The sequence below is a fragment of the Oryzisolibacter propanilivorax genome (assembly GCF_900103645.1).
In the GTDB taxonomy this organism is placed as follows: domain Bacteria; phylum Pseudomonadota; class Gammaproteobacteria; order Burkholderiales; family Burkholderiaceae_C; genus Melaminivora; species Melaminivora propanilivorax.
The window spans coordinates 110,349-150,821 of the sequence record NZ_FNHP01000008.1 but is presented as its reverse complement, the minus strand read 5'-3'; the positions used below and the strand labels follow the sequence as shown (position 1 = coordinate 150,821).

The following is a 40,473-nucleotide window of genomic DNA, read 5'->3' as shown; positions in this document are numbered from 1 at the left end:
TGCAACTCAAAGCACTTCAACCACCACAGAGATCAATTAATCTTGCAACCCCGGACTTCCTCGTTATGAATGGCACGGCGGAAGGGGGCAGGTCAATAGCACAAAGCCCTTGCTGCATATGGGCTGCAAGGGCTTTTTATCAAAACAATCATGGTGCTGCGCAAAACAAACGGGCTGCACCTTGCGATGCAGCCCGTAATGTTCTATGGATTGTGGCGGAGTGGACGGGACTCGAACCCGCGACCCCCGGCGTGACAGGCCGGTATTCTAACCAACTGAACTACCACTCCGCGTGGCAGCTGCTTTGCAGTCCTGGTGGACTCAAGTGCAGCCAAACTTGGCGACCCTACGGGGATTCGAACCCCGGTACCTACCGTGAAAGGGTAGTGTCCTAGGCCTCTAGACGATAGGGTCAAAACCTAAGAACTTGCGTTCAAACTTCAAAACCTTGGTGGAGGTAAACGGGATCGAACCGATGACCTCTTGCATGCCATGCAAGCGCTCTCCCAGCTGAGCTATACCCCCAAGGGTGGCGGAGTGGACGGGACTCGAACCCGCGACCCCCGGCGTGACAGGCCGGTATTCTAACCAACTGAACTACCACTCCGCGTGGCAGCTGCTTTGCAGTCCTGGTGGACTCAAGTGCAGCCAAACTTGGCGACCCTACGGGGATTCGAACCCCGGTACCTACCGTGAAAGGGTAGTGTCCTAGGCCTCTAGACGATAGGGTCAAAACCTAAGAACTTGCGTTCAAACTTCAAAACCTTGGTGGAGGTAAACGGGATCGAACCGATGACCTCTTGCATGCCATGCAAGCGCTCTCCCAGCTGAGCTATACCCCCCATCGCAAACAACTGCCAATCGCTTGGGCTTGCGTCATTTGCTGAGCCTCGAATTATAGACAGCTTTTCAGGCGGTTTTCAAACGCGCGAGGATTTTTTCGCGTCCCAGCAATTCCAGCACTGCATCGACCGACGGCGTGTGCGCCGTGCCCAGGGTCAGCACCCGCAGCGGCATGGCCAATTGGGGCATCTTCGCGCCCTGCTCCTTGAGCAGCTGCTTGATGGCGGCGGCGATGGCCTCGCGGCTCCATTCGACGTAGGTGATGGTGCCGGCAAAGGCCTGCAGCAGCGGGCGCGCCGCGTCGGTGACGTGCTGCGCCAGGTCGTCGGCATTGGGCTCGATCGTCTCCACATAGAACAGCCGCGCCCAGCGCGCCAGGTCGACCAGTGTGTCGCAGCGGTCCTTGAACAGCGCGCAGATGCGCGGCAGGCGGTCGTCGGCATCCAGCAGCGCGGTCGGCACGCCCGCCCGCAGCACGAACGGGCGCACCAGCGCGGCCAGCGTGGTGTCGTCCAGCGCCTTCAGGTGCTGGGCGTTCACCCAGCGCAGCTTGGCCTCGTCGAACTGGCCGGCGCTGCGGCCCAGGTGGTCGAGGTCGAACCATTCCAGAAACTGCGCGCGCGAGAAGATCTCGTCGTCGCCATGGCTCCAGCCCAGTCGCGCCAGGTAATTGACCATGGCATCAGGCAGATAGCCTTCGTCGCGGTACTGGGTGACGGCCTTGGCGCCATTGCGCTTGCTCATCTTTTCGCCCTGCTCGTTCAGCACCGTGGGCAGGTGGGCGAACACCGGAATCGGCGCGCCCAGCGCCTCGAAGATGTGGATCTGGCGCGGCGTGTTGTTCACGTGGTCGTCACCGCGGATCACATGGGTGATCTGCATGTCCATATCGTCCACGCAGACGCAGAAGTTGTACGTGGGCGTGCCGTCCGGCCGGGCGATGACCAGGTCGTCCAGCTCGCTGTTCTGGAACTCGATGCGGCCCTTGCACCGGTCATCCCAGCCGACGATGCCGTCCTTCGGCGTCTTGAAGCGCAGCACCGGCTGCACGCCCGCGGGTACCGGCGGCAGGGTCTTGCCGGGTTCTGGCCGCCAGGTGCCGTCATAGCGCGGCTTTTCCTTGGCCGCCGTCTGGCGCTCGCGCAGCGCGTCGAGCTCTTCCACGCTCATGTAGCAGGGGTAGACGTGGCCGCTGGCCTGCAGCTGCGCCAGCACCTCGCGGTAGCGGTCCATGCGCTGCATCTGGAAGAACGGGCCTTCATCGATGTCCAGCTGCAGCCACTGCATGCCTTCCAGGATCACGTCCACCGACGCCTGGGTCGAGCGCTCCAGGTCGGTGTCCTCGATGCGCAGGATGAAGTCGCCGTCCTGCGAGCGCGCGAATGCCCACGGGTAGAGCGCCGAGCGGATGTTGCCCAGATGGATGAAGCCCGTCGGCGAGGGCGCGAAGCGGGTGCGAACCCTGGTGGGGGTGATGGTCATGCGAGGGAATCCAGTCCGCGGAGCAGGTCCGCCTTCAAATCGTCGAGATGTTCCAGGCCCACCGAGATCCGCACCAGGCCCTGGCCGATGCCGGCGGCGCTGCGCTGCTCCTCGGTCAGGCGCCCGTGCGAGGTGCTGGCCGGGTGGGTGATGGTGGTCTTCACGTCGCCCAGGTTGGCGGTGATGGAGCACACGCGGGTGCTGTCGATGACGTGGAAGGCATTCTTGCGCAGGTTCTCAGCGCCCTCGCCGACCACGTCAAAGGCCAGCACCGGCCCGCCCAGGCCGCCCTGCTGGCGCATGGCCAACGCGTGCTGCGGGTGGCTTTCCAGGCCCGAGTAATGCACGCGCGCGACCTTCGGATGGCTTTGCAGCCACGTTGCCAGCTCCAGCGCCGCCGCGCTTTGCGCGCGCACGCGCAGGGACAGCGTCTCCAGCCCTTTCAGCACCACCCAGGCGTTGAACGGCGACAGGTTCAGCCCGGCGCTGCGCATGAAGGTGCCCATGACCTTGTCCACCAGCGCCAGGCTGCCGCACACCGCGCCGGCCATCACCCGGCCCTGCCCCTCCAGGATCTTGGTGCCCGAATAGACCACCAGGTCGGCGCCCAGTTGCGCCGGGCGCTGCAGCACCGGCGAGCAGAAACTGTTGTCCACCGCCAGCAGCAGGCCACGCGCGTGCGCGACCTCGGCCAGCGCGGCGATGTCGCACAGGTCGCCCAGCGGGTTGGTCGGCGTTTCGGCGAACAGCAGCCGGGTGTTGGGGCGGATGGCCGCCGCCCAGGCCCGCACATCGGTCTGTGAGACAAACGTCGCCTCGACGCCGAAGCGCGCCATCTCGCTGCCCAGCAGCTTCAGCGTCGAGCCGAACATGGACTGCGAGGCGACGATGTGGTCGCCGCTTTTCAGCACCGTCAGCGCCATCAGCAGGATGGCCGACATGCCGGTGCTGGTGGCCACTGCGCATTCCGTGCCCTCCATGGCCGCCAGGCGGCGTTCGAAGCTGGTCACGGTCGGGTTGCCGGTGCGGGTGTAGGTGTAGCCCGGCTCCTCGTTGGCGAAACGCCGCGCGGCGCTCTCGCAGTCGCTTTGCACGAAGCTGCTGGTCAGGAACAGCGCCTCGCTGTGCTCGCCCCAGTGGCTGCGGGCCGTGGCCTCGCGCACGGCCAGGGTTTCGGGGTGCAGGCCGGCAGGCAGATCGGACGATGGGTTCACGATGGTGTGGGTGGAGGTCAGGTGAAGGGAAAAGGAGGGCTGGACCGCGCCAGACACCGGAATTTCAAGTGTTTTCAGCCCTGAGCCCAGGTGGAACATAGGCGCGCAGCTAGCATAAGAATAGCAAACGCGGCGCCTCAGGCATGCTGGGCGTTGGGCAGCGACAGGCGCGAGGTGGCTTCGTCGCCGCCCTCGCTGGCGCCACGGTTGCGCCCCTCGTTCAGCGCCGTCACTTCCTCGTCGGAGATGTCGCCGGTGATGTAGCAGCCGTCGAAGCACGAGGCCTCGAAGCCCTCTACCCGCGGATTGATGCTGCCCACGGCCTGCTTCATGGCGTCGATGTCCTGGTAGATCAGCGCGTCGGCGCCGATCCACTGGCGGATCTCCTCGACGCTGCGCCCGTGCGCGATCAGCTCGCCGCGCGTCGGCATGTCGATGCCGTACACGTTCGGGTGGCGCACCGGCGGCGCGGCCGAGGCCAGATACACCTTGGTCGCGCCGGCGTCGCGCGCCATCTGCACGATTTCCTTGGAGGTGGTGCCGCGCACGATGGAGTCATCCACCAGCAGCACGCGCCGGCCCTGGAACTCGCTGCCGATGGTGTTGAGCTTCTGGCGCACCGACTTCTTGCGGGTGGCCTGGCCCGGCATGATGAACGTGCGGCCCACGTAGCGGTTCTTCACGAAGCCCTCGCGGTACGGGATGCCCAGGCGCTGCGCCAGCTGCATGGCGCTGGGGCGGCTGGATTCCGGCACCGGGATGATGGCGTCGATCTCGCTCGGCGGCACGGTGGAGATGACGCGCTTGGCCAGCGTTTCGCCCATGTTCAGCCGCGCCTGGTACACCGAGATGCCGTCCATGACCGAGTCCGGCCGCGCCAGGTAGACGTACTCGAACATGCACGGATGCAGTTGGCTGGCCTCGGCGCACTGTTCGGCCTCGACGCGGCCGTCCAGATGCACGAACACCGCCTCGCCCGGCGCCACGTCGCGCTCCAGCTGGTGCAGCGTGCCCTCCAGCGCCACCGACTCGCTGGCGAGCATCACCGTGCCGTCGGCCCCGCGGCCCAAACACAGCGGCCGGATGCCGAACGGGTCGCGAAACGCCAGCAGCCCGTGGCCGGCAATCAGCGCGATCACCGCGTAAGAGCCCTTGATGCGCCGGTGCACCGCGCGCACGGCGGCGAACACGTCCTGGCTGGTCAGCGGCTCGCCCCGGCTGGCGCGCGCCAGCTCGTGCGCCAGCACGTTCAGCAGCACCTCGGAGTCGCTCTCGGTGTTGGTGTGGCGGTGGTCGGTCTCGGCCAGCTCGCGGCGCAGCTGGTGCGCGTTGGTCAGGTTGCCGTTGTGCACCATGACGATGCCGAACGGCGCGTTCACGTAGAACGGCTGGGCTTCTTCCTCGCTCTCGGCGTTGCCGGCCGTGGGATAGCGCACCTGCCCCAGGCCCATGGTGCCCGGCAACGCGCGCATGTTGCGCGTGCGGAACACGTCGCGCACCATGCCGCGGGCCTTGTGCATGAAGAACTTGCGCCCTTCCTGGGTGACGATGCCGGCCGCATCCTGGCCGCGGTGCTGCAGCAGCAGCAGCGCGTCATAGAGGAGCTGGTTCACGGGGTTGGCGCTGGCCACGCCGACAATTCCACACATAACGAAGTCTCTCGCGCTGAAAATTGGGGTCCTGAACGGGCGCCACCGGCCCCCGCCCTCTCTACATCATCTGTCCGCCTACCTCACCACGCCGGCCAGTGCCGCGCCAGTGCCTCGGGCACCGCCGGCTGCAGGCCCTGCAGCGCCAGCTGCAGCAGCGGCGCGCCCTGCGACTGGCGCCACCAGGGCGCATCGCCTAGCCGCAGCCAGCCCACCACCAGCGTCGCCGCCAGCAGCAGCACCAACCCGCGCAGCGCGCCGAACAGCGCGCCCAGTGCCCGGTCGGCCGGCCGCAGGCCGACCGCCTCGACCAGCTTCTTGACCACCCAGGCCACGAAACCGCAGGCGAACACCGTGGCCACGAAGACCAAGGCGAAACCCGCCACGTGGCGCCACGGCGCATCCGGTGGCCCCATGGGCAGCAGCGCTCCGGCGTCCGCGGCCAGCCACTGCGCCGCGACCAGCGCCGCCACCCAGCCGATCAGCGACAGCAGCTCGAACACCAGGCCGCGCCAGGCGCCGATGAGCAGCGACGCCCCCAGCACGGTCACGAAGATCCAGTCCAGCGCCGCCATGGGCCGATGTCGTCCGTCGAAAGTGAGAGTGGCAAGCCAAGGATGGCGTTCCGCGCGGCGCTCGGCCCTACAGCGCCAGCACCGAGCCGGCCAGGCCGGCGCCCCGGGCGCGTTCGGCGGCTCGGTCGGCCTCGGCACGACTGCCGAACGGGCCGACGCGCACCCGCGTGCGCTTGCCGTCCTTGGTCTCCACCACCTGGGTGTAAGCCTTCAGGCCCGAACGCTCCAGCTTGCCTTGCACCTCGCGCGCCTTCTCGGCGTCCGCAAAAGCGCCGACCTGGACGATGAAGCGCCCGCCGTCCTGGCTTTCGCTGCGCGCCGGTGCAGGTGCGGCAGCGGCGGCCGGCGCGCGGCCTTCCAGCAGCGCGCGGGCACGGCGCGCATCCTCGGTGGCGGCGGCCTTGGGTTCGGGCTTGGCGGCCGCCTCAGGTTTGGGCTCGACGCGGGCCTCGCGCTTGGGCTCCGGCTTGGGTTCGGGTTTTGGCTCGGGCTTGGGATCCGGTTTCGGTTCAGGCTTGGCGTGACGTTCGGCGGGCTCGGGCAGCGGCGTTGCGGCAGCTGGCGCCACGGGCGGGGCCGGCGCGGCTTCGCGCGGCGCGACCACCGGAGCCGGCGCAGATTCGCTGGCAGGTCGCCGTGGCGCCGCGGCCACCAGCTCCTCGCCGGCCGACAGGCTGCCGGCGGCAGCCTCCGGGGCGGGCGCCGGCGGCACCACCAGCGGAGCGACCTGGTGGCGGTCGGGAATGTCGATGGCCACGTTCACCGGTACCGGGCGCGGCTGCGAGTCGAACAACACCGGAAAGCCGACCACCCCGGCGGCGACCAGCACCACGGCGCCGATCAGGCGATGGCGCGCGCGCCGGCGCATGTCCTCGATGCTCTGCACCGGTGCGCTGCGGGCGGAGGATGCGGCGGAGCGCCTGGCCGGCTTGGCGGTGTCGGCCTGCGGCTGTTGCCTGCCGGGCCAGCGGAACTTGAAAAATGCCATGGACAGGGGAGTTGGGGCCTTCAGGCGCCCAGGTGCTTGGCCTGCAGCCGGGGCACCCCCTGCTGGAGCACGCCGCCCACCGTATAGAACGAGCCAAAGACGACGATTCTATCAGCCGGGTCGGCCGCGGCGATGGCCGCCTGTAGTGCCTGCTGCGGGCTGGCGTGGGTGCTCACCGGCACTTCGCGGCGCGCGCCGGCGGCCATCTGCAGGGCATGCCATTTTTGGCGCAGCTCCTGGGCCTTCAATGCGCGCGGCGTGTCCAGGTCGGTGAAGTACCAGCGGTCGATGAGCGGTGCCACCTTGGCCAGCATCGGGCCCAGGTCCTTGTCGGCCATGGCGCCGAAGACCGCATGCGTGGTGGGGAAGTAGCCCATGGCGTCCAGGTTGGCCGTCAGCGCCGCCACCGAATGCGGGTTGTGCGCCACGTCCAGCACCAGCGCCGGCTGGCCCGGCACGATCTGGAAGCGCCCGGGCAGGTCGACCAGCGCCAGCCCGGCGCGCACCGCCTGGGCGGTGATCGGCAGCCGGTCGCGCAGCGCTTCCAGTGCTGCCAGTGCGCCGGAGGCGTTAAGCAGCTGGTTGGCGCCGCGCAGCGCCGGGTACGCCAGGCCGGCGTAGCGCCGCCCGCGCCCGGCCCAGGCCCACTGCTGCTTGTCGCCGGTGTAGTTGAAGTCCTGGCCGAAGCGCCACAGGTCGGCGCCGATGGCGCGCGCATGCGCGATCACGCTGTCCGGCGGCATCGGGTCGCTGACCACCGCCGGGCGGCCGGCGCGCATGATGCCGGCCTTCTCACGGCCGATGCTCTCGCGGTCCGTGCCCAGGTATTCGACGTGGTCCACGTCCACGCTGGTGATGACGGCGCAGTCGGTGTCGATGACGTTGGTGGCGTCCAGCCGGCCGCCCAGGCCGACCTCCAGGATCGCCACGTCCAGGCGAGTCTGGCTCATCAGGCGCAGGATGGCCAGCGTGGTGAACTCGAAGTAGGTCAGCGAGACCGCGTCGCCCTGCGTGGTGCGCGCGCGCTCGACGGCCTCGAAGTGCGGCACCAGCGCGGCGGGCTCGACGCTGCGACCGCCAATGCGGCAGCGCTCCTGGAAATGCACCAGGTGCGGCGAGGTATAGACGCCGGTGCGATAGCCCGCCTGCTGGCAGAACGCCTCCAGCAGCGCGCAGGTCGAGCCTTTGCCGTTGGTGCCGGCCACGGTGATCACCGGGCAGTCGAAGGCCAGCTGCAGCCGTCGCGCCACCTCGCCCACGCGCTCCAGGCCCATGTCGATGTTGGCGGGGTGCAGCTGCTCGCAGTGGCGCAGCCATTCGTCGAGGGTCTGGAAGGCAGGGGTATGCATGGCGGGCGTGATTGTCGCCCAGCGCCCGCTGCCCGATGATGGCGCGCATGAACATCCCCACCATCACCTTGTACGGAATTGCAAACTGCGACACCGTGAAAAAGTCCCGCGCTTGGCTGGCGGCGCAGGGCGCCGAGTACCAGTTCCATGACTTCAGGAAGCACGGTGTGCCGCCCGGGCGGCCGCAGCAATGGCTGGACGGGCTGGGCGCGGCGCAGCTGGTGAACCGCCGCGGCACTACCTGGCGGCGCCTGGATGCCGGCGACCAGGCGCGTGCCGACAACCCCCTGGCCGTGGCCGCGCTGCTGCACGAGCAGCCCTCGCTGATGCGCCGCCCGATCGTCGAGTGGCCGGACGGCATGGTCAGCGCCGGCTTCGACGAGGCGGTTTGGAACGAACGGCTGCGCGCCGCGTCCAAAACCTGAAGCGGTTCTTGTTTACGCATCTTTACCGGCGCCCGCGCCCCACTTTACCGGTGGCTGCGAAACTTTTGCCACATCCGGCGCGTTAGGAGCCGATCACCAGGAGCTTTGCACCATGACCATGAAGAAGATCGCCGCGCTGTCGTTGCTGGCCACCGCCGCGCTGGCGGCGCAGGCCCAGGAGATGGGCCGCGTGCTCTCGGCCACGCCCATCACCCAGCAAATTGCCGTGCCACAGCAGGTCTGCGGCAACGAGACCATCTACCACGGCGGGCGCGCGCCCAGCGGCGCTGGCGCGGTGCTGGGCGCCATTGCCGGCGGCGCCGCCGGCAATGCGATTGGCGGCGGCAGCGGGCGGGCGGCCGCCACCGCTATCGGCGTGATCGGCGGCGCAGTGCTGGGCAACAACGTCGAGCGCGGCCGCCCCGGCTACGAGAACGTGCAGCGCTGCACCACCGAAACCTATTACGACAACCGCGTCGTCGGCTACGACGTGACGTACGAATACGCCGGCCGCCAGTACACCACGCGCACGCAAAGCGACCCGGGCGGCTGGATCCCGCTGAACATCCAGCCGGCGGTCGCCCCCGCAGGCGCCCCCGACTACCCGCAGTACGCGCCCGGCTACGGCGAGCCGGTGCGCTACGACAACCGCGGCGTGGTGGTGTCCACCCCACCCGGCCCGCCGGCCTATGTCTCGCCGCCGGTCACCGTCATCGAGTACCGCGACGCCTACGGCCGGCCCTACCGCCACGGCCCGCGCTACTACGACCGCTACTGAGCCGACCGGCGCCCGCCGTCCGCCACCCCGGGGAGTTCTTTGGAACTCCCTTTTTGCTGGCCCCTAGAATCGGTGGGTTTTGTCCCATTTGCAGCACCCTTCCATGACCTTCCAGCAGCTCGACGGCGCCAGCGTCAATCCCCAGGCCAATGTGTACTTCGATGGCAAGTGCGTCAGCCACAGCCTGAGCTGGCCGGACGGCACGAAGAAATCGGTGGGCGTGGTACTGCCAGCCAGCCTCACCTTCAACACCGGCGCGCCCGAGGTTATGGAATGCGTCGCCGGCGGCTGTGAATACCGCCTGGCCGGCACGCAGGAATGGCGCCGCTGCGGCCCTGGCGAGCGCTTCGCCATCGATGGCAATTCCAGCTTCGACATTCGCGTGGCCGAGGCCTTCCACTACATCTGCCACTTTGGCTGAGCGCCAGCGGCCGGATTTAGCCCTTTTCGTGCTCTAGCCTTTGTAGATCAAGGGCCTGCAGCTCTCATTTTTGAACCGAAAGACTCCCAAGCGATGGCCACCATCCTGCAATCCCTCCCCGTCGGCCAGAAGGTCGGCATCGCCTTCTCCGGCGGCCTGGACACCAGCGCGGCGCTGCGCTGGATGAAGAATAAAGGCGCCCTGCCCTACGCCTACACCGCCAACCTGGGCCAGCCCGACGAGGAAGACTACGACGCCATTCCGCGCAAGGCGATGGAATACGGCGCCGAGAAGGCGCGGCTGATCGACTGCCGCACGCAGCTGGCGCACGAGGGCATCGCCGCCATTCAGGCCGGCGCATTCCACGTCAGCACCGGCGGCATCGCCTACTTCAACACCACGCCGCTGGGCCGCGCCGTCACCGGCACTATGCTGGTGGCCGCCATGCAGGAGGACGACGTCCACATCTGGGGCGACGGCTCGACCTACAAGGGCAACGACATCGAGCGCTTCTATCGTTACGGCCTGCTGACCAACCCGCAGCTCAAGGTCTACAAGCCCTGGCTGGACCAGGCCTTCATCGACGAGTTGGGCGGGCGCGCCGAGATGTCGGCCTTCATGACCAAGGAAGGCTTCGGGTACAAGATGAGCGCCGAGAAGGCTTATTCCACCGACAGCAACATGCTGGGCGCCACGCACGAGGCCAAGGACCTGGAGTTCCTGAACTCGGGCATGCGCATCGTGAATCCGATCATGGGCGTGGCTTTCTGGAAGCCCGAGGTCGACGTGCCGTCCGAGGAAGTCTCGGTCACGTTCGAGGAAGGCCGCCCGGTGGCGCTCAATGGCCGCGCCATCGACGACCCGGTGGAGCTGTTCCTGGAGGCCAACCGCATCGGCGGGCGCCATGGCCTGGGGATGAGCGACCAGATCGAGAACCGCATCATCGAGGCCAAGAGCCGCGGCATCTACGAGGCCCCCGGCATGGCGCTGCTGCACATCGCCTACGAGCGCCTGGTCACGGGTATCCACAACGAGGACACCATCGAGCAGTACCGCGTGAACGGGCTGAAACTGGGCCGCCTGCTGTACCAGGGCCGCTGGTTCGACCCGCAGGCCATCATGCTGCGCGAATCCGCCCAGCGCTGGGTGGCGCGCGCCGTGACCGGCACCGTGGCGCTGGAGCTGCGCCGCGGCAACGACTACACGCTGCTGGACACGCAAAGCCCGAACCTGACCTACGCGCCCGAGCGCCTGTCGATGGAGAAGGTGGAGGACGCGCCGTTCAGCCCGCTGGACCGCATCGGCCAGCTGACCATGCGCAACCTGGACATCTCCGACACGCGCGAGAAGCTCGGCGTCTATGCCCGCGCGGGCCTGCTGTCGCTGGGCGGCAACGCAGCGCTGGCGCAGCTGGAGGGCGAAGGCAGTACTAAAAAGTGAGCCAAAATGGCTGCAAGCCTATATATCGCATAGGCCTGCAGCTATCAAAAGCGCAGTAACCGCCCGGCGCCCGCGCCCGGCGGTTTTTTCATGTCGGGCCCGCTTGCCACGCCTGCCAGCCGCGCGCGCGCAGTTCACACGCCGGGCATGCACCGCAGCCGTGGCCCCAGTCGTGCAGCGCATCGTGCCGGCCGATGTAGCAGGTGTGCGTCTCGGCGCGGATCAGCTCGACCAGCGCGTCGCCGCCCAGCTCGTGCGCCAGCTCCCAGGCCTGCGCCTTGTCGCGCCACATCAGTGGCGTCTCGATGACGAGCGGCCGGTCCACCCCCAGGCTGAGCGCTACCTGCAGCGCCTTCAGCGTGTTGTCGCGGCAGTCCGGGTAGCCGGAGAAATCCGTTTCGGACATGCCGCCCACCAGCACCTGCAGCCCGCGCCGGTACGCCAGCGCCGCGGCCAGGGTGAAGAACAGCAGGTTGCGCCCGGGCACGAAGGTGTTGGGCAGGCCGTCGTGCTGCACGGCGATGGCGATGTCCTCGGTCATCGCCGTGGCGCCCAGGTGGCGCAGCACGTCCACCGGCAGCAGGTGGTCCGGTCCCAGCCGGCCGGGCCAGGGCATTTCCTGCAGCCGCGCGCGCAGCACCTGGCGCGCCTGCAGTTCGACGCGGTGGCGCTGGCCGTAGTCGAAGCCGATGGTCTCGACCTCGGCGTAGCGTGCCAGCGCCCAGGCCAGGCAGGTGGCCGAGTCCTGGCCGCCGGACAGCAGCACCAGCGCGCGGCGCGCGCCGGGCGCGCTGGCTGCGCCTGCTGCCGTCATGGCGCCGGGGCCAGCGGCCCCGCGCCCGGCTGGCGCAGCGCGCGCACCAGCGCCGCCAGCAGCACGCCGTAGGCCGGCACGAACAGCAGCAGGCTCACGCCCAGCTTGATGGCGTAGTCCACGAAGGCGATCTCCACCCAGTGCGCGGCCATGAAGGCGTCCGAGCTGCGCCAGAAGGCGATGGAAAAGAACGCTGCCGTGTCCAGCGCCTGGCCGACGATGGATGCCGCTGCGGGCGCCAGCCACCAGGCGCTGTGGCGCTGGCGGATGCGGTCGAAGACCTGGATGTCGAGCAGCTGCCCGAGCGCGTAAGCCGCGAAGCTGGCCAGCGCGATGCGGAACACGAAGGCGTTGAAGTCGCCCAGCGCCGCCAGCCCGCCGAACTGCCCGTCGCGGAACAGCACGCCCACGACGTAGGACGCGGCCAGCGCCGGCAGCATGGCGCGGGTGATGACGCGCCGCGCCGCGGGCTTGCCGATCAGCCGCACCGTGAGGTCGGTGGCCAGGAAGACGAAGGGAAAGCTGAAAGCCCCCCAGGTGCTGTGAAAGCCCAGCAGCGTGATCGGCAGCTGCACCAGGTAGTTGCTGGCGATGACGATGGCGATATGCAGCGCCACCAGCAGCGGCAGGGCCGACGAGGCGGCGGGAGCGGACAGGGACAGCGGGCGCGCGCCGGGCGCGGCAGGGCGGGACATGGCGGAGATCCTTTTTGGAAATGGGGGCGAGGGAACCCATGGGCCGACGCGGCGCGGCGCGCGGCAGACGAAAGGCGCGCATTCTAGCCGCGCACGGGCGGCATCAGTCCACCCAGGGTTCCTGCAGCAGCGCCTCGGGCGACGGGCTCTGGTCGGTCCAGTCGATGGCGTCCTGCTGCAGCACCAGGTCGATGTCCATGCCCAGCGCCACGCCGACCTCGCCCGGAAAACTGGCCACGGTCGCACCGGCGTCCAGCCCGGCCGCATCCGTGCGTGCGCGCCAGGCGGCCAGGTGCAGCACGCCCGCCAGCGGCTCGCAGACCTCGTTGTCGAACGGCGTGATGTGGTGTTGCAGCGCATCCACCACATCCTGCGGCAGGCCCCAGCCACGCGCCAGGCCGGCGCCGACATCGGCGTAGCTGTAGCCCAGCAGGTGCTGCTCCAGCCGGCCGCGGCGCCAGTCCAGCGGCCCGGCCAGGCTGGCGATGGCCTGCATGCGCTGCGGGTCGGCCAGGTGCAGCGCCAGCTCGCCCAGCGCGTGCAGCAGGCCGGCGCTGTAGGCCGCCAGCGGGTGGTGCTGCACCACCCCGGCCAGCGCGCGCGCCAGCTTGGCGGTGTGCAGGCTGTAGCGCCAGAACTGCTGCAGGTCCACCCCCGGCACGGAACGCGCGCTGGTGCCCACCGCCGCCGACTGCACCAGCATGCGCAGCTGCGGCACGTCCAGCAGCGCCAGCGCCTCGGCGATGCCGCGCACCTGGCCAGGCGCACCGTGCGCGGGCCGGTTGGCCTGCTGCAGCAGGCGCGCCGCCAGTGTCGGGTCGATGGCGAACAGCTGGCTCAGCCGGCGCAGGCTGGGCTCGGGCCGCGCCAGCTCGCCCAGCAGCAGCGCCACCGCGCGCGGCAGGCTGGGCAGCAGGGGCGGCTGGGCAAGCAGGTCGTGCAGCTGCATGGCAGGAGGAGTGGCAGATCGATCGGGGCGAGCAGCCAGCATAGCCGCGCCGGCAGGCCTGCCGCCACCGCGCGGCCTGCCGGCCAGGGTCAGCCGCGCCCGCCCTGGCGCAGCTTGGCGAAGGCCGAGGCCATGGCCGACTGCGCCGGCGCGTTGCCGGCATCGCGCGGCCCCGGCTGGGCATAGCGCCGGGCATCGCGGCCGGCGGATTCGAAGCGGTTGCCCTGGCCCGCAGCGCGGTCGCCGGCGCGCCGGTCGCCGCTGCCCTCGGGCTTCATGCTCAAGGAGATGCGCTTGCGCGCCACGTCCACCTCCAGCACGCGCACGCGCACGATGTCGCCGGTCTTGACCACCTCGCGCGCGTCGTTGACGAATTTGGCACTCAGCTGGCTGACATGCACCAGCCCGTCCTGATGTACGCCCAGGTCGACAAAGGCGCCGAACTGCGCCACGTTGCTCACCGTGCCCTCCAGCACCATGCCTTCCTTCAGGTCGGCGATGTCTTCCACACCCTCGTTGAAGCGCGCCACCTTGAAGTCCGGGCGCGGATCGCGGCCGGGCTTTTCCAGCTCGTCCAGGATGCCCTGCACGGTGATGGCACCGAAGCGCTGGTCGGCGAACTGCGCGGCCTTCAGGCCCTTGAGCAGCTCGGCCCGGCCCATGAGTTCCTGCACCGGCTTGGCCGTGGCGGCGATGATCTGCTCGACCACCGGGTAGGTCTCGGGGTGCACGCCGGTCATGTCCAGCGGGCTGTCGCCGCCGCGGATGCGCAAAAAGCCCGCCGCCTGCTCGAAGGTCTTGGGCCCCAGGCCGGAGACCTCCAGCAGCTGCTGACGGCTCTTGAAGGCGCCGTGCGTCTCGCGCCAGCGCACCACCGCGCGCGCCACGCTGGCCGGCAGGCCGGACACGCGCGACAGCAGCGGCACGCTGGCGGTGTTCAGGTCGACGCCGACGCCGTTCACGCAGTCCTCGACCACGGCGTCCAGCGTGCGCGCCAGCTCGCCCTGGTTCACGTCGTGCTGGTACTGGCCGACGCCGATGCTCTTGGGCTCGATCTTGACCAGCTCGGCCAGCGGGTCCTGCAGCCGCCGCGCGATGGAGGCAGCGCCGCGCAGGCTCACGTCCACGTCGGGCATCTCCTGGGAGGCATATTCGCTGGCGCTGTAGACGGACGCGCCGGCCTCGCTGACCACTACCTTTTCGATAGCTGCAGGCCCTTGGTCCACCTGGGCTGAAGCCGTTTTTTGCACCAGTTTGATGAGTTCACCGGCCAGCCTGTCGGTCTCGCGGCTGGCGGTGCCGTTGCCGATGGCGATCAGGCGCACGCCGTGTTTTTCGACCAGGCGCGCCAGCGTGTGCAGGCTGCCGTCCCAGTCGCGGCGCGGCTCGTGCGGGTACACCGTGGCGGTCTCGACCAGCCGGCCGGTGGCATCCACCACCGCCACCTTCACGCCGGTGCGGATGCCTGGGTCCAACCCCATCACGGCGCGCGGGCCGGCCGGCGCGGCCAGCAGCAGGTCGCGCAGGTTGTCGGCGAAGACCTTGATGGCGACCTTTTCCGCGTCCTCGCGCAGGCGCGCGAACAGGTCGCGCTCGGTGGACAGGCTGAGCTTGACGCGCCAGGTCCAGGCGACGCACTTGCGCAGCAGGTCGTCGCTCCTCCTGCCCTGGTGGCTCCAGCCCAGGTGCAGGGCGATGCGGCCCTCGGCCAGGGAGGGTTGCCCCGGCTGTGGCTCGCCGGGCTGCACCAGTTTCGCGTCCAGGATCTCCAGCGCCCGGCCGCGAAACACCGCCAGCGCGCGGTGCGAGGGCACGCGGCCGATGGGCTCGTCGTAGTCGAAGTAGTCGCGGAACTTGGCGACCTCCGGGTCGTGCTCGTTCTTGCCCGGGGCGAGTTTGGATACCAGCAGCCCGTCGCTCCACAGCCATTCGCGCAGCGACTGCACCAGGGGCGCATCCTCGGCCCAGCGCTCGGACAGGATGTCGCGCACGCCGTCCAGCACCGCCAGGGTGGTGGAAAAGTCGGGGCCGGGTTTGCCATCGTCCAGGGTGGTGGCGGACTGCAGAAAGGCCTGCGCCTCTTCGTGCGGATCCAGCGTCGGGTCGGCCAGCAGCCGGTCGGCCAGCGGCTCGATGCCGAACTCGCGGGCGATCTGGCCCTTGGTGCGGCGCTTGTGCTTGTACGGCAGGTACAGGTCTTCCAGCTCCTGCTTGGTCGCGGCGGCGGCGATGGCGGCGCGCAGCGCGTCGGTCAGTTTGCCCTGCTCGTCGATGGCCTTGAGCACGCTGGCACGGCGGTCTTCCAGCTCGCGCAAATACCCTAAGCGCGCCTCCAGCTCGCGCAGCTGCACGTCGTCCAGGCCGCCGGTGGCCTCCTTGCGGTAGCGGGCGATGAACGGCACCGTGGCGCCACCGTCGAGCAGCTCCACCGCGGCGCGGACTTGGGGCTCGGTGATGCGGATTTCTGCGGCCAGTTGCCGGACGATCTGTTGCATGGGCGAAAAAGGGGAACGAGCGGTCGAAAAACGGAGCGGGCGAGTGTGCCACAGGGGTTTTCAGCGCTGCCGGGCGCGGGGCGCCTCGCGGTGCCCTCCTGCACGCAGCGACAGGCAGCTGCCCATAATCGGCAGCGCCATGCCGCTGCTGTCCAGCCTGCCCCTTCGCACCGAGTGCCCGCCGGGCGCCTGCGTGTGCGAGCGCCCGGCGCTGCTGCAGCGCGGCGCCGCGCAGGAGCTGCGCGTGCTGCTGCTGACGCGCGAGGAAGAAGCCCGCCTGGTCCAGCGCCTGGAGCGCCTGGACAGCCTGGCCGACCTGCGCCACATGCAGCAGCGCCTGCACGCGCAGCTGGGCGTGCGCGTCAGCGTCGAGCCCGTCGTGGCCGAGGTGCGCTCGCTGCGCGGCATCGCCATCCGCGTGCACCCGCAACCCGGCCTGTGCCGCAAGACGCGCCAGGCGATTCCCGCCGCCATCCGCAAGAGCCTGGAGCAGCGCCCGGAGATCGCCTGGGCGCTGCTGGACGAAGGCGGACTGTTCGGCGCCGAGCCGCCGCCCACCATGCCGCCCGGGAGCGCGGCGCATTGAACCCATCCGCCATGCAGGACGATCTGTTCGGCGCGCCACCCGCACCACCCGCGCCACCCCCCTCTCCACCCTCGCCCGGGCCGGGCGCCGATGCGCCCGCCGCGGCGCCCGCCAACCCTTCGCGCGCCAGGAAAGCCAGCCGTAGCGGCACCGGCGTGCAGCCCGCCGCGCACGACGACGCCCTGCGCGCCCTGGCCGCTCAGCTGCCGGCCACGCTGCGCCTGGGCACCTCGTCCTGGAGCTATCCCGGCTGGGACGGCCTGGTCTGGGACGGCACCTACAGCGCCCAGGTGCTGTCGCGCAAGGGCCTGGCCGCCTACGCGCAGCACCCGCTGCTGCGCGCCGTGGGCATCGACCGGGGTTTTTACCGCCCGTTGAGCGCCAGCGAGTTCGCGCTGTACGCGGCGCAGGTGCCGCCGGACTTCCGCTTCGTCGTCAAGGCGCCCAGCCTGGTGACTGACGCCCTGGTGCGCGCCGAAGGCGGCCAGGGGCGCGAGGCGAACCCGGCGTTCCTGAACCCGGAACTGGCGGCGCGGCAGTTCACCCTGCCGGCGCTGGAAGGCCTGGGCGCACGCACCGGCGCGCTGGTGTTCCAGCTCAGCCCCCTGCCCTGGCACCTGCTGGACCGCCTGCCCGAGGTGCTGGAGCGGCTGCGCGCGCTGCTGGCCGCGCAGCCGCCGCTGGCCGGCGCGCCCGATGCCGTGCTGGCCGTGGAGGTGCGCGACGGCGAATGGCTGGCGCCGGAGCACGCCGAGCATTTCGCCGACGTGCTCAAGAGCACCGGCGCCACCTACTGCCTGGGCATGCACGCGCGCCTGCCTCCACTGTCGGAGCAGTTGCCGCTGCTGCGCCGGCTGTGGCCTGGTCCGCTGGTGGCGCGCTGGAACCTGAACCCGGTGCACGGCCCGCGCGGCTTCGACGAGGCCGAGCGCCTGTACGCGCCCTACGACCGCCTGCACGACCCGGCGCCCGAGGACATCGCGCTGCTGGCGCGCACCCTGGTCGGCGTGTGCGCACGCGGCGGGCAGAATGCTTTTGTCAGCATCAGCAACCATGCCGAGGGCAGCGCGCCGCTGACGGCGCGGCGGCTGGCGCAGGCGGTGGCGGACGGGCTGGCGTCCGACCCGCGGCCCGGTGGCGGCGCCGCATGATGCGGTGGCCCGGCGCTCTACGCGCTGGGCTTTTCTTCCATTCTTGACAGGTAGCCCTCCCATGAGCCGCAAACGCCAGGCCTCGCTGAACCGCACGCTGACCCAGCTGGCGTTCGATTCGCCCTACGTCATCGCCACCCGCGTGAGCCGCATGCTGGACCCGGCGCAGGCCTTCAGCGCCGCCGGACAGTCCGAGTTCCTGCGCATGTTCTGGGAGAAGCAGGCCGCCACCGTCGAGTCCTGCGGCGCGCTGATGGCGGCCGGCGCGGCGCAGTACCAGCGCGCCTGGCTGGACCTGTGGACCGGCGCCCTGCCCGCCGGCAGCCATGCCAGTCCCGCCAGCGTGGCCCACACACTGAACAGCACGCTGCAGCCGTTTCAGCGCCGCGCCAGCGCCAATGCCCGGCGGCTGCGCGGCAAGAAGTCCAAGCGCTGATGCGGGACCGCGTCGCCAACGGATCTGCAACGCTATCGATAGCGTAGCTGCGCGCCCTTGCCAATCAAGGGCTAGAGCCACTTTTCATTCAAAACCGCGCGCCGGTCAACCGTGCGCCGGCTGCCTGACGCGCAGCGAGCTGAACACCCCCGCCAGCACCGCGCAGCCCGCCGCCGCCAGCAGCGCGCGCGACTCGGCGCTGCCGTCGTGCCCCGGGTGCAGCGCGAACAGCGTCGCCAGCACCACCGCGCCCAGCGTCTGGCCGGTCAGGCGCGCCGTGCCCAGCATGCCGCTGGCCGCGCCGCTCCTGTGCAGCGGCGCCGAGCTGACGATGGTGTGGTTGTTCGGCGACTGGAACAGCGCGAAGCCCGCGCCGCACAGCGCCATGCGCCAGACCACATCCCACGTCTGCGGTTGCGCCGGCATCAGGCCCAGCGCCAGCAGGCCGCTGGCGAACACGCCCATGCCGATGCCGCCCAGCAGCCCGTCCGGGTAGCGCCCGATCAGCCGCCCGGCCAGCGGCGCCGTCAGCGCGGTGGCCAGCGGCCAGGCGGTGATGAGCAGACCGGCCTGCAGGTGGCCCCGGCCCTGAGCCTCCAGCAGCAGGAACGGCAGTGACAGAAAGCCCAGCATCTGCGCGCAAAAGCCGCTGACGGACGCGCCCATGGACAGCCGGAACACGGGGATGCGCAGCAGGTCCACCGGAAACAGCGGCACCGCCCGGCCCCACTGGCGGCGCAGGTGCAGCGCGCCCACGGCCAGGCCGGCGGCCAGCAGCAGCCAGCCCGCCAGCGGGCTGCCGCCTGGCGCCGCGCCGCGCACGCCCAGCTGCGTGCCGCCCAGGAACAGCAGCGCGAACATGGCGCCGTTGAGCAGCACGTCCAGCAGCGAAAAGCGCGCCGCGCCCACCGGCGCCGGCGGGTTGTCCGGCAGCGCCCGGCGCGCCAGGTGCCAGGCCATCAGGCCCAGCGGCAGGTTCATGGCGAACAGCCACGGCCAGGTCGCCACGGACAGCACGCCGGCCGCCACCGACGGCCCGGCCATCGACGCGGTAGCCACGACCATCGAGTTGATGGCCATGCCCCGGCCCAGCTGCGCGCGCGGATAGACCAGCCGCACCAGCGCCGCGTTCACCGCCATCACGCCCGAGGCGCCCAGGCCCTGCAGCGCGCGCGCGGCGATCAGCGCCGGCATGCTGGGCGCCAGCATGGCGCCGATGGAGGCCACGGTGAACAGCAGCATGCCGGCGCGGTACATGCGCCGGTAGCCAAAGCGCTCGCCCAGCGCCGCCAGCGGCAGCAGCGCCACCAGCGAGGCCAGCTGGTAGGCGTTGACCACCCACAGGCTGCGCGCGCTGGTGGAATGCAGCTGGCGCGCAATGTCGGGCAGCGCCAGGTTCACCAGGCTGCTGTCGAGCACCGCCAGCGTCAGCCCCAGGATGATGACCCGCATCGCCTGGGCGCGCCGCACCGGCGGCAGGCCGTCGGCCACGGCGGTATCCGGCGGGGCGCCGTGCGCGACCGCACTCATCGCGCCGCCTGCGCCGCGCGCGCCATGCCGCGCGGGCCCAGGGTGAGCCAGGTCAGTGCCACGCCGGTCAGCGCGCCGGCGGCCATGCCGACCACCATCGGCAGCGGCCGGCCGCTGGCGAAATGCCCGGCCACGGCCATGGCGCCGGTGCCGATCAGCATCTGCAGCGTGCCCATCAGCGCCGAGGCGGTGCCGGCGATGGCGCCGTGCGCCTCCAGCGCCAGCACCGTGGTCGTCGGGATCACCAGCCCCATCAGCGCACTGGCGCAGAAGTACAGCACCAGCAGCACCGCCAGCCGCTCGCCGCCCGAGGCGAAATACGCCAGCAGCAGCACCATGACGGCGCCGGCGCCGGTGACGGCCACGCGCACCACCTGCGCCAGCCCAAAGCGCCGCCCCAGCCGCGCCGTGAACTGCGCGCTGACGAAGAACGCCGCCGAATTGACCGAGAACGCCAGGCTGTAGAGCACCGGCGACAGGCCGTAATGGTCGATCAGCACGAACGGCGAGCCGGCGAGATACACGAAAAAGCCCGCCATGCAGCAGCCGCCGATGGCCACCAGGCCCAGGTAGTGGCGGTCGCGCAGCAGCACGCCGTAGGCGCGCAGCGCCCGGCCCAGCGAGCCCTGGCCACTGCTGCGCTGCGCCGCCGGCAGCGTCTCGGGCAGGGCGCGGCGCACCAGCGCGATGCCGGCCAAGGCCGCCAGCGCCACCGCCCAGAACACGCCGCGCCAGCCGGCCAGCGCGATCACGCCGCTGCCCACCAGCGGCGCCAGCAGCGGCGAGACGCTGAACACCAGCATCAGCAGCGACATCAGCCGCGCCGCCTCGGTGCCGGTGTGCAGGTCGCGCACCACGGCGCGCGGGATCACCGTGCCCGCGGCCGCGCCCAGGCCCTGCACGAAGCGCAGCGCCACCAGCAGCCGCACATCGGTGGCCACCGCGCAGCCGATGCTGGCGGCGATGAACAGGCCCAGGCCGAACAGCAGCGGCGCACGCCGCCCGACGCGGTCCGACACCGGCCCGTAGGCCAGCTGGCCCACTCCCAGCGCCAGGAAAAAGGCCGTAAGGCTCCACTGCACGGCACCCACGTCGGCCTGCAGCGCAGTGCCGATGGCCGGCAGCGCCGGCAGATACATGTCGATGGCGAACGGCCCGATGGCCGACAGCAGGCCCAGCACCAGGGCCGTGCGGAAAAATGAGGAAAAAGGCATCGCCGCGATTGTCGCCAGCGCCGGCCGCGCGCGCTGGCGCCGGGCGGCAAGACCCGCGCCGCCATCCGGCTGCCCGCCGGGCGCAGGCAGCGCCCGCCCGGTAGCGGGAGGCGGCGGGCCATTGCCATCAGCGGCGTGCCGCCTGTGAATGCCCCGGCATGCCGGGCGACCGGCGCACGCGCCAGCCTTGCCAGGCGTTGGCAACAGCATCAGGCGGTGAAACAGCCGTGCGTTCCGCTGGCGTTTCCGGGGTTGGCCATGGGGTGCGTGCCGGACAATCGGCGGCTCCGCCTTCCCGGCCCCGGCCGCCTTGCTACAAGGATCTCGCGCCATGCCCCTGTCCCTCCCCATGTCCTGGCGACGATCGCTGCCGCCCCTGGCGTTGCTGACGCTGGCCTGCGCCACCCAGGCACAGGCAGCGGATGCCGCCGCGTCCTTGACCGCCCTGCACGCGTCCGATGACGGCAGCCTGGTCATCGACCCGCGCGCGCGCGTGGCCTGGGCGCGCTGCGTGGAGGGCATGCGCTGGAACGGCCGCACGTGCGCCGGTGTGGCGCGGCAGCTGACTTACGGCGAGGCACAGGCCCTGGTGCGCCAGCGCGGCCAGGCCGACGGCGTGCGCTGGCGCCTGCCGCGCGTGAACGAGCTGCGCCGGCTGGTCGACCGCAAGGCCGAGCCGCCGACGGTAGACACGCAGCTGTTCCCGGGCGCGCCGCGCGACTGGCACTGGACCGGCACCGCCAGCGTCAACACCAGCGCCGTCAACCCTTACGCCTACGGCACGGTGCAGCGCGGCGGCGCGGGCGAGAGCGGCGTGTCGGCGCAGCAGGCCTGGGCCGTGGATATGGCCAGCGGCGAGGCGCGCGGCGACGTGGGCCGAGGGTCGCGGCTGCCGGTGCGGCTGCTGCGGCCGGCGCCGTGATTTTCCGTCTTTTCGGGCTCCAGCCCTTGTCCTATAAGGGCCTGCAGCTCTCTATTCAATAGCACCCGGGCCTGCCGGGCGTAGGTTTTCAGCCCAGCTCGCCCACCGCCATGTAGCGCTCGCGCCAGTGCTCGAAGTCCAGCGTGTCGGCCTGCTCGATGGCGCGCTGTGCATCCAGCGAGGCCTGCGCCTGCTGCAGCTGGCGCTGCTGCTGCGCCTCGGTCCATGGCAGGCCCAGCAGCACTTCGCGCGCACTGTACGAGTGGCTACGACCGAAAGCCGTGAAGTCGCCCTCGAACTGCTGCGTCAGCTCGGCCAGAACGCGGGCCGAAGGCGTGGCCTGCGGCGCGGCCATGCGCGCCTGTGCAGCCGACAGCGCCTGGCCGTAGGCATCGGTGGCGCAGGCGGTGTCCAGCGCGGCGGCGATCGGCGCGCATTCCTGCAGGATCTCGCGGCCCCAGTCCAGCAGCGCCACCTGCGCGCCATCGCGCGTCAGCTGCAGGCCGGGCTCGCGGCCGCGTTCGGCGCTCAGGTGCTGATTGGCCTTCAGCGCCGCGATCTCCTCGGGCGTGTCAGGCGGGCTGTCGGTCAGCAGGCAGTGCAGCAGGAACACGTCCAGCAGGTGCATGGTCTGCGCGTCGATGCCCACCGGCTCAAACGGGTCCAGGTCCATCAGCCGCACCTCGACGTACTCGACGCCGCGCTCGCGCAGCGCGTGCAGCGGGCGCTCGCCGCTTTTCACCGTGCGCTTGGGCCGGATGGTGCCGTAGAACTCGTTTTCGATCTGCAGCAGGCTGGTGCCCAGCTGGTTGTAGTCGCCGCCCAGGCTGCGCAGGCCAATGGCCTCATACGCCGGGTATGGCCGCGTCAGCGCCTCGTGCAGCGAATCGGCGTAGCCCTGCAGCCCGTTGTAGCTGACGCGCAGGGTGGACTGGGCGTCGCTCTGGTAGCCCAGGCGGCCCATGCGCAGGGACGTGGCGTGCGGCAGGTGCAGCGCGCCGTGGCCGTCGCCCAGTGGCTGCAGGCTGTGTTCGCGCCCCTGCACGAAGCACGGCCCCAGCGCCGGCGAAGCACCGAACAGGTACAGCAGCACGAACGCCTGGCGGCGGAAGTTGCGGATCAGCGCGAAATACTCGTCGCTGGTCACGCCCGGCAGCGACCAGTTGTAGTGGATGCCCGAGATGGTCTGCATGCGCCGGCCGTAACGGTGGCCCAGGCCCATGCGGTAGACGCTCTTGGCGCGGCCGATGTTGGAGCCGCCGTAGCGGCCCAGCGGAATCGTCTCGTCGGGCGGCAGCACGCAGGGCATGCTGGAGGCCCACAGCAGCTCGCCGCCGGGCTGCTGCTGCGCCAGCACGCGGTGCACGAACTGGTGCAGCTCGGTCAGCTCCTGCAGGCAGCCGTCCACGCTGGCGTGCGCGCCGGTGATCAGTTCCAGCTGCGACTCGCTGTAGTCGGTGGTGATGCTGGTGTGGGTCAGCGCCGAGCCCAGCGCCGCCGGGTGCGGGGTGAGCGCCAGGTGGCCCGTGGGCAATACGCGCAGCCCTTCCTTTTCGATGCCGCGGCGCATGCCGGCGAGGCGTTCGGGGGACAGGGCAGCGATGCGCTGGTGCAGAGGGCTCATTGTTATGGGTGCACGCGGTCGTGCGTTCCTGGCGGTGGGGGCGGAACTTAGCACGCCGCGCCGCCCCGGCAGGCGAGCTGCATCAAGCGTCCCGGCGCGCCGCTGGGGCACTGCCGGGCGCCGTCAGCGCGCGCCGCGCGCCGCCAGGGCCTTGCCGACTTCCACCTCGGCCTGCTCGGCGCCGCTGCGCGGCACGCGCTCGCCCGCGCCACGCGCCGTCACCTCGGCCAGGCGCGCGGCGAGCTGCTCGGGCGCGTCTGCGCCCACGCCCAGGTGGATGCCCTGGGTGAGCGTGATGTGCGCCGCCTCGAAGCCGCCCGCGCCGGCGCACAGGATGGTGCGCGTGGGCGCGCTGTCGTGCGCCAGCACCAGCATCGCCGGCACCACCGCCTCGGGCGACAGCTGCGCCAGCACCTCCTGCGGCATCAGCCCCTCGGTCATGCGCGTGGCCGCGGTGGGTGCCAGGGCGTTGACGTGGATGCCGTACTTCTCGCCCTCGATGGCCAGGGTCTGCATCAGCCCGACCTGCGCCAGCTTGGCCGCGCCGTAGTTGGCCTGGCCGAAGTTGCCGTACAGCCCGGTGGACGAGGTGGTCATGACGATGCGCCCGAACTTCTGCGCCTGCATGTGCGGCCACACCGCCTTGGCGCAGTAGGCCGCGCCCATCAGGTGCACGTCCACCACCAGGCGAAAGTCCTGCATGTCCATCTTGGCGAACGACTTGTCGCGCAGGATGCCGGCGTTGTTCACCAGGATGTCCACCCGGCCCCAGGCGTCCACGGCCTGCTGCACCATGGCCTGCACGGCACCTTCATCGGTCACCGAGGCATGGTTGGCCAGCGCCTGCCCGCCGGCGGCGACGATCTCGTCGGCCACTGCCTGCGCGGCCGAGGCGGCGCCGCCGCTGCCGTCCACCGCGCCGCCCAGGTCATTGACCAGCACGCGCGCGCCGCGCGCCGCCAGGGCCAGCGCATGCTGGCGCCCCAGGCCGCCGCCGGCGCCGGTGACGATGGCCACGCGGCCGGTGAAATCGAGGGTCATGGCAAGGGCTCCTGTCAGCAGGGGGCCGGCGCACCGGCCAGGAAAAGGGCAACGCGCCGCGGTACTGTGCCGCCGTCGCACGCGGGTGCCGGGCATTGTGCGGCAGCCGCCGGCCTGGGTCCGCCCCACCGCCGGCACACAGGCGACAGGGCAGCGCCAACACCGCGGGTTATCCCTGGGTTTTCTGGACAATTCTGTGGATAACCCTGTTTCACGGTTGTATGGCACGCGCAAGTGCTTGATCTGCAAGGGGCCGGACAGTACTGCCTGTTTTTTAGGCAGAGGGCCACCGGTTATCCCAGCCGGCGCTGGACAATCCTGGGGATAACCGTGGACAAGCCCTGAACGGCGCGCGCAAGTGCTTGATCCACAAAGAACAACCCCGGTCTGCCTAAAATTAAGGCAATTTTGCGCGACGCTGCCGGAAATCGCTGCACTACTTTTTTCATAGCTAACAGCCGTTTATCCATATGGGCTGAAGCCTGTTTTTAACCAGAATTCCATACGCGATGCCCTCGACTTCCACCCCGCCCTTCTTCATTGCCCGCGTCGGCGACGACGGCACGCAGTGCGACGCCTGGCCGGCCCAGCCGCTGCTGCACTCGCTGGAGCAGGGCGGCATCGACTGGCCCAGCTCGTGCCGCAACGGCACCTGCCGCACCTGCATCGGCGTGCTCGAGCACGGCCGGGTCCGCTACGACATCGACTGGCCCGGCCTGTCGCCCGAGGAGCGCGCCGCTGGCTGCGTCCTGCCCTGCGTGGCCTATCCGGAGAGTGACCTGACCCTAGCCGCCGCCGCGGTCTAGCCGGCCGGCCTAAAATCGCCGGCTTTGGCTGCGGCGCCCAAGCGCCTGTTGTTTCTTCACTGCCCCGCCACACGGCCGCCGCCCGCGGCGGCGCCACGCCCGCCGCGCGTGCCGCCCAAGCCCATGCGCCGACAGCACCTGACGAGAATCCATTCATGAACACCCCCCTCACGCCCGTCCCCATTTCACCAGTGCAGGACATCGTGGCCGAACTCGCCGCCGGCCGCATGGTCATCCTGGTGGACGAGGAAGACCGCGAGAACGAAGGCGATCTGGTGCTGGCGGCCGACCACGTCACGCCCGAGGCGATCAACTTCATGGCGCGCTTCGGCCGCGGCCTGATCTGCCTGACGCTGACGCGCGAGCGCTGCGAGCGCCTGCAGCTGCCGCCCATGGCAGCGCGCAACGGCACCAAGATGGGCACCGCCTTCACCGTCTCTATCGAGGCCGCCGAGGGCGTGACCACCGGCATCTCGGCCGCCGACCGCGCCCGCACCGTGGCCGCCGCCGTGGCGCCGAACGCCCAGGCCGCCGATCTGGTGCAGCCCGGCCACATCTTCCCGCTGCAGGCGGTGGACGGCGGCGTGCTGATGCGCGCCGGCCATACCGAGGCCGGCTGCGACCTGGCCGCCATGGCCGGCTGCAGCCCGTCGGCGGTGATCTGCGAGGTCATGAAGGACGACGGCACCATGGCGCGCCTGCCCGACCTGCAGCAGTTCGCCGCCGAGCACGGCCTGAAGGTGGGCACCATCGCCGACCTGATCGAGTACCGCAGCCGCAACGAGTCGCTGGTGCAAAAAGTGGGCACGCGCCCCTTGTCCACCGTGCATGGCGAGTTCATCGCCCACGCCTTTCGCGACGTGCCCAGCCAGGCCGTGCACCTGGCACTGGTCAAGGGCCAGTGGGGCGAGGGCGAGAGCGTGCCGGTGCGCGTGCACGAGCCGTTGTCGGTGCTGGACGCGCTGGAATCGGGCCGCACCATGCACTCCTGGCCCCTGGACGCCAGCCTGCGCCACATCGGCCAGCACGGCGCCGGCGTGGCGGTGCTGCTGAACTGCAACGAGAGCGCCGAGCAGCTGCTGTCGCAGTTCGAGGGCAGCGCGCGCGCCGCCCAGGCGCCCGAGCGCGGCCGCATGGACCTGCGCACCTACGGCGTGGGCGCGCAGATCCTGCGCGAATGCGGCGTGACGCGCATGCAGCTCATGGGCCAGCCGCGGCGCATGCCCAGCATGGCCGGCCACGGGCTGGAGATCACCGGCTTCATCGCCAACGAATAACCCCGACACCCCTTACCTACCTATGTTCGACGCAGAAAAAGGCAGCGCCCCCGCGCTGGACGGCCGCGGCCTGCGCATTGGCATCGTCCAGGCGCGCTTCAACGAAAGCATCACCAACACCCTGGCCGGCGCCTGCCGCGCCGAGCTGCTGCGCTTAGGGGTCCGCGAGGACGACATCCTGCAGGTGTCGGTGCCCGGTGCGCTGGAGGTGCCGCTGGCGCTGCAGCAGCTGGCGCAGCGCGGCGAGGACGACGACAGCGGCGAGGAGCCGTTCGACGCGCTGATCGCCCTGGGGTGCATCATCCGCGGCGAGACCTACCACTTCGAGCTGGTGGCCAACGAGTCCGGCGCCGGCGTGACGCGCGTCGGCCTGGACTACCACGTGCCGATCGCCAACGCCATCCTGACGACGGAAAACATGGAGCAGGCCATCGCCCGCCAGACCGATAAGGGCGTGGACGCGGCGCGCGTGGCCGTGGAGATGGTGCAGCTGCTGAAGGGCCTGGCATGACGGGCGACGCCGGCACCCCGCAGCACCGCCGCCCCCCGCGCCAGTCGCGCACCGGCACCACCAGCACCGGCGCGCGCAAGGCCGCGTCCAAGTCGGGCCGCAGCCGCGCGCGCGAGTTCGCGCTGCAGGCGCTGTACCAGTACCTGGTGGGCGGCAACGACGCCGCCGCCATCGACACCTTCACGCGCGACCTGTCGGGCTTCCACAAGGCCGACTCGGCGCACTACGACGCGCTCCTGCACGGCTGCACCGAAGGCGCGCAGCAGCTGGACGCGCTGATCGAGCCGCATCTGGACCGCAGCTGGGCCGAGGTCTCGCCGATCGAGCACGCCGTGATGTGGATCGGCGCCTATGAGTTCCAGCACTGCCTGGACGTGCCGTGGCGCGTGGTCATAAACGAGTGCATCGAACTGGCCAAGGAATTTGGCGGCACGGACGGCCACAAGTGGGTCAATGGCGTGCTGGGCGCGCTGGCGCCGCAGCTGCGCGCCGCCGAGGTGGCGGCCGACAAGGGCGGCGCGCCCGGCGCACAGCCGGCCTGAGCCGCGCCGCGGCCCGCGCCGCACACACGGCGCGGGTTTTTACTGTTTGGTTTTTTCCGAGGGCGGATCCCTGTCCATGAAGTTTTCCAGCCGCGCCGAGCGCATCGAACCGTTCTATGTGATGGAGGTGGCCAAGGCCGCCCAGCAGATGGCGCGCGAGGTCGCTGCGACGCGCGAGCCGATGATCTTCCTGAACATCGGCGAGCCGGACTTCACCGCCCCGCCGGCAGTCCAGGAAGCGGCGGAACGCGCCCTGCGCGCCGGCAGCACGCAATACACCAACGCGCTGGGGCTGGATGCGCTGCGCGAACGCATCAGCGGCTGGTATGCCGAGCGCTTCGGCCTCCAGGTTCCGGCGCGGCGCATCGTCGTCACCGCGGGCGCGTCGGCGGCGCTGCAACTCGCTTGCCTGGCGCTGATCGAGGCCGGCGACGAGGTGCTGATGCCCGACCCCAGCTACCCGTGCAACCGGCATTTCGTCAGCGCCGCGGAAGGCCGAGCGGTGCTGCTCCCGACCACGGCCGAGGAACGCTTCCAGCTCAGCGCCGCCAAGGTCGAGGCCGCCTGGGGGCCCAAAACGCGCGGCGTGCTGCTGGCGTCGCCCTCCAACCCTACCGGCACGTCGATCGCGCCCGGTGAGCTGCGCCGCATCCACGAGGTGGTGCGCGCACGCGGCGGCGTCACGCTGATCGACGAGATCTACCTGGGCCTGTCCCACGACGACGCTTTCGGCCAGTCGGCGCTGGCCATTGGCGAGGACATCGTCAGCATCAACAGCTTCAGCAAGTACTTCAACATGACCGGCTGGCGCCTAGGCTGGATGGTGGTGCCCGAGGCGATGGTGCCGGTGGTCGAAAAGCTCGCGCAGCACCTGTTCATCTGCGCCTCGACCATTTCGCAGCACGCAGCGCTGGCCTGCTTCGAGCCCGAAAGCATCGCCGAGTACGAGCGCCGCCGCGCCGAGTTCCGCGCGCGGCGCGACTTCTTCATCCCGGCGCTTGAGGCGCTGGGCCTGCCGGTGCCGGTGGCGCCGGACGGCGCCTTCTATGCCTGGGCCGACTGCACGCAGGCGGCGCACAAGCTGGGCGTGCAGGGCAGCTGGGACTTTGCCTTCGAGCTGCTGCGCCGCGCGCACCTGGCCATCACGCCGGGGCGCGACTTCGGCAGCGCCGACACGCAGCGCTTCGTGCGCTTTTCCACCGCCAACTCGATGGCGCAGCTGCAGGAGGCCGTGGCCCGCCTGCGCGCGCTGCTCGGCTGACGCATGGCGATGGCATTCACCTGGCCGGTCCGCATCTACTGGGAGGACACGGACGCCGGGGGCATCGTGTTCTATGCCAACTACCTGAAATTCTTCGAGCGTGCGCGCACCGAGTGGCTGCGTTCGCTGGGCCTGGGCCAGCAGGCGCTGCGCGAGAGCGCCGGCGGCATGTTCGTCGTCACCGACGTGCAGCTGCGCTACCTGGCGCCGGCGCGGCTGGACGATGAACTGATTGTTACGGCGCGAGCGCTGGAGAGCGGCCGGGCATCGCTGACAATCGCGCAGCAGGCCCTGAGACCGGGCGCCGCCGGCGGCGCACCCGACACCCTGCTGTGCGAGGGCACCATCCGCATCGGCTGGGTGGATGCCGCCACGCTGCGCCCCGCGCGCATTCCCCCTGCCGTTTTGCAACGACTGCTTCCATCTCCATGAATTCCCAAGACATGTCCATCCTGAGCCTGGTGCTGGGCGCCAGCTGGGTCGTGCAACTGGTAATGCTGCTGCTCTTGGCCGTCTCGGTGGCCAGCTGGGCGGCGATCTTCCGCAAGCTGTTCGCCATCAAGCGTGTGCGCGCGCTGAACGACGAGTTCGAGCGCGACTTCTGGTCCGGCACCAGCCTGAACGAGCTGTATGCCGCCGCCGCGCAGGACCCGGCGCGCGCCGGCCCGATGGAGCGCATCTTCGCCAGCGGCATGCGCGAGTTCCAGAAGCTGCGCGAGCGCCGCATCCAGGATGCCGGCACGCTGCTGGACGGCGCGCGCCGCGCCATGCGCGCCAGCTTTCAGCGCGAGATGGACGTGATCGAGTCCAGCCTGTCGTTCCTGGGCTCGGTGGCCTCGGTCAGCCCATACGTCGGCCTGTTCGGCACGGTGTGGGGCATCATGCACGCCTTCACCGGCTTCGCCGGCATGGAGCAGGTCACGCTGGCTACCGTCGCGCCGGGCATCGCCGAGGCCCTGGTGGCCACCGCCATCGGCCTGTTCGCCGCCATCCCCGCCGTGATCGCCTACAACCGCTTCGCACGCGACATCGACCGCGTGGCCACGCACCAGGAGACCTTCATCGAGGAGTTCTCCAACATCCTGCAGCGCAACCTGGCCGCGCACCCGGCCGCCGCGCCCGGCCACTGACCGACCCGCCACCCGCTTCCAAGGACCTGTTTCCGCATGCCCGCCCTCGCCTCGCGCGGCAGCCGCCGCCGCTCCATGAACGAAATCAACATGGTGCCGTTCATCGACGTGATGCTGGTGCTGCTCATCATCTTCATGGTGACTGCGCCGATGCTCACGCCCAGCTCGGTCAACGTACCGTCCGTTGGCAAGGGCGCCAAGGTGCCCAAGACGCGCGCCGACGTGATCGTCGAGCACGACGGCAGCCTGCGCTTCAAGACCGACGGCAACGAGCGCCCGGTGGCGCTGCAGAACCTGGGGCAGACCGCCAGCGCCTGGCTCAAGGACCAGCCCGAGGACACGCCGGTGCTGATCAGCGCCGACAAGGGCGTGTCCTATGACGCCGTGATGCAGGCCATGGCGGCGCTGCAGCGCGCCGGCGTGCAACGCGTGGCGCTGGCCGTCAAGAGCGGCGGCTGAAGCCGCCGCGCCCTTCGCCCCCTCCCCGTTCCTTTGTCCCACGCCGCGCCGCCGGCGTTCTTCAGGAGTCCTTGCGCCGCATGTCCCCCGCCAGTGAACGCGACCAGTTTGCCCCTCCGCGCCCGCCCGGGCGCTCGCGCGCCGTCGCGCTGGCGGTGCTGGCGCACCTGGTGCTGATCGGCGCATTGACCTGGGGCGTGCACTGGAAGGCCAGCGACGATGCGCCGGCCGTGCAGGCAGAGCTGTGGTCGGCCGTGCCGCAACAGGCCGCGCCGCGCGCCAGCGACCCGACACCCCCGCCGCCTGCGCCGCGGCCGGCACCGGCCCCCGCGCCGCGCCCGGCGCCGCCTCCGCCGCCCCCTGCGCCACCACCCAAGGCTGCCGTGCCCGACACGCGCGAGGCCGACATTGCCCTGGAGCGCGAGAAGAAAAAGCGCCTGGAAGAAGACAAGAAACGCCAGCAACAGCAGGAGCGCGACAAGCGCGAGCGCGAGCGCAAGGAAGAAGAGCGCCGCGAGCGCCTGGAGCAGGAAAAGAAAGAGCGCCAGGCACAGCAAAAGGCCGAGCGTGAAAAAGCCGAGCGCGACAAGGCGCAGCGCGAGAAGGCCGAGAAGGAAAAAGCGCAGCGCGAGAAGGCCGAAAAAGCCGAACGCGAGAAGGCCGAGCGTGAAAAAGCCGAGAAGGCGGAGCGCGAGAAGCAAGCGCGCGCCGAAGAGCAGAAGAAGAAAAAGGCCGCCGAGGACAAGCGCCGCGCCGAAGCCGAGGAAAAACGCGCCGAGGAGCTGCGCAAGGAGCAGCTGCGCCGCATCGCCGGCCTGGCTGGCGCCACCGGTGACGACAGCGCCAGCGGCAGCGCACAGCGCAACAGCGGCCCGGGCGGCGCGTCCAAGGGCGCGGGCGGCAGCGGCATCTCCGCCGGCTACGGCGGCAAGGTGGCGGCCAAGGTGCGGCCCAACATCGTCTACCCGGATGCCGTCTCGGGCAACCCGCGCGCCGAGGTGGAGGTGCGTGCGGCGCCGGACGGCACCATCACCAGCGTGCGCGTGGTGCAGTCCAGCGGCAATAAGTCCTGGGACGAGGCCGTGGTGCGCGCCCTGCACAAGACCGAAACCCTGCCGCGCGACGTGGACGGACGCGTGCCGCCGTCGCTGGTCATTGGCTTCCGGCCCAAGGACTGAGGACGCACGGCGGGCCTGCAGCTAGCAAAAAAATAGCTGCCGGCGCTTGCTGTGCAAGGGCCGGCAGCCAAAAACGTCCACATTGCGCGGGCATGTTGCCGGCGCAATGTGCTCAGGCGCGCTGCTGCTGCTCGATCAGGCGGTTGATGCGCAGCGCCAGCAGCGTGCACGCCACGCCCGAGAGCAGATAGGCGCTGACGCCCACCAGCCCAAAGCGCGACGACAGGCCCAGCGCCACCAGCGGCGCAAAGGCAGCGCCGAACAGCCACGCCAGGTCGGACGACAAGGCCGCGCCGGTGTAGCGCAGCTGCGGCGAAAAGTTGGCCGTCACCGTGCCCGAGGCCTGACCATACGACAGGCCCAGCAGCACGAAGCCCACCAGCAAGAAGATGTTGCCGCCGGTCACGCTGCCGTCCAGCAGCCAGGGCGCAGCGATGCTGAACAGCCCGATCAGCACCGCCATGCCGCCCAGCAGATTGCGCCGGCCGATGCGGTCGGCCAGTTGGCCGGACAGCATCACCGCGCAGCCGGCCAGCAACGCACCCAGCACCTGCACGTTCAGCACGCTGGTCATGCTGCGCTCGGAATACAGCGAGATCCACGACAGTGGGAAGATGGTCACCACATGGAACAGGGCGAAGCTGGCCAGCGCGGCGAACGCGCCCAGGAAGACGTTGCCGCCCTCCTCGCGCAGCAGCTGCGCCGCGCCCACGGGTTGCAGCTCGCGCTCCTCGAGCAACTCGGCATACGACTGCCCGACCACCAGGCGCAGGCGCGCGAACAGCGCCACCACGTTGATGGCGAACGCCACGCAGAACGGATAGCGCCAGCCCCAGGCCAGGAACTCTGCGCTCGTCAGGTGGCTGTACAGGTAGGCGAACAGCGCCGCCGCCAGCACGAAGCCGGCGGGCGCACCCAGCTGGCCGACCATGGCGTACCAGCCGCGCCGCTCCTTCGGTGCCGCCATGGCCAGCAGCGACGGCAGGCCGTCCCAGGAGCCGCCGGTGGCCACGCCCTGGCCGATGCGCAGCAGCACCAGCGCCGCGATGGCGGCCGTGCCGGCGCTCTCGTAACCCGGCATCAGCGCCATGCTGACGGTGCTGCTGCCCAGCAGGAACAGCGCCAGGGTCAGCTTGGTGCCGCGTCCCCAGAGGCGCTGCACCGCCATGAACAGCGCGGTGCCGAACGGTCGCGCGATGAAGGCCAGGGCGAACACGCCGAACGCCGCCAGCGTGCCGGCCAGCGGCGACAGGAACGGGAACATCAGCTGCGGGAACACCAGCACGCAGGCGATGCCGAAGACGAAGAAATCGAAATACTCGGATGCCCGCCCGATGATCACGCCCACGGCGATTTCGGAAGGGGTGACGTCCTCGTGCGTGTCGGCGTGTTCCAGCGAGGCGTCGCCCCGGGCGCCATGCAGGGGCATGGCCATTGAACTGCTGTGCATGTGTGGCAACTCCTTGGACGAGGGTGGTCAGACCGCTTGATGCATCTCAAGCCTGCCGCACGTTCTACACCCAAGCTCCAGGGCCAACAAGTGAGCTTTCACCGCACACGGCGGGTAAATTTGTCTTGCGCTGCCTCAACCCCGGTGTTGACCCGCTTGCCACAACCGGCACTTCTTGATGCAGGACAAAATGTCCCACCCGCGCATGCGCTAGCGGTATTACAGTTGCGAGTTGCCGATCCATCCGCATTTACCCGCAACACGGGCCGTTGGCGCGTGCCGGTTTTCCCCTACTTTCTCGCATGTTGAAAAATCAACCCTTCCGAGCGTCGGCCTGGCTGGCGGCGGTCGCTGCCAGCGTCGCGCTGGCTGGCTGCAGCAAGGCCGTCGTGCTCAACCCGGCCGGCGACGTGGCGGCCCAGCAGGGCAACCTGGTCATCACCGCCACGCTGCTGATGCTCCTGATCATCGTGCCGGTCATCATCGCCACGCTGGTGTTCGCCTGGAAGTACCGCCAGTCGAACCAGTCGGCGCCATACGAGCCGGACTGGCACCACTCCACGGTGCTGGAGCTGGTGATCTGGACGGTGCCGCTGATGATCATCATCGCCCTGGGTGCCATCACTTGGATCGGCACGCACAAGCTGGACCCGTACCGGCCGCTGGACCGCATCGACGCCCAGCGCCCGCTGGCCGAAGGCGTGAAGCCGCTGGAGGTGCAGGTGGTGGCCATGGACTGGAAATGGCTGTTCGTCTACCCCGAGCAAGGCATCGCCACGGTGAACGAGCTGGCGGCGCCGGTGGACCGGCCGATCCTGTTCAAGCTCACCGCCACCTCGACCATGAATGCGTTCTACGTGCCTGACCTGGCCGGCATGATCTACGCCATGCCCGGCATGCAGACCGAGCTGAATGCCATCATCAACCGCGCCGGCGTGTATCCGGGGCTGGCCTCGCACTACAGCGGCCCAGGGTTTTCAGGTATGACGTTCAAGTTCCATGGACTGCCCGAAGCCGATTTCCAGCGCTGGGTCGAGCAGGCACGCGCGGACGGCAAGGCGCTCGACCAGGCCAGCTACCTGCAGCTGGCCAAGCCCAGCGAGCGCGACCCGGTGCAGCGCTTCGCCAGCGTCCAGGCCGATCTGTACGACCGCGTGCTCAACCGCTGCGTCGAGGATGGCCATACCTGCATGCACCAGACCGAAATGGCCAAGGACGCGCGCGCCGTCACGCCCCAGGCAGGCAGCCACTGAGCCCGCCGCCCCTCCGATAGCCCACGAGAAACAACGCCGAATTCGCTATGTCTCCTGAACACATGACGTCGCCGCCCCACTGGCTGCTGGGGCGCATCACCTGGGATTCCGTTCCCATGGCGCACGAGCCGATCGTGCTGTGGACCTTCATCGCCGTGGTACTGGGTGGCCTGGTGGTGCTGGCCGCACTGTCCAAATACCGCCTGTGGGGCCCGCTGTGGCGCGACTGGATCTGCTCCATCGACCACAAGAAGATCGGCATCATGTACATGATCCTGGGCCTGGTCATGTTCCTGCGCGGCTTCGCCGACGCGATCATGATGCGCCTGCACCAGGCCATGGCCGTGGGCGAGAACCTGGGCTACCTGCCGCCGCACCACTACGACCAGATCTTCACCGCCCACGGCGTGATCATGATCTTCTTCGTGGCCATGCCGTTCGTCACCGGGTTGATGAACTACCTGGTGCCGCTGCAGATCGGCGCGCGCGACGTGTCCTTCCCGTTCCTGAACAACTTCAGCTTCTGGATGACCACCGGCGGCGCCGTGCTGGTCATGCTGTCGCTGTTCCTGGGCGAGTTCTCCACCTCGGGCTGGCTGGCGCTGTCCAACCTGGGCGCGCAGGACCCGGGCGTGGGGCTGGACTACTACATCTGGGGCCTGCAGGTCGCGGGGGTGGGCACGACGCTGTCGGGCATCAACCTGATCGTGACCATCATCAAGATGCGCGCGCCGGGCATGCAGCTGATGAAGATGCCCATCTTCACCTGGACCGCCCTGTGCACCAACGCGCTGATCGTGGCCACCTTCCCCATCCTCACCGCCGCGCTGGTGCTGATGACGCTGGACCGCTACCTCGGCACGCACTTCTTCACGAACGACCTGGGGGGCAACTCCATGCTGTACGTGAACCTGATCTGGATCTGGGGCCACCCCGAGGTCTACATCCTGGTGCTGCCGGCGTTTGGTGTGTACTCGGAGATCGTGCCCACCTTCGCGCGCAAGCGCCTGTTCGGCTACACCTCGATGGTGTACGCCACGGTGGTCATCACCATCCTGTCGTATCTGGTGTGGCTGCACCACTTCTTCACCATGGGCTCGGGCGCAACGGTGAACACCTTCTTCGGCATCACGACGATGATCATCTCGATCCCGACGGGCGCCAAGATCTTCAACTGGCTGTTCACCATGTACCGTGGCCGCATCCGCTTCACGGTGCCCATGATGTGGACCATCGGCTTCATGGTGACGTTTGCCATCGGCGGCATGACGGGCGTGCTGCTGGCCGTGCCGCCGGCGGACTTCGTGCTGCACAACTCGCTGTTCCTGGTGGCGCACTTCCACAACGTGATCATCGGCGGCGTGGTGTTCGCGGTGTTCGCCGGCATCAACTACTGGTTCCCGAAGGCCTTCGGCTACCGCCTGGTCGAGTCGTGGGGCAAGGCCTCGTTCTGGTTCTGGCTCACCGGCTTTTGGGTGGCGTTCCTGCCGCCCTACATCCTGGGCCTGATGGGCGTGACGCGTCGCGTGAGCCACTTCGAGGACCCGACGGTGCAGCCGTTCTTCGTGGTCGCTGCCTTCGGCGCGGTGCTGATCGCTGCCGGCATCGCCTGCTTCCTGATCCAGCTGGCGGTGAGCTTCCAGCGCCGCAGCGAGTTGCGCGACCTGACGGGCGACCCGTGGGACGCGCGCACGCTGGAGTGGGCCACCTCGTCGCCGCCACCGCAGTACAACTTCGCGTTCACGCCGGTGGCCTACGAGATCGATGCCTGGTGGGACATGAAGAAGCACGGCTACCAGCGTCCGCTGTCGGGCTTCGCGCCGATCCACATGCCGGCCAACACGGCGGCGGGCTTTGTGATCGCGATGCTGTCCACGCTGTTCGGCTTCGCCATGATCTGGCACATGTGGCCGCTGGCCATCGGCTCGCTGGCGGCCATCATCCTGGCCACCATCGTGCATACCTTCAACTACCAGCGCGACTACTACATCCCGGCGGCCGACGTGGCCGACGCAGAAGCGCTGCGCACCCGGCAACTGGCCCAGGCTGCCCATGTCTGACATCACCCTGACCCACCCCGGCGCGGCGGCGACCGCCGCCAAGGCCCCGAGCGCTGCCCCCGCGCAGCGCACCTACCACCTGGCGCACGAGCCGCACCCGGAAAACGGCACCTCGCTGGGCTTCTGGCTGTACCTGATGAGCGACGTGCTCATCTTCGCGGCGCTGTTCGCCACCTACGGCGTGCTGGGCCGGGCGTACGCCGGCGGCCCCACGGGCGCCGAGCTGTTCGACCTCAAGCTGGTGGCCATCAACACGGCCTTCCTGCTGCTGTCGTCCATCACCTTCGGCTTCGCCATGCTGCAAAAGCAGGCGAAAAACGTGGGCGGCACGCTGCTGTGGCTGGCCATCACCGGCCTGCTGGGCCTGGCCTTCCTGGCGGTGGAGCTGTATGAGTTCGCGCACCTGATCCACGAGGGCGCGACGCCGCAGACCAGCGCTTTCCTGTCGTCGTTCTTCACCCTGGTGGGCACGCACGGCCTGCACGTCACCTTCGGCATCATCTGGCTGGTGACGCTGATGGTGCAGATCAAGCGCCACGGCATCACCCCCGCCAACGTGCGCCGCATCAACTGCCTGTCCATGTTCTGGCACTTCCTGGACGTAGTCTGGGTCGGCGTGTTCACCTTCGTCTATCTGATGGGAGTGCTGTGACCATGAGCGCGCAACAACACCTGCATGCCGCCCACGCCGACCACGGCCATGGGCACGAGGAACACGACGACCTGCACGTCACCATGGGCGACTATGTGAAGGGCTTCGTGCTGGCCGTCGTCCTGACGGTGATTCCGTTCTGGCTGGTCATGGCCGGCGTTATCCAGGACAAGGCCACGCTGGTGGTGGTGCTGGGGGTGCTGGCCGCCGTGCAGATCATCGTGCACATGGTCTACTTCCTGCACATGAACGGCAAGATCCAGGGCGGCTGGACGCTCTTGTCCACCATCTTCGCGGTGGTCTTCGTGGCGGTGACGATCTCCGGCACGCTGTGGGTCATGTTCCACATGAACGCGCACATGATGCCGGACCACGCCAACCCGATGGCGCCGGCCTCCGCCCCGGCGCACCGCCACACACCTTGACGCTTGACCCCATCCGGCCCGCGCGCACCCCGCGCCGGCCGCATCCGCCCGCCGCGCTGGCCCTGCTGGCGCTGGCGGGCGTTGCGCTTTTTGCGCTGTTCGCGGCGCTGGGGTGGTGGCAGCTGGAGCGGCGCGTGTGGAAGCTCGACCTGATCGAGCGGGTTGAGCGGCACCTGCAGGCCGCGCCCGTGGCGCTGCCTGCCGCCGCGCAGTGGCCGCAGGTGCGTGCCGACACGCACGAGTACCAGCCGGTACACGCCGCCGGGCGCTGGCTGGCGGACAAGACCGTGCTGACCCAGGCCACTACGGCCCTGGGCGCCGGCTGGTGGGTGCTGACGCCGCTGCAACTGGCGGACGGCAGCGGCCAGGTGCTGGTCAACCGAGGCTTCATCCCGCAGGCGCTGCGCGCCGACTGGGCGCGGCAGGATCCGATCGCCAGCGCCAGCGGCGACGTCCAAGTGGTCGGCCTGTTGCGCATGGGCGAGCCCGGCGGCGGCTTTCTGCGCCGCAACGCGCCGGCCGAGGGCCGCTGGCATTCGCGCGACGTGCAGGCCATCGCCCAGGCGCAGGGCCTGCCGCACGCCGCGCCGTTCTTCATCGACCAGGGCCTGCCCGGGCCGCAGGCAGCGCCCGACGCACCGCCTGACCTGAATGCCCCCTGGCCGCGCGCCGGCCTGACCGTGGTGCGCTTCCACAACAGCCACTTGGCCTATGTGCTGACCTGGTGGGGCCTGGCGGCACTGGTGCTGGTCGCCGCCGTGCTGGTGACGCGCTACGAGTTGCGCCTGCGCGCAGCTGCGCGACCTGCGCCATGATGGGCGGTGCCACCGCCACCGCTTTTCCTGCCGCGATGCCTCAACACAAGGCGCGCTCGGCCGACACCACCGCCGGGCTGAAGAACCTGCAGCAGCTGATCCAGCTGCGCTGGCTGGCCGTGATCGGCCAGGTCTTCACCATCGAGGTCGCGCACTATGGCCTGGGCCTGACCTTGCCGCTGCGCGAGATGCTGCTGGTCGTCGCCTGTCTGGCGGCGTTCAACACCGTCAGCCGGCTGCGCTTGCGCGCAGCCTTCAGCGTGCGCCCGATTGAGCTGCTGCTGGCGCTGCTGGTGGACGTGACGGTGCTGACGGTGCAGCTGTACCTGAGCGGCGGCGCCGGCAATCCCTTCATCTATCTGTACCTGCTGCAGGTCACGCTGGGTGCGGTGCTGCTGCCCAGCCGGCACCTGTGGACCCTGGTGGCGGTGACCACCCTGTGCGTGGCACTGCTGACGCGCTTTCACCTGCCACTGCCGCTACGCATCGATTTCTCGCACGGACTGTCCAGTCCCTATGTGCTGGGTCTGCTGGCGTGCTTCGTGTTGAACGCGGCGCTGGTGGGCGTGTTCATGCAGCGCATCGCGCGCAACCTGCGCCAGCGCGACGCCCGCCTGGCCGCCATCCGCCAGCGCGCCACCGAAGAGGAACACGTGCTGCGCCTGGGCCTGCTGGCCTCCGGAGCGGCGCACGAGCTGGGCACGCCGCTGTCCACGCTGGCCGTGATCCTGGGCGACTGGCGGCATGACCCGCAGCTGGCCGGCGACGCACAGCTGCAGCAGGAGATCGCCGAGATGCAGGCGCAGGTGCAGCGCTGCAAGACCATCGTCAGCGGCATCCTGCTGTCGGCCGGTGGCGCGCGCGGCGAGGCTTCGGCGCAGACCAGCGTGCGGCGCTTCCTGGACGAGCTGGTGGCCGAGTGGCGCGCCACGCGCTCGCTGGCGCACTTCGACTACGACAACCGCTTCGGCCAGGACCAGCCGATGGTGGCCGATGCCACGCTGCAGCAGATGGTGTTCAACGTGCTGGACAATGCCCGGGAAGCGTCGCCCGACTGGGTGCAGCTGGTGGCCGCGCGCAGTGCCGACGGCCAGGCGCTGTGCATCACCGTCACCGACCGCGGCCCCGGCTTTGCCCCCGGCATGCTGCGCCAGCTGGGCACACCCTACCAGTCGAGCAAGGGCCGGCCGGGCGGCGGGCTGGGCCTGTTCCTGGCGATGACCGTGGCGCGCACCCTGGGCGGCGGCCTGCATGCCGACAACTTGGAGGGTGGTGGCGCGCGCGTCACGCTGACGCTGCCGCTGTCGGCCATCGCCCTGTAGCCACAAGGACCGTACCACCGCCATGGACACGACCGGAGAGGAAGACGACGACGACCGCCTGCTGCTGCTGGTGGAGGACGACGAGGCCTTCGCGCGCACGCTGGCGCGCTCGTTCACGCGCCGCGGCTGGCGCGTGCTGCATGCCGACAGCCTGTCTGCCGTGCAGGCAGTGCTGGCCACGCAGCACCCGACGCATGCCGTGGTCGACCTGAAGCTGCGTGGCGAGGCCAACGGCCTGGCCTGCGTGCGCGCGCTACACGCTTTCGACGAGGACCTTTTAATCGTGGTGCTGACGGGCTACGCCAGCATCGCCACCGCCGTGCAGGCGGTCAAACTCGGCGCCTGCCAGTACCTGGCCAAGCCGTCCAACACCGACGACATCGAGGCCGCCTTTGCCCGCACCGAGGGCACCGACGCGGTCGAGCTGACGCAGCGCGCCAGCTCCATCAAGACGCTGGAGTGGGAGCGCATCCACGAGGTGCTGGCTGAGACCGGCTTCAACATCTCCGAGGCCGCACGGCGCCTGGGGATGCATCGGCGCACGCTGACGCGCAAGCTGGACAAGCGGCGGGTTTAGGCGAAAACAGGCTGCAGCCCTTGCAGGTCAAGGGCCACCAGCTATCAAAACAAGAGCTTTCGCCCACCGGGCCGCGGCCTGCGTGCAACCCGCCCGGCACCACGCCCTTTCCGCTTCACAGACAATCGCCGGTT

The 40,473-nt window shown here is 69.8% G+C and carries 39 protein-coding genes and 6 tRNA genes; 24 read left to right on the top strand and 21 right to left on the bottom strand.

Features of this window, described 5'->3' with window-relative positions; genetic code table 11:
* Positions 1–213: 213 nt before the first annotated feature.
* The 12 genes from BLQ61_RS13655 to folC form a co-directional block, all read right to left on the bottom strand.
* Positions 214–290, bottom strand: a tRNA-Asp gene (locus BLQ61_RS13655).
* Positions 291–338: 48 nt separating this feature from the next.
* A tRNA-Glu gene (locus BLQ61_RS13650) sits at positions 339–414 on the bottom strand.
* Positions 415–449: 35 nt separating this feature from the next.
* Positions 450–525 (bottom strand) — tRNA-Ala (locus BLQ61_RS13645).
* Between the two features lie 5 nt (positions 526–530).
* A tRNA-Asp gene (locus tag BLQ61_RS13640) sits at positions 531–607 on the bottom strand.
* 48 nt (positions 608–655) lie between these two features.
* Positions 656–731 (bottom strand) — tRNA-Glu (locus tag BLQ61_RS13635).
* Positions 732–766: 35 nt separating this feature from the next.
* A tRNA-Ala gene (locus BLQ61_RS13630) sits at positions 767–842 on the bottom strand.
* A 67-nt stretch (positions 843–909) separates the two neighbouring features.
* Positions 910–2,325, bottom strand: a complete 1,416-nt coding sequence (gene gltX, locus BLQ61_RS13625; protein ID WP_175488296.1) for a glutamate--tRNA ligase — start codon at positions 2,323–2,325, stop codon at positions 910–912.
* On the bottom strand, positions 2,322–3,539 hold the full coding sequence (locus BLQ61_RS13620; RefSeq protein WP_091571330.1) for an O-succinylhomoserine sulfhydrylase: 1,218 nt from the start codon (positions 3,537–3,539) through the stop codon (positions 2,322–2,324). Before BLQ61_RS13620 ends, gltX begins: the two co-directional genes overlap by 4 nt.
* Before the next feature lie 137 nt (positions 3,540–3,676).
* Positions 3,677–5,188 (bottom strand): amidophosphoribosyltransferase, encoded by a 1,512-nt coding sequence (gene purF / locus BLQ61_RS13615; RefSeq protein WP_091571327.1) that lies wholly within the window; start codon positions 5,186–5,188, stop codon positions 3,677–3,679.
* A gap of 83 nt (positions 5,189–5,271) precedes the next feature.
* Complete coding sequence (locus BLQ61_RS13610; RefSeq protein WP_091571324.1) at positions 5,272–5,763, bottom strand: CvpA family protein; 492 nt, start codon at positions 5,761–5,763, stop codon at positions 5,272–5,274.
* Positions 5,764–5,830: 67 nt separating this feature from the next.
* Positions 5,831–6,751, bottom strand: coding sequence for an SPOR domain-containing protein (locus BLQ61_RS13605; protein ID WP_091571322.1), 921 nt, complete (start codon positions 6,749–6,751; stop codon positions 5,831–5,833).
* 20 nt (positions 6,752–6,771) lie between these two features.
* The gene (gene folC / locus BLQ61_RS13600) at positions 6,772–8,100 is read right to left on the bottom strand and encodes a bifunctional tetrahydrofolate synthase/dihydrofolate synthase (RefSeq protein ID WP_091571319.1); all 1,329 of its coding nucleotides are present in this window, start codon (positions 8,098–8,100) and stop codon (positions 6,772–6,774) included.
* A 35-nt stretch (positions 8,101–8,135) separates the two neighbouring features.
* Here folC and BLQ61_RS13595 point away from each other — a divergent pair, with 35 nt between their 5' ends.
* From BLQ61_RS13595 to argG, 4 genes are all read left to right on the top strand, one after another.
* On the top strand, positions 8,136–8,525 hold the full coding sequence (locus tag BLQ61_RS13595; RefSeq protein ID WP_175488302.1) for a Spx/MgsR family RNA polymerase-binding regulatory protein: 390 nt from the start codon (positions 8,136–8,138) through the stop codon (positions 8,523–8,525).
* Positions 8,526–8,643: 118 nt separating this feature from the next.
* Positions 8,644–9,303, top strand: coding sequence for a glycine zipper 2TM domain-containing protein (locus tag BLQ61_RS13590; protein WP_091571371.1), 660 nt, complete (start codon positions 8,644–8,646; stop codon positions 9,301–9,303).
* 103 nt (positions 9,304–9,406) lie between these two features.
* Complete coding sequence (gene ppnP / locus BLQ61_RS13585) at positions 9,407–9,724, top strand: pyrimidine/purine nucleoside phosphorylase (RefSeq protein WP_091571317.1); 318 nt, start codon at positions 9,407–9,409, stop codon at positions 9,722–9,724.
* A gap of 93 nt (positions 9,725–9,817) precedes the next feature.
* The gene (gene argG / locus BLQ61_RS13580) at positions 9,818–11,164 is read left to right on the top strand and encodes an argininosuccinate synthase (protein ID WP_091571314.1); all 1,347 of its coding nucleotides are present in this window, start codon (positions 9,818–9,820) and stop codon (positions 11,162–11,164) included.
* An 88-nt stretch (positions 11,165–11,252) separates the two neighbouring features.
* Here the strand turns inward: argG and queC are convergent, their stop codons facing one another.
* The 4 genes from queC to BLQ61_RS13560 form a co-directional block, all read right to left on the bottom strand.
* The gene (gene queC, locus BLQ61_RS13575) at positions 11,253–11,978 is read right to left on the bottom strand and encodes a 7-cyano-7-deazaguanine synthase QueC (protein WP_091571312.1); all 726 of its coding nucleotides are present in this window, start codon (positions 11,976–11,978) and stop codon (positions 11,253–11,255) included.
* Positions 11,975–12,673 (bottom strand): 7-cyano-7-deazaguanine/7-aminomethyl-7-deazaguanine transporter, encoded by a 699-nt coding sequence (locus BLQ61_RS13570; RefSeq protein WP_091571309.1) that lies wholly within the window; start codon positions 12,671–12,673, stop codon positions 11,975–11,977. Before BLQ61_RS13570 ends, queC begins: the two co-directional genes overlap by 4 nt.
* A 103-nt stretch (positions 12,674–12,776) precedes the next feature.
* Positions 12,777–13,622 carry an HDOD domain-containing protein gene (locus BLQ61_RS13565; RefSeq protein ID WP_091571307.1) on the bottom strand — a complete coding sequence of 282 codons (846 nt, stop codon included), beginning with the start codon at positions 13,620–13,622 and terminating at the stop codon, positions 12,777–12,779.
* Positions 13,623–13,711: 89 nt separating this feature from the next.
* On the bottom strand, positions 13,712–16,117 hold the full coding sequence (locus tag BLQ61_RS13560) for a Tex family protein (RefSeq protein WP_091571303.1): 2,406 nt from the start codon (positions 16,115–16,117) through the stop codon (positions 13,712–13,714).
* 139 nt (positions 16,118–16,256) lie between these two features.
* Here BLQ61_RS13560 and BLQ61_RS13555 point away from each other — a divergent pair, with 139 nt between their 5' ends.
* The 3 genes from BLQ61_RS13555 to BLQ61_RS13545 all read left to right on the top strand — a co-directional run bounded on the left by BLQ61_RS13555 (position 16,257) and on the right by BLQ61_RS13545 (position 18,290).
* Complete coding sequence (locus tag BLQ61_RS13555) at positions 16,257–16,703, top strand: hypothetical protein (RefSeq protein ID WP_091571301.1); 447 nt, start codon at positions 16,257–16,259, stop codon at positions 16,701–16,703.
* Between the two features lie 11 nt (positions 16,704–16,714).
* Entirely contained in the window at positions 16,715–17,854 is a 1,140-nt protein-coding gene (locus tag BLQ61_RS13550) for a DUF72 domain-containing protein (RefSeq protein WP_091571298.1), read from the top strand.
* Positions 17,855–17,915: 61 nt separating this feature from the next.
* Positions 17,916–18,290, top strand: a complete 375-nt coding sequence (locus tag BLQ61_RS13545) for a hypothetical protein (protein WP_091571295.1) — start codon at positions 17,916–17,918, stop codon at positions 18,288–18,290.
* A 105-nt stretch (positions 18,291–18,395) separates the two neighbouring features.
* Here BLQ61_RS13545 and BLQ61_RS13540 read toward each other — a convergent pair whose 3' ends face one another.
* Entirely contained in the window at positions 18,396–19,820 is a 1,425-nt protein-coding gene (locus tag BLQ61_RS13540) for an MFS transporter (protein WP_091571293.1), read from the bottom strand.
* Positions 19,817–21,034 (bottom strand): multidrug effflux MFS transporter, encoded by a 1,218-nt coding sequence (locus BLQ61_RS13535; RefSeq protein WP_091571290.1) that lies wholly within the window; start codon positions 21,032–21,034, stop codon positions 19,817–19,819. Before BLQ61_RS13535 ends, BLQ61_RS13540 begins: the two co-directional genes overlap by 4 nt.
* A 331-nt stretch (positions 21,035–21,365) precedes the next feature.
* Between BLQ61_RS13535 and BLQ61_RS13530 the strand changes: the two genes are divergently transcribed.
* Positions 21,366–21,956 (top strand): Lcl C-terminal domain-containing protein, encoded by a 591-nt coding sequence (locus BLQ61_RS13530; protein ID WP_091571288.1) that lies wholly within the window; start codon positions 21,366–21,368, stop codon positions 21,954–21,956.
* A gap of 88 nt (positions 21,957–22,044) precedes the next feature.
* Here BLQ61_RS13530 and gshA read toward each other — a convergent pair whose 3' ends face one another.
* Both gshA and BLQ61_RS13520 read right to left on the bottom strand, forming a co-directional pair.
* Entirely contained in the window at positions 22,045–23,580 is a 1,536-nt protein-coding gene (gshA, locus tag BLQ61_RS13525; RefSeq protein WP_091571285.1) for a glutamate--cysteine ligase, read from the bottom strand.
* Between the two features lie 123 nt (positions 23,581–23,703).
* Positions 23,704–24,621, bottom strand: coding sequence for an SDR family NAD(P)-dependent oxidoreductase (locus BLQ61_RS13520; RefSeq protein WP_091571283.1), 918 nt, complete (start codon positions 24,619–24,621; stop codon positions 23,704–23,706).
* Between the two features lie 509 nt (positions 24,622–25,130).
* On the opposite strand from BLQ61_RS13520, the gene BLQ61_RS13515 reads away from it, so the two are divergent.
* The 9 genes from BLQ61_RS13515 (at position 25,131) to tolA (ending at position 31,785) form a co-directional block, all read left to right on the top strand.
* A complete protein-coding gene (locus BLQ61_RS13515; RefSeq protein ID WP_091571280.1) occupies positions 25,131–25,427 on the top strand; it encodes a 2Fe-2S iron-sulfur cluster-binding protein in 297 nt (98 codons plus the stop codon).
* A 155-nt stretch (positions 25,428–25,582) separates the two neighbouring features.
* Positions 25,583–26,704: a bifunctional 3,4-dihydroxy-2-butanone-4-phosphate synthase/GTP cyclohydrolase II gene (gene ribBA, locus BLQ61_RS13510; RefSeq protein WP_091571278.1), complete on the top strand. Its 1,122-nt coding sequence runs from the start codon at positions 25,583–25,585 to the stop codon at positions 26,702–26,704.
* A gap of 22 nt (positions 26,705–26,726) precedes the next feature.
* Entirely contained in the window at positions 26,727–27,215 is a 489-nt protein-coding gene (gene ribH / locus BLQ61_RS13505) for a 6,7-dimethyl-8-ribityllumazine synthase (protein ID WP_091571275.1), read from the top strand.
* Positions 27,212–27,757, top strand: a complete 546-nt coding sequence (gene nusB / locus BLQ61_RS13500) for a transcription antitermination factor NusB (protein WP_091571272.1) — start codon at positions 27,212–27,214, stop codon at positions 27,755–27,757. Before ribH ends, nusB begins: the two co-directional genes overlap by 4 nt.
* 76 nt (positions 27,758–27,833) lie before the next feature.
* Positions 27,834–29,018: a pyridoxal phosphate-dependent aminotransferase gene (locus tag BLQ61_RS13495; protein WP_091571270.1), complete on the top strand. Its 1,185-nt coding sequence runs from the start codon at positions 27,834–27,836 to the stop codon at positions 29,016–29,018.
* Between the two features lie 9 nt (positions 29,019–29,027).
* Positions 29,028–29,450, top strand: a complete 423-nt coding sequence (gene ybgC, locus BLQ61_RS13490) for a tol-pal system-associated acyl-CoA thioesterase (protein ID WP_091571369.1) — start codon at positions 29,028–29,030, stop codon at positions 29,448–29,450.
* The gene (tolQ, locus tag BLQ61_RS13485) at positions 29,447–30,148 is read left to right on the top strand and encodes a protein TolQ (RefSeq protein ID WP_091571267.1); all 702 of its coding nucleotides are present in this window, start codon (positions 29,447–29,449) and stop codon (positions 30,146–30,148) included. The genes ybgC and tolQ overlap by 4 nt, the downstream gene beginning before the upstream one ends.
* 36 nt (positions 30,149–30,184) lie before the next feature.
* Positions 30,185–30,607 (top strand): ExbD/TolR family protein, encoded by a 423-nt coding sequence (locus BLQ61_RS13480; protein WP_091571265.1) that lies wholly within the window; start codon positions 30,185–30,187, stop codon positions 30,605–30,607.
* Positions 30,608–30,687: 80 nt separating this feature from the next.
* Entirely contained in the window at positions 30,688–31,785 is a 1,098-nt protein-coding gene (gene tolA / locus BLQ61_RS13475; RefSeq protein WP_091571262.1) for a cell envelope integrity protein TolA, read from the top strand.
* A gap of 112 nt (positions 31,786–31,897) precedes the next feature.
* Here the strand turns inward: tolA and BLQ61_RS13470 are convergent, their stop codons facing one another.
* Entirely contained in the window at positions 31,898–33,235 is a 1,338-nt protein-coding gene (locus BLQ61_RS13470) for an MFS transporter (RefSeq protein WP_091571260.1), read from the bottom strand.
* A gap of 302 nt (positions 33,236–33,537) precedes the next feature.
* Between BLQ61_RS13470 and cyoA the strand changes: the two genes are divergently transcribed.
* The 7 genes from cyoA to BLQ61_RS13435 all read left to right on the top strand — a co-directional run bounded on the left by cyoA (position 33,538) and on the right by BLQ61_RS13435 (position 40,339).
* Positions 33,538–34,488: a ubiquinol oxidase subunit II gene (gene cyoA, locus BLQ61_RS13465; protein WP_091571257.1), complete on the top strand. Its 951-nt coding sequence runs from the start codon at positions 33,538–33,540 to the stop codon at positions 34,486–34,488.
* A 62-nt stretch (positions 34,489–34,550) separates the two neighbouring features.
* On the top strand, positions 34,551–36,548 hold the full coding sequence (gene cyoB / locus BLQ61_RS13460; RefSeq protein WP_425415623.1) for a cytochrome o ubiquinol oxidase subunit I: 1,998 nt from the start codon (positions 34,551–34,553) through the stop codon (positions 36,546–36,548).
* Positions 36,541–37,200, top strand: coding sequence for a cytochrome o ubiquinol oxidase subunit III (gene cyoC / locus BLQ61_RS13455; protein ID WP_091571252.1), 660 nt, complete (start codon positions 36,541–36,543; stop codon positions 37,198–37,200). The genes cyoB and cyoC overlap by 8 nt, the downstream gene beginning before the upstream one ends.
* A gap of 2 nt (positions 37,201–37,202) precedes the next feature.
* Complete coding sequence (cyoD, locus tag BLQ61_RS13450; protein WP_091571249.1) at positions 37,203–37,625, top strand: cytochrome o ubiquinol oxidase subunit IV; 423 nt, start codon at positions 37,203–37,205, stop codon at positions 37,623–37,625.
* Positions 37,622–38,440: an SURF1 family protein gene (locus tag BLQ61_RS13445; protein ID WP_425415622.1), complete on the top strand. Its 819-nt coding sequence runs from the start codon at positions 37,622–37,624 to the stop codon at positions 38,438–38,440. Before cyoD ends, BLQ61_RS13445 begins: the two co-directional genes overlap by 4 nt.
* 35 nt (positions 38,441–38,475) lie before the next feature.
* Positions 38,476–39,762, top strand: coding sequence for an ATP-binding protein (locus BLQ61_RS13440; RefSeq protein ID WP_245704064.1), 1,287 nt, complete (start codon positions 38,476–38,478; stop codon positions 39,760–39,762).
* Between the two features lie 22 nt (positions 39,763–39,784).
* Entirely contained in the window at positions 39,785–40,339 is a 555-nt protein-coding gene (locus BLQ61_RS13435) for a response regulator transcription factor (protein ID WP_091571247.1), read from the top strand.
* The last annotated feature ends 134 nt before the right edge of the window (positions 40,340–40,473 follow it).

Bases quoted from the DNA above. Each gene is read 5' to 3' on its own strand.
- folC (WP_091571319.1), bottom strand. From the start codon at position 8,100: ATGCATACCCCTGCCTTCCAGACCCTCGACGAATGGCTGCGCCACTGC.
- gltX (WP_175488296.1), bottom strand. From the start codon at position 2,325: ATGACCATCACCCCCACCAGGGTTCGCACCCGCTTCGCGCCCTCGCCG.
- BLQ61_RS13530 (WP_091571288.1), top strand. From the start codon at position 21,366: ATGCCCCTGTCCCTCCCCATGTCCTGGCGACGATCGCTGCCGCCCCTG.
- BLQ61_RS13470 (WP_091571260.1), bottom strand. From the start codon at position 33,235: ATGCACAGCAGTTCAATGGCCATGCCCCTGCATGGCGCCCGGGGCGAC.
- BLQ61_RS13610 (WP_091571324.1), bottom strand. From the start codon at position 5,763: ATGGCGGCGCTGGACTGGATCTTCGTGACCGTGCTGGGGGCGTCGCTG.
- BLQ61_RS13565 (WP_091571307.1), bottom strand. From the start codon at position 13,622: ATGCAGCTGCACGACCTGCTTGCCCAGCCGCCCCTGCTGCCCAGCCTG.
- cyoB (WP_425415623.1), top strand. From the start codon at position 34,551: ATGACGTCGCCGCCCCACTGGCTGCTGGGGCGCATCACCTGGGATTCC.
- nusB (WP_091571272.1), top strand. From the start codon at position 27,212: ATGACGGGCGACGCCGGCACCCCGCAGCACCGCCGCCCCCCGCGCCAG.
- BLQ61_RS13590 (WP_091571371.1), top strand. From the start codon at position 8,644: ATGAAGAAGATCGCCGCGCTGTCGTTGCTGGCCACCGCCGCGCTGGCG.
- cyoC (WP_091571252.1), top strand. From the start codon at position 36,541: ATGTCTGACATCACCCTGACCCACCCCGGCGCGGCGGCGACCGCCGCC.
- BLQ61_RS13560 (WP_091571303.1), bottom strand. From the start codon at position 16,117: ATGCAACAGATCGTCCGGCAACTGGCCGCAGAAATCCGCATCACCGAG.
- tolA (WP_091571262.1), top strand. From the start codon at position 30,688: ATGTCCCCCGCCAGTGAACGCGACCAGTTTGCCCCTCCGCGCCCGCCC.
- BLQ61_RS13480 (WP_091571265.1), top strand. From the start codon at position 30,185: ATGCCCGCCCTCGCCTCGCGCGGCAGCCGCCGCCGCTCCATGAACGAA.
- gshA (WP_091571285.1), bottom strand. From the start codon at position 23,580: ATGAGCCCTCTGCACCAGCGCATCGCTGCCCTGTCCCCCGAACGCCTC.
- argG (WP_091571314.1), top strand. From the start codon at position 9,818: ATGGCCACCATCCTGCAATCCCTCCCCGTCGGCCAGAAGGTCGGCATC.
- BLQ61_RS13550 (WP_091571298.1), top strand. From the start codon at position 16,715: ATGCAGGACGATCTGTTCGGCGCGCCACCCGCACCACCCGCGCCACCC.
- cyoD (WP_091571249.1), top strand. From the start codon at position 37,203: ATGAGCGCGCAACAACACCTGCATGCCGCCCACGCCGACCACGGCCAT.
- ribH (WP_091571275.1), top strand. From the start codon at position 26,727: ATGTTCGACGCAGAAAAAGGCAGCGCCCCCGCGCTGGACGGCCGCGGC.
- BLQ61_RS13495 (WP_091571270.1), top strand. From the start codon at position 27,834: ATGAAGTTTTCCAGCCGCGCCGAGCGCATCGAACCGTTCTATGTGATG.
- BLQ61_RS13440 (WP_245704064.1), top strand. From the start codon at position 38,476: ATGCCTCAACACAAGGCGCGCTCGGCCGACACCACCGCCGGGCTGAAG.
- BLQ61_RS13535 (WP_091571290.1), bottom strand. From the start codon at position 21,034: ATGCCTTTTTCCTCATTTTTCCGCACGGCCCTGGTGCTGGGCCTGCTG.
- BLQ61_RS13520 (WP_091571283.1), bottom strand. From the start codon at position 24,621: ATGACCCTCGATTTCACCGGCCGCGTGGCCATCGTCACCGGCGCCGGC.
- BLQ61_RS13605 (WP_091571322.1), bottom strand. From the start codon at position 6,751: ATGGCATTTTTCAAGTTCCGCTGGCCCGGCAGGCAACAGCCGCAGGCC.
- queC (WP_091571312.1), bottom strand. From the start codon at position 11,978: ATGACGGCAGCAGGCGCAGCCAGCGCGCCCGGCGCGCGCCGCGCGCTG.
- BLQ61_RS13555 (WP_091571301.1), top strand. From the start codon at position 16,257: ATGCCGCTGCTGTCCAGCCTGCCCCTTCGCACCGAGTGCCCGCCGGGC.
- tolQ (WP_091571267.1), top strand. From the start codon at position 29,447: ATGAATTCCCAAGACATGTCCATCCTGAGCCTGGTGCTGGGCGCCAGC.
- BLQ61_RS13540 (WP_091571293.1), bottom strand. From the start codon at position 19,820: ATGAGTGCGGTCGCGCACGGCGCCCCGCCGGATACCGCCGTGGCCGAC.
- ppnP (WP_091571317.1), top strand. From the start codon at position 9,407: ATGACCTTCCAGCAGCTCGACGGCGCCAGCGTCAATCCCCAGGCCAAT.
- purF (WP_091571327.1), bottom strand. From the start codon at position 5,188: ATGTGTGGAATTGTCGGCGTGGCCAGCGCCAACCCCGTGAACCAGCTC.
- BLQ61_RS13570 (WP_091571309.1), bottom strand. From the start codon at position 12,673: ATGTCCCGCCCTGCCGCGCCCGGCGCGCGCCCGCTGTCCCTGTCCGCT.
- BLQ61_RS13545 (WP_091571295.1), top strand. From the start codon at position 17,916: ATGAGCCGCAAACGCCAGGCCTCGCTGAACCGCACGCTGACCCAGCTG.
- BLQ61_RS13595 (WP_175488302.1), top strand. From the start codon at position 8,136: ATGATGGCGCGCATGAACATCCCCACCATCACCTTGTACGGAATTGCA.
- ribBA (WP_091571278.1), top strand. From the start codon at position 25,583: ATGAACACCCCCCTCACGCCCGTCCCCATTTCACCAGTGCAGGACATC.
- cyoA (WP_091571257.1), top strand. From the start codon at position 33,538: ATGTTGAAAAATCAACCCTTCCGAGCGTCGGCCTGGCTGGCGGCGGTC.
- BLQ61_RS13435 (WP_091571247.1), top strand. From the start codon at position 39,785: ATGGACACGACCGGAGAGGAAGACGACGACGACCGCCTGCTGCTGCTG.
- BLQ61_RS13515 (WP_091571280.1), top strand. From the start codon at position 25,131: ATGCCCTCGACTTCCACCCCGCCCTTCTTCATTGCCCGCGTCGGCGAC.
- ybgC (WP_091571369.1), top strand. From the start codon at position 29,028: ATGGCATTCACCTGGCCGGTCCGCATCTACTGGGAGGACACGGACGCC.